54 protein-coding genes and 1 riboswitch are annotated in these 55,731 nt (G+C 72.7%); of the genes, 27 read left to right on the forward strand and 27 right to left on the reverse strand.

Annotation, left to right across the window (positions count from 1 at the left end; translation table 11 throughout):
• Positions 1-47: 47 nt before the first annotated feature.
• The 4 genes from ACTJKO_RS12575 to ACTJKO_RS12590 form a co-directional block, all read right to left on the reverse strand.
• On the reverse strand, positions 48-1,640 hold the full coding sequence (locus ACTJKO_RS12575; protein WP_440689178.1) for a chitinase: 1,593 nt from the start codon (positions 1,638-1,640) through the stop codon (positions 48-50).
• Positions 1,640-4,060, reverse strand: coding sequence for a glycosyltransferase family 2 protein (locus ACTJKO_RS12580; RefSeq protein ID WP_440689180.1), 2,421 nt, complete (start codon positions 4,058-4,060; stop codon positions 1,640-1,642). Before ACTJKO_RS12580 ends, ACTJKO_RS12575 begins: the two co-directional genes overlap by 1 nt.
• Positions 4,061-4,394: 334 nt before the next feature.
• The gene (locus tag ACTJKO_RS12585; RefSeq protein ID WP_440689182.1) at positions 4,395-5,405 is read right to left on the reverse strand and encodes a FecCD family ABC transporter permease; all 1,011 of its coding nucleotides are present in this window, start codon (positions 5,403-5,405) and stop codon (positions 4,395-4,397) included.
• The gene (locus tag ACTJKO_RS12590) at positions 5,402-6,436 is read right to left on the reverse strand and encodes a FecCD family ABC transporter permease (RefSeq protein ID WP_440689184.1); all 1,035 of its coding nucleotides are present in this window, start codon (positions 6,434-6,436) and stop codon (positions 5,402-5,404) included. Before ACTJKO_RS12590 ends, ACTJKO_RS12585 begins: the two co-directional genes overlap by 4 nt.
• 158 nt (positions 6,437-6,594) lie before the next feature.
• On the opposite strand from ACTJKO_RS12590, the gene ACTJKO_RS12595 reads away from it, so the two are divergent.
• Positions 6,595-8,067: a S1C family serine protease gene (locus ACTJKO_RS12595; protein WP_440689186.1), complete on the forward strand. Its 1,473-nt coding sequence runs from the start codon at positions 6,595-6,597 to the stop codon at positions 8,065-8,067.
• A 69-nt stretch (positions 8,068-8,136) separates the two neighbouring features.
• Here the strand turns inward: ACTJKO_RS12595 and ACTJKO_RS12600 are convergent, their stop codons facing one another.
• Entirely contained in the window at positions 8,137-9,294 is a 1,158-nt protein-coding gene (locus tag ACTJKO_RS12600; RefSeq protein WP_440689188.1) for a hypothetical protein, read from the reverse strand.
• 63 nt (positions 9,295-9,357) lie between these two features.
• Positions 9,358-9,621, reverse strand: coding sequence for a hypothetical protein (locus ACTJKO_RS12605; RefSeq protein ID WP_440689190.1), 264 nt, complete (start codon positions 9,619-9,621; stop codon positions 9,358-9,360).
• Positions 9,622-9,658: 37 nt separating this feature from the next.
• Here ACTJKO_RS12605 and ACTJKO_RS12610 point away from each other — a divergent pair, with 37 nt between their 5' ends.
• The gene (locus tag ACTJKO_RS12610; protein WP_440689192.1) at positions 9,659-10,021 is read left to right on the forward strand and encodes an RNA-binding S4 domain-containing protein; all 363 of its coding nucleotides are present in this window, start codon (positions 9,659-9,661) and stop codon (positions 10,019-10,021) included.
• Positions 10,022-10,064: 43 nt separating this feature from the next.
• Here ACTJKO_RS12610 and ACTJKO_RS12615 read toward each other — a convergent pair whose 3' ends face one another.
• The 3 genes from ACTJKO_RS12615 to ACTJKO_RS12625 all read right to left on the reverse strand — a co-directional run bounded on the left by ACTJKO_RS12615 (position 10,065) and on the right by ACTJKO_RS12625 (position 12,971).
• Positions 10,065-11,021 carry a J domain-containing protein gene (locus ACTJKO_RS12615; protein ID WP_440689194.1) on the reverse strand — a complete coding sequence of 319 codons (957 nt, stop codon included), beginning with the start codon at positions 11,019-11,021 and terminating at the stop codon, positions 10,065-10,067.
• Positions 11,022-11,136: 115 nt separating this feature from the next.
• Entirely contained in the window at positions 11,137-12,228 is a 1,092-nt protein-coding gene (locus ACTJKO_RS12620; RefSeq protein WP_440689196.1) for a winged helix DNA-binding domain-containing protein, read from the reverse strand.
• The gene (locus ACTJKO_RS12625) at positions 12,225-12,971 is read right to left on the reverse strand and encodes a phosphotransferase enzyme family protein (protein WP_440689198.1); all 747 of its coding nucleotides are present in this window, start codon (positions 12,969-12,971) and stop codon (positions 12,225-12,227) included. The genes ACTJKO_RS12620 and ACTJKO_RS12625 overlap by 4 nt, the downstream gene beginning before the upstream one ends.
• 126 nt (positions 12,972-13,097) lie before the next feature.
• Here ACTJKO_RS12625 and ACTJKO_RS12630 point away from each other — a divergent pair, with 126 nt between their 5' ends.
• Entirely contained in the window at positions 13,098-13,748 is a 651-nt protein-coding gene (locus ACTJKO_RS12630) for a GntR family transcriptional regulator (protein WP_440689200.1), read from the forward strand.
• A complete protein-coding gene (locus tag ACTJKO_RS12635; protein ID WP_440689202.1) occupies positions 13,745-15,004 on the forward strand; it encodes an MFS transporter in 1,260 nt (419 codons plus the stop codon). Before ACTJKO_RS12630 ends, ACTJKO_RS12635 begins: the two co-directional genes overlap by 4 nt.
• 43 nt (positions 15,005-15,047) lie before the next feature.
• Here the strand turns inward: ACTJKO_RS12635 and ACTJKO_RS12640 are convergent, their stop codons facing one another.
• Positions 15,048-15,965, reverse strand: coding sequence for an NUDIX domain-containing protein (locus ACTJKO_RS12640; RefSeq protein WP_440689204.1), 918 nt, complete (start codon positions 15,963-15,965; stop codon positions 15,048-15,050).
• Between the two features lie 69 nt (positions 15,966-16,034).
• Positions 16,035-16,130: riboswitch (TPP riboswitch) on the forward strand.
• On the opposite strand from ACTJKO_RS12640, the gene thiM reads away from it, so the two are divergent.
• From thiM to thiD, 3 genes are all read left to right on the forward strand, one after another.
• Positions 16,119-17,009, forward strand: a complete 891-nt coding sequence (thiM, locus tag ACTJKO_RS12645) for a hydroxyethylthiazole kinase (protein ID WP_440689206.1) — start codon at positions 16,119-16,121, stop codon at positions 17,007-17,009. (Overlaps the previous riboswitch by 12 nt.)
• Positions 17,006-17,779: a thiamine phosphate synthase gene (thiE, locus tag ACTJKO_RS12650; RefSeq protein ID WP_440689208.1), complete on the forward strand. Its 774-nt coding sequence runs from the start codon at positions 17,006-17,008 to the stop codon at positions 17,777-17,779. Before thiM ends, thiE begins: the two co-directional genes overlap by 4 nt.
• Complete coding sequence (thiD, locus tag ACTJKO_RS12655) at positions 17,776-19,257, forward strand: bifunctional hydroxymethylpyrimidine kinase/phosphomethylpyrimidine kinase (protein ID WP_440689210.1); 1,482 nt, start codon at positions 17,776-17,778, stop codon at positions 19,255-19,257. The genes thiE and thiD overlap by 4 nt, the downstream gene beginning before the upstream one ends.
• Here the strand turns inward: thiD and ACTJKO_RS12660 are convergent.
• The 5 genes from ACTJKO_RS12660 to ACTJKO_RS12680 form a co-directional block, all read right to left on the reverse strand.
• Positions 19,238-20,806: a glycosyltransferase family 39 protein gene (locus ACTJKO_RS12660; RefSeq protein ID WP_440689212.1), complete on the reverse strand. Its 1,569-nt coding sequence runs from the start codon at positions 20,804-20,806 to the stop codon at positions 19,238-19,240. The two genes, thiD and ACTJKO_RS12660, sit on opposite strands and share 20 nt — an antisense overlap.
• The gene (locus ACTJKO_RS12665; RefSeq protein WP_440689214.1) at positions 20,803-21,309 is read right to left on the reverse strand and encodes a metallophosphoesterase family protein; all 507 of its coding nucleotides are present in this window, start codon (positions 21,307-21,309) and stop codon (positions 20,803-20,805) included. The genes ACTJKO_RS12660 and ACTJKO_RS12665 overlap by 4 nt, the downstream gene beginning before the upstream one ends.
• Complete coding sequence (locus tag ACTJKO_RS12670; protein ID WP_440689216.1) at positions 21,306-21,776, reverse strand: MarR family winged helix-turn-helix transcriptional regulator; 471 nt, start codon at positions 21,774-21,776, stop codon at positions 21,306-21,308. The genes ACTJKO_RS12665 and ACTJKO_RS12670 overlap by 4 nt, the downstream gene beginning before the upstream one ends.
• Positions 21,777-21,859: 83 nt before the next feature.
• Positions 21,860-22,321 carry a VOC family protein gene (locus ACTJKO_RS12675; RefSeq protein WP_440689218.1) on the reverse strand — a complete coding sequence of 154 codons (462 nt, stop codon included), beginning with the start codon at positions 22,319-22,321 and terminating at the stop codon, positions 21,860-21,862.
• A 22-nt stretch (positions 22,322-22,343) separates the two neighbouring features.
• Positions 22,344-22,640, reverse strand: coding sequence for a GNAT family N-acetyltransferase (locus ACTJKO_RS12680; RefSeq protein ID WP_440689220.1), 297 nt, complete (start codon positions 22,638-22,640; stop codon positions 22,344-22,346).
• A gap of 79 nt (positions 22,641-22,719) precedes the next feature.
• Between ACTJKO_RS12680 and ACTJKO_RS12685 the strand changes: the two genes are divergently transcribed.
• Positions 22,720-23,379 (forward strand): NADPH-dependent F420 reductase, encoded by a 660-nt coding sequence (locus tag ACTJKO_RS12685; protein ID WP_440689222.1) that lies wholly within the window; start codon positions 22,720-22,722, stop codon positions 23,377-23,379.
• Positions 23,380-23,382: 3 nt separating this feature from the next.
• On the opposite strand, the gene ACTJKO_RS12690 is transcribed toward ACTJKO_RS12685, so the two are convergent.
• A complete protein-coding gene (locus ACTJKO_RS12690; RefSeq protein WP_440689224.1) occupies positions 23,383-24,369 on the reverse strand; it encodes an aldo/keto reductase in 987 nt (328 codons plus the stop codon).
• 98 nt (positions 24,370-24,467) lie between these two features.
• Here ACTJKO_RS12690 and ACTJKO_RS12695 point away from each other — a divergent pair, with 98 nt between their 5' ends.
• Positions 24,468-25,538, forward strand: a complete 1,071-nt coding sequence (locus ACTJKO_RS12695; RefSeq protein WP_440689226.1) for a hypothetical protein — start codon at positions 24,468-24,470, stop codon at positions 25,536-25,538.
• Between the two features lie 6 nt (positions 25,539-25,544).
• Here ACTJKO_RS12695 and ACTJKO_RS12700 read toward each other — a convergent pair whose 3' ends face one another.
• Complete coding sequence (locus ACTJKO_RS12700; protein WP_440689228.1) at positions 25,545-26,402, reverse strand: LysR substrate-binding domain-containing protein; 858 nt, start codon at positions 26,400-26,402, stop codon at positions 25,545-25,547.
• A 124-nt stretch (positions 26,403-26,526) separates the two neighbouring features.
• Here ACTJKO_RS12700 and ACTJKO_RS12705 point away from each other — a divergent pair, with 124 nt between their 5' ends.
• Positions 26,527-27,852, forward strand: coding sequence for an MFS transporter (locus ACTJKO_RS12705; RefSeq protein WP_440689230.1), 1,326 nt, complete (start codon positions 26,527-26,529; stop codon positions 27,850-27,852).
• Positions 27,853-28,062: 210 nt separating this feature from the next.
• On the opposite strand, the gene ACTJKO_RS12710 is transcribed toward ACTJKO_RS12705, so the two are convergent.
• Positions 28,063-28,710 carry an NAD(P)-dependent oxidoreductase gene (locus tag ACTJKO_RS12710; protein ID WP_440689232.1) on the reverse strand — a complete coding sequence of 216 codons (648 nt, stop codon included), beginning with the start codon at positions 28,708-28,710 and terminating at the stop codon, positions 28,063-28,065.
• A gap of 91 nt (positions 28,711-28,801) precedes the next feature.
• Between ACTJKO_RS12710 and ACTJKO_RS12715 the strand changes: the two genes are divergently transcribed.
• Positions 28,802-29,170 carry a winged helix-turn-helix transcriptional regulator gene (locus tag ACTJKO_RS12715; protein WP_440689234.1) on the forward strand — a complete coding sequence of 123 codons (369 nt, stop codon included), beginning with the start codon at positions 28,802-28,804 and terminating at the stop codon, positions 29,168-29,170.
• A gap of 45 nt (positions 29,171-29,215) precedes the next feature.
• Positions 29,216-30,244, forward strand: a complete 1,029-nt coding sequence (locus ACTJKO_RS12720; protein ID WP_440689236.1) for an NADPH:quinone reductase — start codon at positions 29,216-29,218, stop codon at positions 30,242-30,244.
• 189 nt (positions 30,245-30,433) lie between these two features.
• Here the strand turns inward: ACTJKO_RS12720 and ACTJKO_RS12725 are convergent, their stop codons facing one another.
• Together ACTJKO_RS12725 and ACTJKO_RS12730 are read right to left on the reverse strand one after the other, a co-directional pair.
• Complete coding sequence (locus ACTJKO_RS12725; RefSeq protein WP_440689238.1) at positions 30,434-30,619, reverse strand: hypothetical protein; 186 nt, start codon at positions 30,617-30,619, stop codon at positions 30,434-30,436.
• A gap of 41 nt (positions 30,620-30,660) precedes the next feature.
• Complete coding sequence (locus ACTJKO_RS12730) at positions 30,661-31,488, reverse strand: GAF domain-containing protein (RefSeq protein WP_440689240.1); 828 nt, start codon at positions 31,486-31,488, stop codon at positions 30,661-30,663.
• A gap of 136 nt (positions 31,489-31,624) precedes the next feature.
• On the opposite strand from ACTJKO_RS12730, the gene ACTJKO_RS12735 reads away from it, so the two are divergent.
• From ACTJKO_RS12735 to ACTJKO_RS12745, 3 genes are all read left to right on the forward strand, one after another.
• On the forward strand, positions 31,625-32,362 hold the full coding sequence (locus ACTJKO_RS12735; protein WP_440689242.1) for a S1 family peptidase: 738 nt from the start codon (positions 31,625-31,627) through the stop codon (positions 32,360-32,362).
• A gap of 79 nt (positions 32,363-32,441) precedes the next feature.
• Positions 32,442-33,314, forward strand: coding sequence for a patatin-like phospholipase family protein (locus tag ACTJKO_RS12740; RefSeq protein ID WP_440689244.1), 873 nt, complete (start codon positions 32,442-32,444; stop codon positions 33,312-33,314).
• Between the two features lie 72 nt (positions 33,315-33,386).
• Positions 33,387-35,483 (forward strand): alpha/beta fold hydrolase, encoded by a 2,097-nt coding sequence (locus ACTJKO_RS12745; protein ID WP_440689246.1) that lies wholly within the window; start codon positions 33,387-33,389, stop codon positions 35,481-35,483.
• Positions 35,484-35,576: 93 nt separating this feature from the next.
• Here the strand turns inward: ACTJKO_RS12745 and ACTJKO_RS12750 are convergent, their stop codons facing one another.
• Complete coding sequence (locus ACTJKO_RS12750; RefSeq protein ID WP_440689248.1) at positions 35,577-36,770, reverse strand: acyl-CoA dehydrogenase family protein; 1,194 nt, start codon at positions 36,768-36,770, stop codon at positions 35,577-35,579.
• A 47-nt stretch (positions 36,771-36,817) separates the two neighbouring features.
• On the opposite strand from ACTJKO_RS12750, the gene ACTJKO_RS12755 reads away from it, so the two are divergent.
• The gene (locus ACTJKO_RS12755) at positions 36,818-37,399 is read left to right on the forward strand and encodes a QsdR family transcriptional regulator (RefSeq protein WP_440689250.1); all 582 of its coding nucleotides are present in this window, start codon (positions 36,818-36,820) and stop codon (positions 37,397-37,399) included.
• Positions 37,396-37,851, forward strand: coding sequence for an acyl-CoA thioesterase (locus ACTJKO_RS12760; RefSeq protein WP_440689252.1), 456 nt, complete (start codon positions 37,396-37,398; stop codon positions 37,849-37,851). The genes ACTJKO_RS12755 and ACTJKO_RS12760 overlap by 4 nt, the downstream gene beginning before the upstream one ends.
• 46 nt (positions 37,852-37,897) lie before the next feature.
• On the opposite strand, the gene ACTJKO_RS12765 is transcribed toward ACTJKO_RS12760, so the two are convergent.
• Both ACTJKO_RS12765 and ACTJKO_RS12770 read right to left on the reverse strand, forming a co-directional pair.
• A complete protein-coding gene (locus ACTJKO_RS12765; protein ID WP_440689254.1) occupies positions 37,898-38,047 on the reverse strand; it encodes a hypothetical protein in 150 nt (49 codons plus the stop codon).
• A 347-nt stretch (positions 38,048-38,394) separates the two neighbouring features.
• Positions 38,395-41,871, reverse strand: coding sequence for a proline dehydrogenase family protein (locus tag ACTJKO_RS12770; protein ID WP_440689256.1), 3,477 nt, complete (start codon positions 41,869-41,871; stop codon positions 38,395-38,397).
• An 81-nt stretch (positions 41,872-41,952) separates the two neighbouring features.
• Here ACTJKO_RS12770 and ACTJKO_RS12775 point away from each other — a divergent pair, with 81 nt between their 5' ends.
• From ACTJKO_RS12775 to ACTJKO_RS12790, 4 genes are all read left to right on the forward strand, one after another.
• The gene (locus tag ACTJKO_RS12775) at positions 41,953-42,864 is read left to right on the forward strand and encodes a LysR family transcriptional regulator (RefSeq protein WP_440689258.1); all 912 of its coding nucleotides are present in this window, start codon (positions 41,953-41,955) and stop codon (positions 42,862-42,864) included.
• Between the two features lie 104 nt (positions 42,865-42,968).
• Positions 42,969-44,519: a hypothetical protein gene (locus ACTJKO_RS12780; protein WP_440689260.1), complete on the forward strand. Its 1,551-nt coding sequence runs from the start codon at positions 42,969-42,971 to the stop codon at positions 44,517-44,519.
• Between the two features lie 255 nt (positions 44,520-44,774).
• On the forward strand, positions 44,775-46,316 hold the full coding sequence (locus tag ACTJKO_RS12785) for a hypothetical protein (protein WP_440689262.1): 1,542 nt from the start codon (positions 44,775-44,777) through the stop codon (positions 46,314-46,316).
• Between the two features lie 137 nt (positions 46,317-46,453).
• The gene (locus ACTJKO_RS12790; protein WP_440689264.1) at positions 46,454-47,086 is read left to right on the forward strand and encodes an FMN-dependent NADH-azoreductase; all 633 of its coding nucleotides are present in this window, start codon (positions 46,454-46,456) and stop codon (positions 47,084-47,086) included.
• Positions 47,087-47,107: 21 nt separating this feature from the next.
• Here ACTJKO_RS12790 and ACTJKO_RS12795 read toward each other — a convergent pair whose 3' ends face one another.
• Positions 47,108-48,151, reverse strand: coding sequence for an MBL fold metallo-hydrolase (locus ACTJKO_RS12795; protein WP_440689266.1), 1,044 nt, complete (start codon positions 48,149-48,151; stop codon positions 47,108-47,110).
• 87 nt (positions 48,152-48,238) lie between these two features.
• Between ACTJKO_RS12795 and ACTJKO_RS12800 the strand changes: the two genes are divergently transcribed.
• Both ACTJKO_RS12800 and ACTJKO_RS12805 read left to right on the forward strand, forming a co-directional pair.
• Positions 48,239-49,282: an ATP-dependent DNA ligase gene (locus tag ACTJKO_RS12800; protein ID WP_440689268.1), complete on the forward strand. Its 1,044-nt coding sequence runs from the start codon at positions 48,239-48,241 to the stop codon at positions 49,280-49,282.
• A 101-nt stretch (positions 49,283-49,383) separates the two neighbouring features.
• Complete coding sequence (locus ACTJKO_RS12805) at positions 49,384-49,527, forward strand: hypothetical protein (RefSeq protein ID WP_440689270.1); 144 nt, start codon at positions 49,384-49,386, stop codon at positions 49,525-49,527.
• A gap of 11 nt (positions 49,528-49,538) precedes the next feature.
• On the opposite strand, the gene ligD is transcribed toward ACTJKO_RS12805, so the two are convergent.
• Positions 49,539-50,558 (reverse strand): non-homologous end-joining DNA ligase, encoded by a 1,020-nt coding sequence (ligD, locus tag ACTJKO_RS12810; protein WP_440689272.1) that lies wholly within the window; start codon positions 50,556-50,558, stop codon positions 49,539-49,541.
• A 106-nt stretch (positions 50,559-50,664) separates the two neighbouring features.
• Between ligD and ACTJKO_RS12815 the strand changes: the two genes are divergently transcribed.
• Both ACTJKO_RS12815 and ACTJKO_RS12820 read left to right on the forward strand, forming a co-directional pair.
• Positions 50,665-51,867, forward strand: a complete 1,203-nt coding sequence (locus ACTJKO_RS12815) for a glycosyltransferase (RefSeq protein ID WP_440689274.1) — start codon at positions 50,665-50,667, stop codon at positions 51,865-51,867.
• Positions 51,864-52,472, forward strand: coding sequence for a uracil-DNA glycosylase (locus ACTJKO_RS12820; RefSeq protein ID WP_440689276.1), 609 nt, complete (start codon positions 51,864-51,866; stop codon positions 52,470-52,472). The genes ACTJKO_RS12815 and ACTJKO_RS12820 overlap by 4 nt, the downstream gene beginning before the upstream one ends.
• A gap of 13 nt (positions 52,473-52,485) precedes the next feature.
• On the opposite strand, the gene ACTJKO_RS12825 is transcribed toward ACTJKO_RS12820, so the two are convergent.
• Positions 52,486-52,914 carry a DUF6892 domain-containing protein gene (locus tag ACTJKO_RS12825; RefSeq protein ID WP_440689278.1) on the reverse strand — a complete coding sequence of 143 codons (429 nt, stop codon included), beginning with the start codon at positions 52,912-52,914 and terminating at the stop codon, positions 52,486-52,488.
• 133 nt (positions 52,915-53,047) lie between these two features.
• Here ACTJKO_RS12825 and ACTJKO_RS12830 point away from each other — a divergent pair, with 133 nt between their 5' ends.
• Positions 53,048-54,505, forward strand: coding sequence for an APC family permease (locus tag ACTJKO_RS12830; protein WP_440689280.1), 1,458 nt, complete (start codon positions 53,048-53,050; stop codon positions 54,503-54,505).
• 114 nt (positions 54,506-54,619) lie between these two features.
• Positions 54,620-55,240, forward strand: a complete 621-nt coding sequence (locus ACTJKO_RS12835) for a hypothetical protein (RefSeq protein WP_440689282.1) — start codon at positions 54,620-54,622, stop codon at positions 55,238-55,240.
• Between the two features lie 8 nt (positions 55,241-55,248).
• Here the strand turns inward: ACTJKO_RS12835 and ACTJKO_RS12840 are convergent, their stop codons facing one another.
• On the reverse strand, positions 55,249-55,692 hold the full coding sequence (locus ACTJKO_RS12840; RefSeq protein WP_440689284.1) for a hypothetical protein: 444 nt from the start codon (positions 55,690-55,692) through the stop codon (positions 55,249-55,251).
• Positions 55,693-55,731 lie beyond the last annotated feature (39 nt).

A 55,731-nucleotide genomic window follows, 5' to 3' on the forward strand; every position in this document is an offset into this window, starting at 1 on the left:
GCGCGGTGCCAGCTGGCACCGCGCCTCCAGGACCGACCGGACGGCGGTCAGGACGACGGGATCGCGTCCGCCGTCGGTGCGGCCTTGCCCGCTTCCACGGCCTGAAGGATCCGCTTGATCTCGGCGTCCTTGAGCTTCACCCAGGGCGAGCCGTCGGGGTCGCTCGTGGAGGCCTCCGGGCTGTCCCCCGTGTTCCACCACTTCGCCTGGTAGGGGATGCCGTCGAAGAGGACCCGCGCGCCCGTGTCGTAGCGCTTCGTGCCGGACCAGCTGTCGTAGGTGCCGGCCGGCAGGGTCACCGGCTTCACCGGCTTCTCGCCCTTCAGGACGGGACCGACGAGCTGCCAGGGCGTCTCGTACGCGCTGAGCACCGGGTCGTCGGGCAGGTCGCCGGACGTCCACCACTTCGCCTCGTACACGTTGCGGTGCCAGACGACCTTCGTGCCCTCGAGGTACGAGGCGTCCGCGCTCCACACCGGGTACGGGCTGGTCTTCGGGTCGTCCGTCGGCTGGACGGTCGCCGAGGGCTCGGCCTTCGTGACGTCCGAGGCGGCGGCGACGATCCCGCCGGTGAAGCCCTTGCCGAGGACGTCCGCGTAGAGCACGCCGTGCTGGTCCACGCCGGAGCAGGAGTCCGACACGGTCGACAGGTTGACGTAGTTCGAGCCGCACGTGGTGTCGCGGTTGAGGGACCACATCGACATCCGGCCGAGACCGCGGTCCCGGGCCCACGTGTTCAGCTTCCGGGCGTCGGCGAGCGTGAACACCTCGTCCTGCACGTCGTTCTGCCCGATCATCGGCGTCGCCCCGACCTTGTGCCACAGCGTGGCGGCGCTGAGCGGGGTGCCGGCGCGTTCGTACAGGACGCCGAGCTGTCGCTGGACCTCCTGCAGCGTCTGGACCGAGGCCGAGTACATGCTCTGGCTCGCGCCCTTGCCCTGGCCGTAGTCCATGGTCATCGCGTTCACGCCGGCGAGGTCGACACCGGCCTTGAGGAACTGCGCTACCGCGGTGGTGCCGTCGCTCGTGAGACCGGACGGCGCGGCGGGCAGCGTCAGCCACACGGCGAGCGGGTGCCCGGCGGCACGGCGCGCCGCCTGCAGCTCCGCGACCGCCTTCGCACGCCGCTGACCGGCGTCGTGGTTGGTGAGGTCGTCACCCTCGATGTCGTAGTCGACCGTGCTGACGTCGTACCGCTTCACGACCGTCTCGTACGCGCTCACCAGATCCGAGGCGTTCGTGCAGGTCGTGGCGAGCTCGTCGTTCGCGAGACCGCCGAACGAGACCCCGACCTCGCCCTTCTGCTGCTGCAGGCGGGCGATGCGACGGTCGAGGTCGAGCGTGTCCGACGCGCCCTGCAACGAGTACGCGGAGCCCCACGTCGGTGTGCAGGCGTCGTCGTGGTCGGCGACGACGAACGACAGCATGACGTCGCGCCCCTTCGCGGACTTGACGTCCTCGAACGCGAACGTCGGCGTGGCGGTCACGTCGGTGTACGCGGCGAACCAGGACTTCTGGGTCTCCGCGGCCTGGGCGGACTGCCAGCGGTCGAAGCCGACGTACCCGGCGGCGGCGAGGGCCGCGGTGAGCACCACCGCGATGCCGACGCGGAACGGCGAGAGTCGTCTCGTGGCGGACATCAGGCGGCGCTCCGTTCGTCGGTGTTCGTCGTGTGCTGGTCGGCGTCGAGGGCGGCGGTGCCGGGAGCGTTCCGCGCCCCGACGACGTCGGCGCCGTGCCGGACCGGCATGGTCTTGCCGCGGTGCCCGAAGTACAGGACGGCACGCCAGTCCTCGGTGACGGGCTCGAGCTCGGGCACGATCCCCTTCCGTGCACGTGTGCGGGCGGTGCGGGCGTCGCGACGGGCGGCCCGCCGTCCGGCACGGGCGGTCGGGTCGTAGTACATCCACTTGGTGGCCCAGAGCCACACGTCGACGACCGAGTTCCAGATGCCGATGTAGGCGACGATCGCGTACATGGCGAGCAGGGCGTTGAAGGCCGCGAACACGGCGTTGCCCCAGTTCTGCGCCTGGAAGTCGCGGGCGAAGGTGAACACCGAGAAGACGACCATCGCGTAGGGCGCGAGGACGTACAGCGCCGGCGAGGCGGTGCGGTCCCGGACCTTCGGCGTGCGGGCGAAGGGGATCTTCTTCGCCGTGAGCGCCTGCTGGATGCTCTTCAGCACCCCGGCGACGTTGACGGGCATCAGGATGAGGTTGAAGCCGTAGATGCGGAACACGTCGGTGCGCTTGTAGCCGCAGTACTTCAGGTCGCTCGACAGCAGCCAGAAGTAGGGCAGGGCGGCGAGGAGCACCATCGGGCTGAGCAGCCGCGAGTCGTACGGGTACGCCAGCAGGAAGATGAGGCCGAACGAGGCCCACGCGATCGACGCCATGTAGTTGACGCGCAGCGACATCTCGACGATGCCGACGCGTTCCCCGCGGGCACGCCGCTCACGGACCTGGCGGATGTACTTCGGCAGGATCAGCAGGCCACCGTTCGCCCACCGTCGGCGCTGCACGATGAGCGAGCCGAAGTCCGGCGGGGTCGCGCTGTACGACAGCCGCTCCGGGTAGTTCACGAGGGTCCAGCCGTGCATGCCGAGGTCGACGCTGGACTCGGTGTCCTCGATCACCGTGCGGTCCTGCACGTAGCGCTTCACCTCGAAGCCGCCGACGGTCTCGACCTCCTCGATGTCCCGGAGCGCCCGCGTGCGGATGACCGCGTTCGCGCCCACCCAGAAGGTGGCGTTGTGCCGCGACATGCCCTGGTGGAGGATGTGCTGGATGTCGGTGGTCGCACCGGCGAGCCGCTCGATGCGGGTGGCGGCGCCGCGGAACGACGAGTACGGGGTCTGGGTCACGGCGACGCGGGCGTTCTCCGGCTGCTCGAGGAAGTAGACCAGGCGCAGGCAGTAGTCGCGGAGCAGGACCGAGTCGGCGTCGAGCGTCAGGATGTAGTCCGACGCGGGGACGACCAGGTCGGCCGAGGCGGCGTCAGACACGGTGCGCAGGATCGTGCCGGAGGCGGTCTCCTCGAACGCGTACGAGCCACCCAGCAGGCCGATGTACGCGTTGAGGTTCATCGCCTTGTTCGCCTCGTCCGAGAGGTTCGCGTAGCGCTTCCGTTCGAACGTCGTGATCTCGGCCGTGAAGGTCCACGCCAGACGGCGCTGGAGTTCGAGGGCCCGGCGGCTCGTCACCTCGGTGAAGGCCTCGCCGGCGTCGACGGCGTCCACGATCGCGGCCTCGAGGGCTTCGGACGTGAGCCGGAACTCGTCCGCCAGCCCGATGAGGACCTGGTCGTGGAAGAAGTGGTCCACGTGGTCGAGGACGTCGTGCTCGCGAGCGTGACGTCGGAGCCACGCATCGGCCCAGCGGTGGTGCTCGACGAGGTTGCGCAGCCCGTCGACGCTCGCGAACGGAGCAGCCTCGGCCTCGACCTCGGCGGAGAGCAGCGCCTCCTGGAAACGCTGCGACGGGGCGGCGAGCTGGTTCTGGATCGTGGTGGCGACCGCGCGGGTCCGCTCGAGCTTCTCGAGGGTCTCCGGGTCGGTCGGGAACGGGTTGTCGTCGACGAGCAGCACGACCCGCAGCGACGGGTACTCCTGTAGCGCGGCGGACCACAGCGTGGTGGCCACGACGTCGGGCTCCTCGGCGTAGCTCGGCACGAGGACGGTCATCGGCGACTCGTGCCCCTCGGCGAAGTGCCGGTCGAGCTCGGCGCGCGGGACGCGGACGTGGGTGGCGAAGCGCTCCATCGCACCCTGGCGTGCCACGAGGTGCATGAGCGCGGAGAACGTCAGGAACGTGACGACCACGAGGTACGAGATCGCCTCGGTGGTGAAGCGGAAGCTCTCGGCGCCGTAGTCCAGGAACTGGCGGATCACGGTGTAGACGACGTACGCCAGCCAGAACGCGATCGTGAGGATGATCGCGACGCGGCCGGACACGAGCTTCCGGTCGGAGGGGCGTTCGTGCAGGGTGTCGAGCGGACGGGTCCGACGCTCGGACCCCCACTGGCGACGGCGCGCGGGAGCGCCGTCATGCTGTTCGGGCATGACTGTCCTTCGTTCCGCCGGACCAGCGCTCCGTCGGGTCGGGGCACTGTCGGGTAGTCCTGCGGTCGTCAATGACCGTATGGGGACAGAACGAACGGTGCAGACACCCGGAAGGGGGGTTTTGGGTGTGGCGTGCGGAAAACCGCAAGAAGTTGCGCGGTGCGCCTCCCGGGCGTGTCGCTGCCGCTCCCGTCGGCTGATCCGTGCTGGTGGTCCGGTCGTCCTGCCCCGGCCAGCAGGTCGGGGTGCGGTTGGACTGGAGGCGCGGTGCAGCTCCGCCAGGCACCGTGCGGAGGGCGTGGCGCCGGCGCAGCGGCCGCTCAGCGGTGACCGGTCAGCGACCGCGGGCGAGCAGCCAGAGCAGGTACGGCGCGCCGATGACCCCCGTCACGACACCGACCGGCAGCGCGTTCCCCGGGATCGCGAACTGCGCGACGAGGTCGCTCGCCAGCGTGATCGCGGCCCCGACGGCGGCGGTCGGCCCGAGCGCGACGCGCCCTCCCCCGACGAGCCGCCGGGCGATCGGCGCCGCCATGAGCGCGACGAAGGACACCGGCCCCGCGGTCGCGACGGCCGCCGCGGTGAGGCACACGGCGGTGAGGAGCAGCAGCACCTTCGCCCGGTTCGGCCGGAGTCCGAGCGCCGAGGCCACCTCGTCGCCGAGCGTCAGCACCGTGAGCCGTGGGGACTGCACGAGCGCGAGCGCCATGAGCAGGACGAACGCGACGGCGAGCACCCCGACGAGGTTCCGGTCGACGGCGTTGAGGCTGCCGGACAGCCAGAGGAGCGCGGTGCCCGCCTGGGTCACGGTGCCGCTCGTGAGCATCCACCCGGTGATGCTGAGGCAGATCGCCGCGACCCCGATCCCGACGAGGACCACCCGGTTGCCGGTGATCCCCCGCCGCCAGGCCAGGCCTGCGATGACGAGTGACACCACGACCGCGCCGACGAGCACGACGGAGAAGAGCGTGCCGCCGCTCGCACCGAACAGCACGATGGCGGTCAGGCCCGAGGCGCTCGCCCCGGAGGTGATGCCGACGACGTCGGGGCTGGCGATCGGGTTGCGGACGACGCTCTGGACGATGCCGCCCGCGACGGCCAGGGACGCGCCCACGAGGACCGCACCCGCGACCCGCGGCCCGCGGAGCTGCCCGATGACGAAGTCGGAGATCGTGTCGCCGTGGCCGACCAGCGCCGCCGCCACCTGCACGGGCGAGAGCGGGATCTCGCCGACACCGAGTCCGACGAGCACGAGCGCGACGAGCAGGACGAGGACGCCCCCGAGGACCGCCCACTCGCGGCGAGCGGCGGTCGGACGCAGGGCGGCGGGACGGACGGCGCTCACAGGCCCTGCACCGCCCGCGACCGGACGAGCCAGATGAACACCGGAGCGCCGATGAGCGCCGTGACGATGCCGACCTGCAGCTCCCCCGGGTACGCGACCACCCGGCCGATGACGTCGGCCACGAGCAGCAGTGCCGGCGCGACGAGGGCCGAGAGGAGGATCGTCCACCGGTGGTCCGGGCCGCTGAGCCGCCGGACGGCGTGCGGGACCGCCAGACCGATGAAGGCGATCGGCCCGGCGGCCGCGACGGCGGACCCGGCGAGCAGCACGGTGACGATCCCCCCGACCGCGCGCACGAGCACCACGCGCTGCCCGAGGGAAGCGGCGAGTTCGTCCCCGAGCGCGAGGGTGTTGAGCGATCGGCCGAGACCGAACGCCACGACGAGTCCGACGAGCACCGGGACCGTGATCACCCCGGCCGTACCGAGGTCCTTCCCCGCCAGCGCGCCGACCTGCCAGAACCGCAGCTGGTCGAGGAGGCTCTGGCTGGTGACGAGCACCGCGGTCGTGACGGACGACAGTGCCGCGGCGACGACCGCCCCGGCGAGGGCGAGTCCGACGGGCGAGAGCCCGCGCCGGGCGACGGCCGCGATGCCGTACACGAGCAGCGCGGCGAGCCCGGCGCCGACGAACGCGAACGGGAGGTACGCGGCGGTGCCGCTGACGCCGAACAGGGCGATGCCCGCGACGACGGCGAGCGCGGCGCCGGAGTTGATGCCGAGCACGCTCGGGTCCGCGAGGGGGTTCCGGGTCACGCCCTGCATCACGGCGCCCGCGACGCCCAGTGCGGAACCGGCGAGGAGACCGACGACGGTGCGCGGCACGCGGTTCCCGAGGACGATGAGCCCGATCTCGTCGTGCCTGCCGGGGTGCAGGACGGTGTCGAGCACGGTGCCGAGCGGGATCGGACGCGAACCGAAGGCGACGGACAGTGCGACCGCGACGGCGAGGACGACCACGGCCAGCACGGTCGCGCCGACGAGGCGTGGCGCGGAGCTGGGCGCTGGAGGGGTGGGCGACGGGGAACGCATGGAAGTGAGGCAACCCTAACCCACGAGCCCGTTCGGCGACCCCCGAGCAAGCCGTGAGCAGCCGCAGGGTCCGTTCATAGGTCCGTCATGGGAAGCGGGCTTGTACTCGTACCCATCGACGCCCGACCGGGTCGTCGAGGGACGACCGGAGAGCACCGATGAACGAGACCCCGAACCCCGCCGCCGACGAGAACGGCGCCGCCCGCACCGATGCAGCGCAGCCGCAGGCCGGGGCGACGTGGGAGGCACCGCACGCCGACCCGTCCACCCTCCGCTCGGCGTACGCGTTCGACGGCAGTGGCCCGTACCTGTACGGTCCGGACGGCTCCGGCCCCTACGCCTACGCCCCGGACGGACGCGGACCGTTCCTCATCGGGAGCCCCGCGCTCCCCGGGTTCCAGCACGGCTGGGTGCACGGTGCCGCGGCCGCGAACCACGGCACGAAGCGGCCGCGTCGGCTCGGGCTCGTGATCGGCTCCGGGATCGCGGCGCTCGCGATCGTGGGGGCCGCGGGCGGGACCGCGCTCGGGCTGTCCTCGCACAGCACGACGACGACGTCCAGCCAGTCGCAGGGCACCACGCTGCCGGGCACGGGCACCGGCTCTGGCACGGACAGCGGCAGCGGCACGAACGGGTTCACGGTCCCCGGTGACGGCAGCGGGGACAGCGGGAGCTCCGGCAGCACCGGCGGTTCCGGCACGAGCACCGAGTCGGCGGCGACCGCGGCGACGAGCGCCCAGAAGAAGGGCGTCGTGACGATCAACACCGTGCTGAACTACGACGAGTCGTCGCAGGCGGCCGGAACCGGCATGGTCCTCAGCTCGAACGGCACGGTCCTCACGAACAACCACGTTGTGCAGGGAGCGACGAGCATCACCGTCACGGACGAGACCACCGGCAAGCAGTACAAGGCGGACGTCGTCGGGACGGACGCCACGCACGACGTCGCCGTGCTCAAGCTCGAGAACGCCTCCGGCCTCTCCACCGTGACGCTCGACGACGACGGCGAGCCGAACACCGGCGACACCGTGACCGACGTCGGCAACGCCGAGGGCACCGGCAACCTCGTGGCTGCCCAGGGCACCGTCACGGCCACCGACCAGGACATCCAGGTGCAGAGCGAGTCCGGGTCGGGCACCGAGTCCCTGCAGGGCCTCATCGAGGTCGCGGCGGACATCGTCTCGGGCGACTCCGGTGGCCCGGTGCTCGACAGCGAGGGCGAGGTCGTGGGCATGGCGACCGCCGCGTCCTCGGGTTCGGCGGACGTCACGGGCTACGCGATCCCGATCACGACGGCGAAGTCGATCGCGGACAAGATCCTCGCGGGCGAGTCCTCGTCGACGATCACGATCGGCCTGCCGGCGTTCCTCGGCGTCGAGGTGAGCGGCACGGCGTCGACCGGCGGCGTCGCCGTGGCCGGGACGGTGACGGGGTCCGGTGCGGCGTCGGCCGGGCTCGCGGCGGGCGACGTCATCACGAGCATCGACGGCACGTCCGTTGCGAGCTCGGATGCGCTGACCTCGGCGATCCAGTCACACGCGGTCGGGGACAAGGTGACGGTCGGCTACACCGACAGCACCGGCGCGGCGAAGACGGTGACGGTCACCCTCACCGCCGGCCCCGCAGCCTAGTCACCCGAGGAGGGCGCGCACGACCGAGCGGTAGACGTTGGCCCAGCGGGCACAGTGTCGGGAAAGCGGTCACCCGAGGAGGGCGCGCACGACCGAGCGGTAGACGTTCGCCGGGGAGTCCGTCGTGAAGACGGTCTCCCCGGCCTCCGTGCGTCCGACGCGCGCGAAGCCCTGCCCGTCGGCGTGCACGACGACGACGGGGTTCGGCTTCCCCGGGCGCCGCAGGGACGACACCGTCCACGGCGCCGCCCAGAAGCGCGCGAGCCGGGGGTCCGCCTCGGCGATCGCCGCCGGCAGGTCGGGCGCCACGTCGGCTCCGCTGGTCCTCCGCCCGAGCAGGTCCGCCCGGAGCGACCGCGTGCGGAACGGGAAGGTCCACGCCGGACCGATGCCGAGCCTCCCGGCCATCGTCCGCACCACCTGTTCGACCGGCAGTCCGGCGATCACGCCGCCGGTCTCGTCCGTCCCGTCGACGACGGTCTCCGACCAGGCCTGGAGGCGCGTGGTGCGTCCGTCCGGGAGCCGCTGTTCGAGCGTGACGGGTTGCTCGTCGCGCTCCCAGGGGCCGAGCAGTGCCTGGGTGGAGTCCGGCAGCGTGCCGAGGCGGCCGACGAGGCCGGACTCGATGAGTTCCCGGCCGGCCGGGCTGCGGAGGAGGGCGGGGTTCCAGCGGCGTCCAACCAGGCTGCGGAGCGTGGTGAGCGCCTCCGGGCCGAGGTGCACGCCCTCGACGGCGGGAGCGGGAGCGGCGGCCGGGAGCGGCTCGGGGTCGCGCTGCACCCGCGACGGACCCGGTTCGGCCGCCCGCACGGTGTCGAGCACGGCGAACACGAGGTCGTCAGTGGCGAGCATGCGCGCGAGGGGGCGCTCGACGGTGAGGTCGACGCGGTGCCGTCCGGTGACGAAGAGGAGGTGCGCTCCCACCACGTCGCCGCCGTCGTCGGGACGGACGTACTCGACGAGTCGGGCCGGCGCTCCGACGCTCGTCCACGGGTCGCACCCGATGAGCCGGAGTCCGTCGACGGCGCCCGGCAGCCGTTCGAGGAGGCTGGTGTGCTCCTCGGCGATCGTCCGGTCGCTCGGACGGGACCGGACGGTGAGCACGACGTCGTCGCCGGTGACGCGCAGGTCCGCCTGCGCCGTGTCCTCGCGGCGCCACGCGTCGGGGCGGCGGAGGGTGAGGCGGGCGGTGCGGTCCTCGGTGCCGAGCGGGACGGGGACTGCCATGGCACGAGGCTACGTCGGCGGCCCCGCTCGGCACGTGGCGGCTCGCCGGGGTCGCCCGGACGGTCAGGGACGCCGGGTGCGCGGCGCGGGTGGCGGCGGGACCGGCTTCGCGGCGAGCACGTCGACGAAGGCGACCTCGACCGGACCCCGCCGGGTGTCGATCGTGACGCGCAGCGCGGACCGGGCGGTGAGGGTCCCGAGGGCGTCCCGGGCGCCGTCGCCGTCGCGTGCCCGGACGACCAGGCGGTCCCCGATCGACGCCGACCGCAGCACGCCGAGCGCGTGGGTGCGGGCGAGCGCGTCCTGCTGCCCGGGCACCTGCTCCACACCGCCAGCGTACGGGCGTCCCGCCTAGAGTGTGGGGATGGCGAAGGCACGCGTGGACAGCTGGATCTGGGCGGTGCGCATCACGAAGACCCGCTCCGCCGCGACCGCCGCGTGCAAGGCCGGCCACGTCCGGGTGAACGGGGAGCGCGCGAAGCCCGCCCAGCCGATCGGCCCCGGGGACGAGGTGCGGGTGCGGCAGAACGGCTTCGACCGGATCGTCGTCGTCACCGGCATCATCCTCAAGCGGACGAGCGCGCCCGAGGCGGCGAAGCACTACGAGGACCGGACCCCGCCGCGCCTGCCCAGGGAAGAGGCCGGGTTCGTCCCGGTGCGGGACCGCGGGGCGGGTCGTCCGAGCAAGCGGGAGCGCCGCGACCTCGAGAAGCTGCGCGGCTACTGACCCGCGGGCTTCGGCTTCCCGGACGGATCGACTCGCTCCGGCATCAGACGAACCGGACGGTCTGCTGCAGGCGGTCGCGGATCTCGAACACGTCGACGCTGCCCTCGGGCGACCACACACCGTTCAGGACCTGACCGAGCGCACTGCGCCGGACGACGAACGCCGTGGGCTTGCGCGGGGAGCCGACGAGCTGCACGTCCTCGTCGACCGCGGAGTCCGGCACGACGAGCAGCCGGCCGGTGAACCGCACGCGGGTCTGCTTCTGCACGGCTCGCGCGGCCCGGACGAGTTCCTTGACCGGGCGCTCCCCGGGCGCGAGCGTCTCCCCGACGATCTCGCCGTGCTCGATGCGCACCGGGGCACCCCAGTCGATCGACTCGAGCGCCCACAGCCCGCTCGGGGCCAGTACGGCGTGGTCGAGCTTCCCCTCGGCGCCGGCGTCGAGGTCGTGCCAGACGGTCACGCCGATCCCCATGTCCGCGACGATGGACGCCGTCGCTTCCTCGGCGAGCGCCTCCGCCAGCAGCCGTCGGATGTGGCGTGGTGCGGAGCGGACGAGGGTGGGGTCGTAGGGGTCCTCGATCGGGTCGCCCAGGCCGACCCATTCGCGTTCGGCCTGGAGGAACACCTCGCGCGACCGTCCGCCGGGGTGTCCGTGGGAGCGTGCCCGGGGGCGGGAGTCGCGCCGTGCTGCCGGGGGCGCGTACGCGTCGCGACCGGCACCGTCCCTCCAGACCGACGATCCCGACGGACCCTGCGCGCCGGACGTGCCCGGTGCGGCGGCCCCGCGCGAGCCGGCGTCGTAGGCGCGGCGGGCGGCGGGGGTGCCGATCCGCTCCCACGCGATCTGGACCTGGCGGAAGCGGCGCGCGTCACCGCCGAGGTCCGGGTGGGACTCCCGGGCGGCGCGCCGGTACGCGCGGCGGAGTTCGTCGTCGTCGGCGGTGGCTGCGACGCCGAGGACCTCGTACGGGGTGGCGTCGGCCGGGCTGTCGGTCATGGCCCTGCGACACTACCCGAGCCAGCGTCGGAGTCAGCCGCGTGGCTCCTGAGCGCTGCCTGGAGCATCGCGGGGCGGTGCGTGAGCGCTGCGCGACCGGTCCGCCGCGGTGCGGTCAGGCGACGGAGAACGTCACCGGGGCGCCGAGGAACGCACCGAAGCGGCCGGCCGCGGCGTCGAGCGCCCGGGTCGCGGCTGCGTCGAGCGGTTCGAAGGGGGTGACCGTGACACGGACGTCCCGGGAGCGCTCCGTGCGGGTCCAGGTGCCGACGACCCGTCCGCGGACCACGGCCATCGGCAGGAACACGCCGTTGGCGCCGGGGACGACTCGGTCGGCGTGGGCGGTGTCGAGTTGGGCGGAGCGGTCGGCGTACCCCAGCAGGTACTCGTCGAACCCGGGCAGGAGGTGGCCGGTCGGTACACCGCCGACGCCCGGGCGGTCCGCGAGCGCGAGGAGTCCGTCGCTGAGGTCCTCGACGGTGTCGCCGGCAGCTGCGCGTGCTCGCCGGACGTCGCCGAGCGGCAGCTTCGTCCACGACGCGGCGTCGGCCTCGGTCGCCGGGCCGCGTCCGCGCAGGTACCCGGTGAGCACACGACGGAGCGCCTCGTCGCGGTCGGGGACGTCCTCGGTCGGCGGTGCCCACTCGTCGAGCAGCACGATGCCCTGTCCGACGCGTGCCGTGGGGCCCCAGGCGAGCAGCCCCTCGAGCGCGAGGCGGAGCAGCAGGTGGTAGCCGCGGCCGCCCGTGGGGTCGATGCCGGCGGCCCGGTGGACGGCGAACAGCTCGTCGCGGACGAGGGAGCGGCCGCCGGAGAGTGCGCCGACGGTGGCCGCTCGTGCCGTCGCCGTGACGGTGTCGTCGATGCCGAGCTGCGCAGCGCGTCGGGCGATGGACCGGATGGTCCGCTCGGCGGTCAGGGAGAGCACGAGCCGGAGGTCGTCGGGCCGCATGGCGTGCAGGGTGTCCCGCATCGGCCACGAGCGCACGAGTGCACCGCGGTCGAACGCCGCCCGGACGTCGTCGCGCGTGGCCCCGGGCGACCGCACACCGATCGCCCACAGCGCCTGGCCGAGGTCCTGCCCCTGCACGGCGAGCATGCGCTCCACCGCGGCGGCCGGCGGCAGGCCGGGGACGCCGATGCCCTGCGCCGCCATCCGTTCCGCGCGGAGCCCGGCGGGTGTCCAGCGAGCGGGCACCGTGCTCACGCGACGGCGGCGGTGATCTCGTCGGCGTGCTGCTCGAGGTAGGCGACGTCGGCCCGGTAGAGCTCGGCGTGTCCGTGTGCGAAGTCGCTGACGAACTTCGGGTTGCCCGCCGCCGCCTCGGTCTCGATCGTCGTGACGAGAGCGACGAGCGATGCGGTCATGGTGTCGGCGAGGACCGCACGCGACCGCTCGTCGAGGTCGTAGGCGCGGCAGAACTCCGCCGCGCGGTCGAGCCGTTCGTCGAGGGAGGGGGCGGTGGAGCCCTCGACGACGCCGGTCGTGAACGGGGCGAAGCGGTACACGGCGCTGGCGACGTCCCACACGCGGGGGCCGGGGTGGGCGGTGTCGAAGTCGATGAGCCCGATCGCCGCGACGCCGTCGTAGACGCAGTTGTAGGGGGCGAAGTCGCCGTGCACGATCGTCTCGACGGGCAGCCGTCCGGCCTGGGACCACACGTCGCGGTGGTCGTCGCGCGGGAACGTGGCGGCAGCGTCGTGGTAGTGCCGGAGCAGGCGTGCCGTCGTGACGAGGGCGGCTTCGCTCGCGACGTCGGCGGTCCAGGGGTACTCCCCCGCGGCGCCCGGCACGAACGACACGGTCTCGAGCGTGTCCCCGAGCTCGATCGGTTCGGGGGCGGCCACGAACCCCTGTTCGTGCAGGTGGGCGAGCAACCGGTGCACGGTCGGCGTCCACGGTCCGGCCGGGCGGTGCACGCGGTCGTCCGCCCTGGTGATCCGTTCCATCGGGTCCTCCTGTCGGCACGTCTCCGTTGACGTGGAGGCCCAGCGTATCCGGGGTCGCCGGGTGTCGCGTGAACACGGCGTGACATGACGGCATGCATCCTTGCATGCAAGGCGTACGATGGCTCCGTGAGCACGTCGAGCACGAACACCCCCGTCCCGGCCGCGGCCGATCGCGCGTACGAGCACGTCAAGCGGGCGATCATCCGCGGCGACCTCCCCGGCGGTACCGCGATCAGCGAGAACGCCCTGTGCCAGGAGATCGGCGTGTCCCGGACGCCCGTGCACGAGGCGTTCCTGCGCCTCGCCGCCGAGGACCTCATCACGCTGGAGTCCCGGAAGGGCGCCGTGGTCCGCCCGATGTCGCCGAACGAGGCCGCCGACGTGCTCGAGATGCGGGAGGCGATCGAGTCCACCGCCGCGGCCAGGGTCGTCGCGGACGGTCGCGTCGCCGACGTGGCACCGACCCTCCGGGCCGTGCTCGCGGAACAGGAGCAGGCGGTCGCGACCGGGGACGTCGACCGGTTCGTCGAGCTCGACGCGGAGTTCCACGGGGCCGTCATCGGCGCCTCCCGGAATTCGATCGCCGTCCTGTTCGCCCGCACCCTGCGCGACCGGCAGCAGCGGCTCCGGCACCAGCTCATGCGACTCCGACCGGACCAACTGCAGGCATCGCTCGACGACCACCGCGCCCTCGCCGACGCGCTCGACGCCGACGACGCCGGCCACTACGCCGAGGTGCTCCGTGCCCACGTCGCCTCGCACCGGGGTGCCCTGTGAGCGCGAGCGGTGCCACCGGGAGCATCCCGACGACCGGCTCGGTCGCCGTCCCGCGCGCCGGGGTCCTGCCGTGGGTCGCGGTCTGGGGTGCGGTGTTCGTCTGCTCGTGGGGCGGCAACCAGTTCTCCCCGCTCCTGCTCATGTACGAGGAGCGCGCGCACTACTCGTCGCTGCTCGTCAACGTCCTCCTCGGCGTGTACGTGCTCGGGCTCGCGCCGGCACTCCTCGTCGCCGGGTCGCTCTCGGACCGGCACGGGCGTCGTCCGCTCATGCTCGCCGGCATCGTGTCGGCCGTGGTCGGCAGCGGACTGCTCGCGTGCGGACCGCTCGGCCCCGGCTTCCTGATGGCCGGACGGCTCTTCTCCGGCATCACCGTGGGCATCGCCATGGCCGTCGGCAACAGCTGGGTGAAGGAGCTCTCGCAGGGCCGGTTCGACCCGACCGCGGACGCCGGCTCCGGTGCCCGGCGGGCCTCGCTCGCGTTCACGCTGGGCTCCGCCTCGGGCGCGCTCGTCGCCGGGCTCATCGCGCAGTGGGGTCCGATCCCCGAGGTGCTGCCGTTCCTCGTGCACATCGTGGTCGCCGTCCCGTTCGCCGTCGTCGTCTGGCGCACCCCGGAGACGAACCGCACGGGCGGCCTCCCCGGTCCGTGGTGGAAGCAGCTCGCCGTGCCGAGCGCCGGACACCGCCGCTTCACCCGCGTCGTGCTCGTCGCGGCACCGTGGATCTTCGGCTCCGCGGCCATCGGGTACGGGTACCTGCCGACGAAGCTCGCCGGCGCGACCGGCACGTGGGGGCTCGTGTTCGCGACGGCGGCCACCGTCGTCGCGCTCGGGGTGTCGAGCGCGGTGCAACCGTTCGCCAAGCGCGTGCACTCGGCCGTGTCGGCCCGTGGGCTGGTGACGGGCGTGGCGCTCATGACCGCCGGCATCGCCGTGGTCGTCGTCGCGATCCAGCTGCAGTCCGTGGTGGTCGGGCTCGTCGCGAACGTGGTGATCGGGCTCGGGATCGGCCTCGCGCTCGTGTCGTCGCTGCTCGAGGTGCAACGGATCGCGGGCGCGCGCGACCTCGCCGGACTGACCGGGGTGTTCTACGCGGCGGCGTACGCCGGGTTCCTGGCACCGGCGGTGATCGCGGCGGTGGGGAACGTCGTCGCCGTGCCGGTCGTCCTGTGGGTGGTCGTCGGGCTCGGCGTGCTGTCGTGGGCGGCGGTGCTCGTGTCGTCCCGGAAGCACATCCCGGGCGACGCCGACTGATCAACGGCGTGCCGCCGGGCCGCACGCACCAGGAGACGAGGCGTCAGCTCGGGAACCGGTCGCGCAACCACGCGGGCCCGTGGGGCACCGCTCCGAGCGCCTCCACACGCTCCCGCAACCCACGGTCCGCCGTCACGACGACGACCGGGCCGTCGCCGGCGCCCACAGCGGCACGCGCGGCGTCGACGATCGCGTCGTCGCCCGACCCCGGTGCACGCACGACCCCGACGACCTCGCCGGCGCCGGGCACCGCGGTCGCCGGGTCGGCAGCGGCCCGCGCCTCCCCCTCGAGCACCACCGTCCACCGCGGCCACCACCGGTCGAACGGCAGGTCCAGCGCCGCCGCCGGCAGTCCCGCCGCGGCGAGCGCCCCCACCGACGCGACCAGCCGCGCGGCCGCCCCGGCCCGGTCCTTCCACCAGCCGTCCGGGACGCTGCCGACGACGTTCGCCGCGTCCACCACGACGTGGGGCGTGGTCGCCATCCGGTCGCGCAGCGCCGGCCAGGCGGCGCCGAACCCGGGGTGCAGTGGCAGGTCGTCGACGTCACGCGCGGGCACCCACGCCAGCTCGAGGCTCTCGCGATCCGCGATCACCGGTTCGAAGGGCCTGGAGGCGCGCCCCACCACGGTCGTGTAGGTCCAGAACCCCAGGTCGAGGACGGACGTGTGGCGCAGGTCGACCCCGTCGAGGGGCACGCCGGCTTCCTCCGCCGACTCGCGCAGGGCTCCGGTGACGGCGTCCTCGCCCTGGTGACGCGCTCCGCCAGGGATGCCCCATGTGCCGCCGTGGTGGCTCCACTCGACGCGGTGCTGCAGCAGCACGCGACCGGCGCCGTCGTCGACGAGGAGACCGGCGGCGCCGAAGATCCCCCACGCCTTCGTCCCGTCCGGGCCGATCGCCCAGGCGTCGCCGGGGTCGCGGGGGCCGGGAGGGGGCCCGGGAGGCGTTGCATCTGGCACGTCCTCAACCCTCCCACACGGCACCGGTGCTGTGACGGCCGGTGGTCGCAGAGCGTCGTGTACGGTGTCGTCCGAGACACGGGGTGCCGCAACCGGCGGCTGAGATCACACCCGTCGAACCTGCTCGAGTTCGTACTCGCGAAGGGATCGTCCATGCACACTGCTGCGCCCGTACCCGCTGCACCCACCGGTGGCGCCGAGCCCGACTGGGCCGACCGGACCGCCACGCTCCTCGAGGCCGTCCGGGGCCGCGCTCCCCTGGTGCACTGCATCACGAACACGGTCGTGCAGAACGTCACCGCGAACGTGCTGCTGGCGCTCGGCGCCTCGGCCGCGATGGTCGACGTCGTCACCGAGGCCGGACCGTTCGCGCGCGTGGCCGACGCGCTGCTGGTGAACACCGGCACCCCACACGCCGAGCCCCGCGCCGCCGCCGAGGAAGCCGTCGCGGCCGCGGTGGACGTCGGCACGCCGTGGGTCCTCGACCCGGTCGCGGTCGGTTCGCTCCCGGTCCGCACGGCACTGGCGCGACGCCTCCTGGCCGCGGGTCCGACGGTGCTGCGCGGCAACGCCTCCGAGGTGCTCGCGGTCCTCGGCGCGTCGGCGGGCGGCCACGGTGTCGACAGCACGGTCGGCGCGGACGACGCGCGGGACGCCGCGGTCGCCGCGGTCACCGCTCCGGGCGGTCCCGGGAGGCGCGTGGCCGCGGTGGCCGTGTCGGGTCCGGTCGACCTGGTGGTCGCGCCCGGCACCGGCACGGTGCGGGTCGCGAACGGCACGGAGCTGCTCACCCGGATCACCGGCGGCGGGTGCGCCCTCGGAGCGGTCGTCGCCGCGTTCACGGCCGTGTCGCCCGGGGACGCCGGAGCCGCGGCCGTCGCAGCCACCGCGGTGCACACCATCGCGGCCGAACTCGCCGCGAGGACGTCCGGCGGTCCGGGCACGTTCCAGCCGCTGTTCCTCGACCGTCTGGCGTCGCTCACCCCCGAGGACGTCGTGCGCGAGGCCCGTATCACCGTCGAGCCGTCGGCGGTGGTCGCGTGAGCGCCGCGGCGGACCTCGGCGTGTACCTCGTCACCGACGGTCGGCTGTCGGACCGGCACGGGATCGGGGTCCTCGGCGTGGTCCGGGCCGCGGTGCACGGCGGGGTGCGCCTCGTGCAGGTGCGTGACAAGGACGCCTCGGCCCGGGACCTGCTCGCGCTGAGCGCCGCCGTCGCGGACGCGGTGGGCGACCGGGCGACGGTGGTCGTCGACGACCGCCTGGACGTCGCACTCGCCGCACGGTCCGCCGCGCACCTGGTCGCGGGCGTGCACCTCGGGCAGTCCGACGTCCCCGTCGGGGTCGCGCGCGCCCTGCTCGGTCCGGACGCGCACGTCGGGTTGACCGCGAACACGCCGGAGCACCTCGCGGCCGTCGCCCGGCTCCCGCACGGCACCGTCGACCTCCTCGGGGTCGGCGTGGTGCACCCCACGGCGACGAAGGCGGACCACCCGCCGGCGCTCGGCCACGAGGGGTTCGCGCGGCTCGCGGCTGCGACGGAGGTGCCGTGCGTGGCGATCGGCGGGGTGACGCTCGACGACGTCGCACCGTTGCGTGCCGCCGGTGCGGCCGGGGTCGCCGTGGTGTCCGGCATCTGCGCGGCCGCCGACCCCGGTTCCTCGGCGGCCGCGTTCGTCGCCGCGTGGACCGGCGCGGGCCCGGCGGGCGACCCGCTCGGTCACGGGTCGGATGGTCCGCCGGACCGCAGGCGGGTCGGTCCGGGTGATCCGTTCCTCCTGGACGTCGCCACGCGCGACGAGGCGGACGCGTGAGCGGCGGTGGACGCGTCCCGCGCGTCCTGTCGATCGCGGGCACCGACCCCACCGGCGGGGCGGGGATGCAGGCCGACCTCAAGGCCATCGCCGCCCACGACGGGTACGGGATGGGCGTCGTCACCGCCCTCGTCGCGCAGAACACGCGCGGTGTGCGGTCGGTGCACGTGCCGGACGTGGCGTTCCTCCGCGAACAGCTCGAGGCCGTCTCCGACGACGTGGCCGTCGACGCCGTGAAGGTCGGGATGCTCGGCACCGCGGACGTCGTCCGGACCGTGGCCGAGTGGCTCCGGGCGAACCGGCCGCCGGTCGTGGTGGTCGACCCGGTCATGGTCGCCACGAGCGGCGACCGGTTGCTCGACACGGACGCCTCCGCGGCCATCGGCGAGCTGCTCACGCTCGCCGACCTCGTGACGCCGAACCGGGCCGAGCTGAGCGCGCTCGCGGAACTCGCGGGCGCGGAGTCGGTGGCGGCGGCGGACGGGCCGATCGCCCAGGCGCTCCGGGTCGCGCGCGCCTGGGACGTGCTGGTCCTCGCCAAGGGCGGCCACGACGGCGGCGACACCTCCGACGACGTGCTCGTGTCGGCGTCCGGCGTCGTCCGGACGTTCACCGCCCCGCGCGTCCGGACGACGAACACGCACGGCACGGGGTGCTCGCTGTCGAGTGCGATCGCGACGCTGGTCGTCCGCGACGGCGACTGGGAGCTCGCGATCGGCACCGCGAAACGGTGGCTGACGCAGGCGCTGGAGGGCGCGGACGCGCTCGACGTCGGCACGGGCTCCGGGCCCGTCGACCACGGTGCCGTCGTCCGTGCTGCGCTTCCGGAGGTCTCCTGGACGGACCGCTGGTGGGACGACGTCGGCGGGGTGCTGCAGGACACGATCGCGTGCGCGTTCCTCGTCCGGATGCGCGACGGCACGCTCGATCCCGAGGTGTTCGCCGGGTACCTGGCGCAGGACGTGCACTACCTCCGCGCCTACGAACGCCACCTGTCGCTGCTGGCGACCTGGTCGACCGGCGAGGAGTCCGCGTTCTGGGCCGCCGCCGCGCAGGGCTGCGCCGACGAGGCGCGCGACCTCCACCACCGACGGCTCGCTGGCACACGGGGCGACGACGCCGTCCTCCCGACGTGTGCGGGGTACCTCGCCCACCTGGAGGAGGCCGCTGCGTCCGGCGATCCTGGGGTCCTCGCGGCCGCGGTGCTGCCGTGCTTCCGGGTCTACGCCTGGGTGGGGACACGGTTCGGCACCGTGCCGGACGAGCACCCGTTCGCGGACTGGGTCCGGGCGTACGACGACCCGGGGTTCGCCGAGGCGTCGGCTGCGGCGACCGCCTGGGTCGAGCGGCGTGCGGCTGCGGCGACGCCGGCGGAGCGGGGCGCGATGACCCGGGCGTTCCGCCGGTCGACCGAGTGGGAGCTGGCGTTCTTCCGGATGCCGCTGGAGGAGGGACGACTCAGCGCGTCCAGAGGGTGACCGTCGCACCGGCGACCCGCTGCGGTTGCCGCGCCGAGAAGCCCGCCGCCCGCACCTGCCGGACCAACGCGGGGTCGCCTGCCGCGGGCACCGCCACCCAGACGCGGTGCTCGTGCCGGAGGCGCCGCTCGAGGGCCTGCCCCCGGACGAGCACGTCGGAGTACGTGCCCGTGCCGGCGTAGGACCGGAGGAACGCGACGTCGTCCAGACCGTGGAACGCCTGTGGGTACGCGGCCAGGGCGTTCCGGGGACGGAGCGACACCGTGCCCCGGTCGGACAGCAGGTACCCGTCCCCGGGCCGGGCGCCGTCGTGCACGACCGCGGCGACGGACCGCAGGTCGATCCCGGCGGGCTTGCCCAGCGGCGTCCGCGCGTGCACGTCCGCCGGCACCGCGGCGACGACGATCGCGGACGTCAGCACCCAGACCACCGCGGGTCGCCACGAACACACCGCGAGCCCGACCAGTGCGGCGACCGCCGGCGTCACGATGCTGAGGTACCGGGGCGTGAAGAGGGGGCTGACGACCACGCTCGCCACGACGAGCACGACGGTCGGGACGACGATCCAGGCGAGGAGGACCACGACGAGGCCGCGCTCGCCGGACCACGGACGCCCTGCGCGTCCGGCCCGGTCGGCACGGTCGGCGCGTCCGGCACGGTCGGCGCGTCCGGCCCGCACGGCTGCGACGGCGAGGACGAGGGCCACGAGGGCGGCCGACCACCAGGACTGGTCGAACACCGGCTCGACGACGACCGTCCAGATCGTGATCGGCTGGGACCGCAACCAGTCGATCTGCCCGCGTTCCCCAGCGGCGACGACGAGGACCGGCGCCGCCAGGAGCAACGCACCCATCAGCGAGAGCCCGAGCGGCGCCACGCGCCGTCCCGCGCCGGAGCCCACGCGCTCCGGCAGGAGTGCGGCGAGCACGACGGCGGGGACGACCAGGAGCGCGTACGGGAACACCGCCGCCGCGAGGCCCGCCGTGACCGCCAGCGCGACCCACCGCCGGGCTCCCCCGTCCCGACCCGCGCGCAGTGCCCACACCACGGCCCACACGACGAGCGCCGTGCTCAGCGCGTACGACCGGGCCTCGACCCCGTTGAAGGAGACACGCGGCAGCACCGTGAACACGACCGCCGCGACGAGCGCCGCCACGGGCCGGTCCCGGTCGGGCGCCGGGTGACGGAGGAGCGCGAAGACCCCGGCGGCAGCGACCCCGACGGCGATCGCGGACGGAGCGCGGACGACCACCTCGGCCTCACCGAACCACCCGATCCAGACGTGCACGAGCAGCGCGTACACCGCGTGCACCGCGTCCTTGTGCTGCACGAAGTCGAGCAACTGGTCGACCGGCAGTCGTGCGAGCCGGAGCGTGGCGGCCTCGTCGTTCCAGTACGACGGGATCCCCGCGCCGACGGACGTGACCACCGCGGACAGCAGTCCGACGAGCCACGCCGACCCGCGGACGTCCCAGGGTCCGGCACGGTCGTGCGCACGCGGGACCCGGCGTCGCCTCGGGTCCTCCCGCAGCACGGTGTGGGACGTCACCGGCGCGGGGGCAGCCGGACGAGCTCGACCGTCAGCGTGCAAGCGTCGACAGTCCCGCGCATCCAGGTGTGGTCCGGCTGGCGGCGGCGGTCGGTGGGCGATCCGGGGTTGAGCAGTCGGAGCCCGTTCGGCGCGACGGTGTCCCACGGGATGTGCGAGTGCCCGAACACGAGGACGTCGACGTCCGGGTACTCCGCCGCCATCCGGCGCTCCCGGCCGGACGCGGCCCCGGTCTCGTGGACGAGCGCGAACCGCAGCTCCTCGACGGCGAACCGCGCCACGAGCGGCAGCCGGTCGTCGAACTCGGGCCCGTCGTTGTTCCCGCGGACGCCCTCGAACCGGCGCGCACGGCCCGCGACGGCGTCGAGCGTGGCGGTGTCCACCCAGTCGCCGGCGTGCACGACGAGGTCCGCGGCGTCGATGTCCGCCCAGAGCGGCGCCGGCAGGTCCTTCGCGCGCTTCGGCAGGTGCGTGTCCGAGAGCAGGACGAACGACGTCGTCACGGTGCCGCGCGCCCCGGGACCGGCAGTCCGGCCTCGTCCGCCGCGCCGAGGCGTTCGAGCAGCCCGGCGAGCAACGCGACGTCGTCGTCCGACCAGCTCGCGAGCCGTTCGTCGAGCGCGTCGCGGTGCAGCTGCACGGACCGCCGGAGCGCCGCACGCCCGGCGTCCGTGACCTCGAGCGGCTTCGCGTTCCCCGTGCCGCCGTCTGTCGTGCGGACCAGACCCGCCGCGAGCAGTCCGGAGAGCTGCCGCGAGATCGTCGACCGGTTCAGCCGCAGGTACCGGGCGATGTCGATCGCCATGCAGCCGGGGTGCTGCACGACGAAGTCGACGAGGGACTGGTCGACGACGCTCAGCACGCCCTCGGAGCCACGGGCCCGGATGCTCGCGCGTCGGGTGATCCGCGAGAGTTCCGTGTAGGCACGCTCGATGTCGCTGTCGCGGACACCGGGCTTCGCGTCGCTCATGGAAGCACTCCAGCCTGTCGTCGCCGGTGCCGACCGGCGGTGGTCGTCCGGCAACCATACCGGCGGGTACGGCGCGGTCCCGCTCAGCGACCCGCTGCCGCAGCCTGCAGCGCCGGGATGTCGAGCTTCACCATCTGCATCATGGCCTGGAACACGCGGGCGTTCGCCTCGGGGTCACCCGACCCGGTCATCAGCTCGCCCATCATCGACGGGGTGACCTGCCACGCCACACCCCACCGGTCGAAGAGCCACCCGCACGCGGAGGGCCGCCCGCCGTCGGCGAGGAGCGCGTCCCAGACGCGGTCCAGCTCCTCCTGCGTGTCGACGTCGACCTGGAACGAGATCGCGTCCGTGTGCTCGTGGCCCGGGCCGCCGTTCATCGCCCGGTACGGCTTGCCGAGGAGCGTGAACTCCACGACGAGGGTCTGCCCGTCCGGGGTCCTGCTGACACTGTCGATGCTGCTGTCCGGGAACAGGCTCACGTAGTACTCGGCCGCCTGCTGCGCCTGGTCGTCGTACCAGAGGAACGGGGTGATCGTGGTCATGGGCGGGGCCTTCCGGTCCGGCTCAGTCCGCAGCGCCGCGGATGAGCAGGTCTGCCTTCTCGGGGTACTCGTCGAACCACTTGCCGACGAACCAGCACATCGGGACGATGCGCTTCGTGGTGTGCTGCTCGACGTCGTCGACGGCGAACTCGACGAGTTCCGCGGCGTACCCGTGGCCGCGGTGCTTCGGCACCGTGTAGGTGTGCGGGAACGCGATCGCGTCGCCGTTCTCGCGGTAGTCGAGCACGCTCACGAGCTCGCCACCGACGTACATCGCGTAGCGGTCCCGATCTGCCTCGTCGCGGAACTCGTGGTCCATGCCGCCATCATGCACCCTGAGCGACTCCACCGGATGCGACGGGAATGCCCACGACGGGGACCGGCGTTGCCTGGACACCATGACGACAATCGGCATCATCGGCGCAGGCAACATCGGTTCCCAGCTCGCCCGGCTCGCGGTGCGGCACGGCCACCAGGTCGTGATCGCGAACTCGCGCGGCCCCGAGACCCTCACGCCGCTCATCGACGAACTGGACGGCATCGCGTCGGGCGCGGCACGCGCGGCCACCCGCGACGAGGCGGCAGCGGCGGGCGAGATCGTCGTGGTGACGACCCCGCTCGCGGCCATCGAGACGATCCCCGTGGAGCCGCTCGTCGGCAAGGTCGTCATCGACACCAACAACTACTACCCGCAGCGCGACGGGCAGATCCCGGCGCTCGACGACGAGACGACCACCACCGCGGAACTGCTGCAGGCGCACCTGCCTGGTGCCCGGGTCGTGAAGGCGTTCAACCACATCGGCGCGGCCGACCTGACCGGCGACGCCTCTCCCGCAGGAACCCCCGGCCGCCGCGCCCTCGTGGTCGCCGGGGACGACGACGATGCCAAGCGCACCGTCGCCGACCTCATCGAAGAGTTCGGCTTCGACGTCGTCGACGCCGGGCCGCTCGCCGAGGGCTGGCGCATCCAGCGCGACACCCCCGGCTACGTCGCCCGGTTCACCGCCGACGAGCTCCGCGGCAAGCTCGCCGAGGCGAAGCGCTACCGCGACATGTAGCCCTCAGCGGGTCGTGCCGCCCTGGCCCCCGTCGAAGATCACGGTCATTTCCGCGATGTCGTCCTCCGACGGGGTCCAGGCGGTGCCGGCCTCCGCGTTCTGCCGGACCTGCTCCGGCTTCGTCGCACCCGCGATGACGCTCGACAGCCCGGGCTGGGCGAGCAGCCACGCGAACGTCGCCTGCAGCATCGTGACCCCGCGTTCGTCGCAGAACCCCTGGAACTCCTCGAGGACCGACCACGGCGCGTCGGCGAGCACCTGCGGCTTCGCCTTCGTCAGACGCCCGTCCTCCGGACCCCCGGACTTCGTGTACTTGCCGGTCAGCAGGCCGTTGTACAGCGGGAAGTACGGCAGGAACCCGAGGGCGTAGGCACGGACCGCTGGCAGGACCTCGTCCTCGACCCCCCGGGCCAGCGGGCTGTACTCGTTCTGCGCGGACACGAAGGCCGTCGTCCCGGCGATCGCGGCGGTGAGCTCCGCCTCGGCGATCTGCCAGCCGGCGAAGTTCGAGTGGCCGATGTACCGGATCTTGCCCTCGCGGACGAGGTCGTCGAGCACCGACAGGGTCTCCTCGATCGACGTCACGTCGTCCGGGCGGTGCATCTGGTACAGGTCGATCCAGTCCGTGCCGAGACGTCGGAGCGAGGACTCGACGGCGAGCCGCACGTAGCGACGGGACCCGCGGACGCCCCAGTCCGGGCCGTTCGCGCCCTGCATGTCCATGCCGAACTTCGTGGCGAGCACGATCTCCTCGCGGCGCCCGGCGATCGACTTGCCGAGCATCTCCTCCGACTGCCCGGGCCGCCCGCCGTAGATGTCGGCGGTGTCGAAGAGGGTGACGCCGGCGTCGAGGGCAGCGTGGACGACGGCGTCCGTGCCCTCCTGCGTCTCGGTCCGGGTGCCGGGTCGGCCGAAGTTGTTGCAGCCGATGCCGACGGTGGAGACGACGAGTCCTGAGGGCCCGAGCGGGCGGTGTTCGATTCCGGTCATGCCCCGACCGTACCGGCGACCCCGGAACTGGGGCTGCGAGCGGCCGTCCGCTTCCGATTAGAACTGACGATGGATCAGCGTACGGAAGGAGCACCGCAGTGGCATCGCATCGCCTGCCCGACGAGGACCGACCGCGTCGCGCGGTCCCTGCCTGGGTCACGGCTCCGCCCGAGAGCGCTCCGGAGGTCCTGGAGGCGCGCCCCGCCCCCGTCGCCTCGGCACCGGTCCCGGAGACGGTCGCCACCGCGTCGCCCGCGGCGCAGTCCGCACCCGCACTCCCCGACGCCGACGTCGTGGTCCCCGACTTCCCGCCGCAGGAGGACCTCCTGCCGCCGGCGCCCACCTCCCCCGCGGTCGAGACGGTCCCGTTCGAGACGGCACCGGCGGACCGGACGCCGCACGGGCCGCCCCCGGTGTCGCCGATCGACGCCGCACCTCCGGCCCCGCCGACACCCGCCGTCCCCACGGTCGGCCAGCCGCGCTTCTCCGTCCCCGGTCTCGAGCACGTCGTCGTCGAGGGCGCCGAGCCCGAGCCGTCCGGTCCGATCGGCTACCGGACCCCGGCCCGGTTCGCCCGCCAGCAGCGGTCCGCCGCTCCCGTCCCCGCGCCGCAGCCCGACGCGGCGACCCGTCCCTTCGACGCCGTCCTCGCCGCGGGCGCCCCGGCGGCCCCCGCCCACCCGGTACCCGACCCCGCTCGTCGGCACCCGCGTGCCGCCGCGACACCGACAAGCGACGCCGAGACCGTCGGCAGCGTGGCGACACCCGCACCGCCGGCGGACGGCACCGAGACGCCGGAGGCCGAGCCGCGCCTCCAGGACGGCACGGAGGTCGCGCGCCGACCGCTCGTCGGCGCCACCCCGGGTGCCGCCCTCGGCGCGGTCACCGGCCTCGCCGCGCTCGGGCTGGGCGCCTGGTGGTTCACGGCACCCACGACGGTGCACGCGGTCGGGGTCCTGCTCGGCGTGCTCGCGCTCCTGCTGTCGTCCGCGACGCTCCGGAACCCGGCGGCGACGTGGCAGCGACCGGTCGCCCTGCTCGGCGCCGTGCTCGGCGGTGTCGGCACGCTCGTGCTGTTGTGGGCCGTGGCCTCCGCGGTGCTGCCGCTGGTCGGCGTGACCCTGCCGGACATCACGGGCAGCGGGACGGCGCCGACGCTCGCGCCGTAGCCACGGTCAGACCGCGCGGATGACCCCGCGGGACAGGATCGCGTTCGTCAGGGCGTTGATCGGTTCCCGCTGCACCGTGGGGTTGGCGATGAGGACGTAGTCGACGGCCGGCAGGTCCGGCAACGACAACCGTTGCGACACCTTCACGAGGTCTGCGGGGATCAGCGAGTGCGGGAACACGGCGACCCCGATGCCCGCCCGCACCGCCGCCAGCACACCGTTCACGTCGCGGGTGTTGCAGGTGATGCGCCAGGTGCGACCGGCGGCCTCGAGGGCGTCGATCGCCATCTGTCGGCTGATGCTCGGCGCCTGGTACGCGATGAGCGGCACCGGCTCCCCGGGCTCGAGCGCGATGCCGTCCTGCGCCATCCACACCATCTGGTCGCTCGCGACGCGCGTGCCCTCGGCGGACTCCCCGGCGGTCTGCTTGATGAACACGAGGTCGAGCTGCCCGGCGTGGACCCGGCGCAGCAGCGGCGCGGACTGGTTCACCGTCAGTTCGAGGTTCACCTGCGGGTGCAGTCGACGGAAGTCCCGGAGGATCCGCGGCAACTGCGTGATCGCGAGGTCGTCCGCAGCGCCGAACCGGAGCCGGCCCCGCGTCGCGGCTCCTGAGAAGTACGCGTCGGCGGTGGCGTGCGCCGCGAGGATCGTCCGCGCGAACCCCGCCATCGCGTCCCCGTTGTCGGTGAGCGCCACGCCCCGGGTGTCCCGTGCGACCAGGGTCCGGGAGACGGCGTTCTCGAGGCGCCGCACGTGCTGCGAGACCGTCGGCTGACTGATGCCGAGGCGGGCGCCGGCCTGGGTGAAGCTGCGCGTCTCGGCGACCGCGAGGAACGTCTGCAGCAGGACCGGATCGAGCACGGTGCACCCCGTTCATTCGACATCGCAATGGACTGATAGCCACCATAGGGGTATCGAATGGCCCGCGGGCACGTAGTTTCGTGGAGGTACGAAATCCGCAGCCGACGTCCGGAGATCCCCCACCGTGAGCGCGTCATCGACGACCCTCCCCCCACCGACCGAACCACTCCCGATCCAGGCCACCCGACCGCCGTGGCGCCACACCCTCATCGCCCTGTCCGTCCCGAACTTCCGGCTCTTCACCGCCACGAACCTCGTCGCGATGACCGCCGGGTGGATGCAGCGCATCGCGCAGGACTGGCTCGTCCTGCAGCTCACCGGCTCGGTCGCGCAGGTCGGCATCACGGTCGCGTGCCAGTTCGCACCGATGCTGTTCTTCGGGCTCTGGGGCGGGGTCCTCGTCGACCGGTTCTCGAAGCGTGCGCTGATGATGATCACGCAGGGCGCGTTCGCACTCCTCTCCGCGGTGCTCGCGGCACTGACGCTCGCGGGCGTCGTGCAGGCGTGGCACATCTGGGCGATCGCGTTCCTGGTCGGCATGGTCACCGTGATCGACAACCCGGCGCGCCAGGTGTTCGTCACCGAGATCGTGGGGCACGAACACCTGCGCAACGCCATCAGCGTCAACTCGTCGGTGTTCCAGCTCGGCGGCATGATCGGGCCCGCGCTGTCCGGCGCCCTGCTCGTCGCGGTCGGTGCGGGCTGGTCGTTCGGCATCAACGCGATCGCCTGCGTCGCCGTCGTCGTGACGCTCGGGTTCCTGCGCGTCTCGGAACTGCACCGGACGCCCGCGGCCCCACGCGGCAAGGGACAGCTCGTCGAGGGGCTCCGCTACGCCGTCCGGAAGCCGACGATCATCGTGCCGGTGGTGCTCGTGGCCTTCTTCTCCGTGTTCGCGCTGACGATGCCCGTGCTGCTGTCCGCCTTCGCGTCGCAGGTCTACCACGTGGGCGCGGGCGGCTACGGGGTGTTCAACTCCGCCGTGGCGATCGGGGCGCTGACCGGTGCGCTGCTGTCCACCCGGCGCGCCACCGTCCGGCTGCGCACCATCGTCGGCGGTGTGTTCTGGACCGGGGTGCTGCTCGTGGTCACCGGGTCGATCCCGGTCATCGCGCCGTTCACCGTCGCACTCGTCGCCGTCGGGATGTCGCAGCTGCTGTTCCAGACGGCGTCGAACTCACTCGTGCAGCTGTCCTCGAACGTGGCGATCCGGGGCCGCGTGATGTCGCTCTACGTCCTCGTGCTGCTCGGTGGGCAGGCGATCGGTGGCCCGCTCATGGGACAGGTCGTCGACCACTTCGGGCCCCACGTCGGGATGGTCGTCGCCGGTGGGGTGCCGGCCGCGGCGGCGGCCGTCGTCGGCGTGGTGCTCGCCCGGCGCGGCGGGCTGCACCTCGCGGTGCGGATGCGGCACCACATGCCGGTGCCCGCGATCGTCGGGCACCGCTGACGCGGCGGGGCGCTGCGCGGCGCGGGCTCGGAACCAGCCGGAGCGGCGCGCGGCCGACAGCGACCAGCCGTCGGACTGGAGGCGCGGGGCNCGCCCCGCGCCTCCAGTCCGACAGGCGGCCGCGATCGCGCTCCCGTGGGGACGTTGCGCCCTCGCACGCCCGAGCGTGTTGTCCGGCCGTCGGCGTGACGCCGCGGGGCGCGACGCGCGTCAGTACGCGACGCCGAAGCGCGCGCGGTGGTGCGCCGGCGAGGCGATCTCGTCGACGAAGGCGATCGCGAAGTCCTCGCCGGAGATGTCCGAGTTGCCGTCGGCGTCAGTGAGGAGGACGTCGTCCGTTGTCCGGTAGGTGCCACGACGCTCACCGGGGTTGTACCCGCCGAAGGACGCCGCCGGGCTCACGTAGAACCAGTCGACGTCGGTGCTGCCGGCACGGAGGGCCTCGAGGATCTGCGCGTGGCTCTTCGCCTCGGCCTTGAACGCGTCCGGGAACTCCGGCGTGTCGACCAGCTGCGGGCCGCCCTCGGCCACGAGCAGCGATCCGGCGCCGCCGACGATCCCGAGTCGTGCGCCCGCTGCTGCCGCGGCGTCGACGAACGGCTGGAACTTGTCCTTGAGCTCGCTGCCGTCCGCCTGCACCGCGTGCAGCGCCACGACGATGACGTCCGCGCCCTTCGTCACATCGGCGACGAGGTCGGCGTCGAACGCGTCGCCCTGCCGGAGCGTGAGCCCCTCGGCGGCCTCGACACCCGAGGTGTCACGCGCGACGGCGGTGACGGCGATGCCGCGGGACAGGGCCTCACGGACGATGGCGGAGCCGGCGTACCCGGTGCCGCCGAACACGACGATGCTGGTCATGGAGCTTCCTTTCGTGGAGATTGACACTCACCGTACAAGCGTTACTCTCTTTCGGTAAGTAGGCACCTCACGGTGCGTGACGGAGGACCCGATGTCAGCACTCGAGTACAGCCCCTACGCAGCGGACTGCCCGTCCCGCCAACTGCTCGACCGCATCGGTGACCGGTGGAGCGTCCTGACGATCGGCACCCTCGCCGACGGCCCGGCACGCTACTCCGCCATCGCGGCCCGCGTGCAGGGCGTGTCGCAGAAGATGCTCACGCAGACCCTCCGCGCGCTCGAACGGGACGGCTTCGTCACCCGAACGGTGTTCCCGGAGATCCCGCCCCACGTCGAGTACGAGCTCACCGATCGCGGTCGCTCCCTGCGCGCCGTGCTCGAGCCGCTCGAGGCGTGGGCGACCTCGCACATGGACGAGGTCGCCGTCTCCCGCGACGAGTACGACGCGCGAGCACGCTGACCGTCAGCCGGAATCCCGGACAGAGCCGAGTGGTTGCCTGGGGACATGCGATCAGTCGTCTACACGAAGCCCGGTGACAGCTCCGTCCTCGAACTCGTCGAGCGGGACGTCCCCACCCCAGGCCCCGGCGAGGTCCGTGTCCGCGTCGTCGTCTCCGGCGTCAACCCGACCGACTGGAAGGCCCGGCAGGGCGGCACCTACGGCGACGGGCTGCCGTTCCCCGAGATCACCCCGGACCAGGACGGCGCCGGCGTGGTCGACGCGGTCGGCGAGGGCGTCGACGGCCTGCGCGTCGGCGACCGCGTCTGGCTCTACATGTCCGCGTCCGGCCGACCGACGGGCACGGCGCAGGAGTACACCGTCGTCCCGGCCTCCCGCGCGGTGCCGCTTCCCGATGGCACGTCATTCGACGTCGGCGCCTCCCTCGGGGTCCCCGCGATGACCGCACACCGAGCGCTCACCACCCACGAGCACGGTCCGGACCGGCTCGCACCCGGTGCACTCGAGGGCAAGACCGTCCTGGTCGCCGGGGGCGCCGGTGCCGTGGGACACGCAGCCATCCAGCTCGCCCGTTGGGCCGGCGCGACCGTCATCAGCACGATCAGCTCCGAGGCGAAGGCAGCACTCGCCACCGCCGCCGGGGCGCACCACACGATCGACTACCACGACGACGACGCGGCCGAGCAGATCCGGCGGATCGCCCCGGACGGCGTCGACATCGTCGTCGAGGTCTCCATCCCCCAGAACGCAGCACTGGTCGCGCAGGTCCTGGCGAACCACGGTGTCGTGTCGATCTACGCGAACAACGGTGGGGACGAAGCCACGCTGCCGGTCCGCCCGAACATGAGCATCAACGCCCGGTACCAGTTCCTGCTGCTCTACACGATCGGTGACGAGTCCTTGGCCGCTGCGGCCGAGGACGTCACCGCGGCGCTCCGCGACGGGGTCCTGCCCGTGGGCGAGGAGTCCGGACTGCCGATCACCCGCTTCCGGTTGGAGGAGACGGCCGCCGCACACGACGCCGTCGAGGGCAACGTCGTCGGCAAGGTCCTCATCGACGTGAGCGACCAGTAGCGAGCCGTTCCACGGCGCGAACGACGCACTCGACGCACTCGACGCACTCGACGCACGAAGCGAATGGACCGCGCGATCACCGACGCCCGCCCGATGCACGACGATCCCGGCACCGAACCAGGCAGTCCTGCTGGTTCCGTGTCGGGATCGTGGTGCGTCGTGTCGACGGGGCGCTGACGCCCGCTCGGGTCAGCGAGCCAGGGCAGCGGCGAGGCGTTCCTCGAACCGGCGGCGGGCAGCTGCCCGTTCGCGCTCGATGTTCGCGGCGATGACCTCGAGGTCTTCGTAGTCGGCGTCGGTGGTGTCGTCGGTCCAGTTCGGGGTGTACACCCGGGACCGACCGAAGGGCTTCGGTTCGGGGTTCACGATGGTCATGGGGGGATCGTACGTCGAGCGTCCGACAAATCGTGTGAGCATCACGGGCCTTTCCTGGGGTTCCGGTCCCGCTCCGGGAACACGGACGCGAGCGAGAACGCGATGGCCATGAACGAGGCCATCATCGCGACGTACTTGGCGTCGAGGTCGGTGAACGCGTCCGGTACAGGCGAGTCCACGGTGAGCATGCCGAACGAGTACTCCTCGGAGCGGATCACGACCGACACGTACGAGCGGTACCGCGGCTCGAAGTCGGGCTGGTCCTGGTCGACGTCGACGTCCGCCGCGCGGTCACCGACCACCCGCGGTCCGCCGCCGACGAGCACCCACTCGAGGTTGCGGTCCCCGTAGGGGGTGCCGGCGCGGAAGACCCCGGCGGTGTCGTCCGCGCCGCCGTGCCCGATGGGTTCGAGCGCGCGCAGGTCGGCGGAGAGCTGGTACACGTTGGCGCGCACGTCGGGGACGCCGGGCAGGAGGTAGAACGCCAGCGCGACCGCGATCCGGTCGGCGAAGGCCGGGAGTTCCCGGTGCCGCTCGTGCCGTCGGAGTTCCGAGAACCGGACCAACCGGGTCGCCAACTGCCCGAAGGCGTACCGGACGGCCGTCCCGTGCTCGATCTCGGCCGCGCGGGCATCCGCTGCCGCACTCGCGAGCGACACCGCGCTGCGCCGAGCGCGGACGATCTGCACGACCACCGCGGCGAGCAGGACCACGAGCCCGAACGCCACGAGGGCCACGCGCACGCCGGGCGTCACGAAGAGGTTCGGCAGCTGGAACGCGGCGGTCGGAGCCGTCGCGATGACGATCGGCCAGACCACCGCTCCGGCCCGCCGACGACGGCGGTCGCTGGTGGTGTGTTCCCCGGTCATGCCCCCGACGGTAGGGCACACCACCGACGCGGACGGAGTTCTCCACAGGCCCGTTCCGGAGCCGATCGAGGTACGACTGTTGTCCCCTGCAACGCCGACTTGCCCCCCGAACAGGGGTCGACGCACCATCAACTGCATGAAGCAGCGACAGAACCTCAAGGGACTCGCCCTCGCAGCGACGGCAGCCCTCGCCCTCCTCGGCGGCACGCTCGGCACCACCGCAGCGAACGCCGCGACCGTCTCGCCGCAGGTCATCGGCGGCGAGCAGGCCCCGAGCACGCCGTGGGAGGTGCAGCTCATCTTCCAGCAGGGCGGCAGCGCCACCTACGGGTGCACCGGTGAACAGCTCAACGCCTCGTGGGTGCTCACCGCAGAGCACTGCGTCGACGGCACCACCGCGATGAACGTCTACCACTCCAACAGCACGACGAACCGTGGGCCCGCGACCGCCGCGGACCGGCTCTACTCGGCACCCGCCGGGGACATCGCGCTCGTGCACCTCAGCACGCCGAAGACCCTCTCGTCGTACGCACAGCTCGACCTCGCCTACACGACGAAGTCCTCCGGGACGGGCACGATCCTCGGCTACGGCAACCGCGCGAACAGCGTCCCGACGACCGGGCTCTACCAGGCGACCGTCAACCTGACCGGCGCCTCGACCGACGCCTACGGCGGCCGCGCACAGCACGTCACGGGCGTCACCGGCGCCTCGAACCACGGCGACTCCGGCGGAGCGCTCGTCGTCAACGGCAAGGTCGTCGGCGTCTGCTCCACCGGTGACGTGGCCGACCCGGGCGCGAACACGCACGCGGGTTCGAACTACGCCGTCCTCACGCAGAGCGCGAGCTGGATCCGCTCCACCGCTGGGGTCTGACCCAGCCCGACCAGGGAAGGACGGGAGGCGCGGTGNNNNACCGCGCCTCCCGTCTGCCTGCGCCTGGTAAGCAGGACCCATGACCGACGTCTCGACGCCCGCGCCCGGAACCAGAGCACTCGTCCTCGGGGGTGGTGGGGTCGCCGGCATCGCCTGGGAGCTCGGCGTCCTCGCCGCGCTGCAGGACGCCGGGGTCGACCTCGACGCCGCCGACCTGGTGGTCGGCACGAGCGCCGGCAGCGTCGTCGGGACGTTCGTCCGGTACGGCGGCGTGCAGCAGGCGTACGACCAGCAGCACGCACCGGTCCCGACCACCTACGAGGAACCCGTCGCCATCGACGGCGAGGACTTCCAGCAGCGCATCGGCGCCGTCCTCGAGGGCGCCACCTCCGACCAGGACGCCCGCGCACGGCTGGGGCTCCTCGCCCAGCAGACCACGACCGGGCAGACCGACGACGAGCGCACCGCGACGTTCACCGAGACCCTGCCGTCGACCGAGTGGCCCGCGAAGCCCCTCGCGCTCACCACGATCGACGCCACCGACGGGACCTTCCGCGTGCTCACGGCGGCGGACGGCGTCCCGCTCCCCCGCGCCGTCGCCGCGAGCTGCTCCGTTCCGCTCGTCTGGTCGCCCGTCGGCATCGAGGGACGGCCGTACATCGACGGCGGCCTCCGCTCCGGCACGAACGCGGACGTGGCCGCCGGGTACGAGCGGGTCCTCGTCATCGCCTGCGGCCCCGAGGGCCCGTCGCCGCTCGGGCCGTGGCTCGACGTGGCGGTCGAGGGGCTCCGGGCTGCGGGGAGCTCCGTCGAGGTCGTCGTCGCGGACAGCACCGCGCAGCAGGCGTTCGGCACGAACTCCCTGTCCCTCGCCACGCAGGCCCCGTCCGCGGACGCCGGCCGGACGCAGGGCCGGGCGGTCGCCGAGGGCATCGCGGCGTTCTGGGCCTGATCGCGCCGGCGGGTTCTCCACAGGAGGGCGCCTGACGGCCCGCAGCTCCGGACGCCGCGTTAGCGTGGGGGCATGACGACGCCGTTCTCCGACCTCGACCAGTACACCGCACTCCCCCGAGTCGACGGGATCGCGGTGAGTCCGGACGGCTCGCGCGTCGCCCTCACCGTCAGCGTGCTCGACGAGGACGGCACCGGCTACCGACGGGCGGTCTGGGCGGTCCCCGGCGACGCCGCGACCGAATCGGTGCCGGTCCGCCTGACCCGCTCGGCGAAGGGCGAGGGCGGCGTCGCCTTCACCCGCACGGGCGACCTGCTCTTCGTCTCCGCACGTCCCGACGGTGACGGCGACAAGGACACCGACGCGCCACAGCTGTGGGTCCTGCCGGCCACCGGCGGCGAAGCGCGCCCGGTCACCCGCCTCGCCGGAGGGGTCGGCGGGGTGCTCGGCGCCGCTTCCGGTGCCGACACCGTCGCCGTCACGGCCGGGCTGCTCCCGGGCGCCGGCGACGACCGCACCGGCGTTGTGGTCGCCGACGCCGAGCTCCGTGGGCGCCGCAAGGACCGGAAGGTCCAGGCGATCCTGCACGAGACCTACCCGGTCCGCTTCTGGGACCACGACCTCGGGCCGGACGAGACCCACGTGCTCACGCTCGACCTCGGCTCGCTGTCGGAGCGTGACACGGCGGCCGCGTCCACCCACGACACGGCGGCCGAGTCGAAGCACGCCTACCCCGCGCACCTGCCGACGCTGACCGACCTGACGCCGACACCAGCACGCTCCCTCGAACACGTCAGCGGAACGGTCACCCCCGACGGTTCGACGGTCGTCGCCACCGTCGCCGTCCAGGAGGCGCGTGGTTCCCGCTTCACGCTCGTCGCGTTCGACGTCGCCACGGGTGCGCGCACCGTGCTCGCGGACGAGGACGACGTCGACCACGAGATGCCGGCCGTCAGCCACGACGGCCGGACGGTGGCGTGGGTCCGGACGCGGCGGTTCACCCCGGCGGGTGCGACCGAGCAGGAGATCTGGGTCGCAGGCCTCGACGGCTCCGGGCTGACCGGTGCTCGTCGGATTGCGGCCGAGTGGGACCGCTGGCCGAACGAGCTCGTCTTCGAGCACGGCGACGGTGCGCTCCTGACGACGGCGGACCAGGACGGCCGCGCGCCGGTGTTCCGGATCCCGCTCGACGACGGTCCGGTCGAGCAGCTGACGCACGACGACTGGGCGTACTCGAGCCTGCGCGTGGCGGAGGAGAGCGGCGCGGTCGTGGCGCTCCGTGCCTCCTGGGCGGCTCCGATGCACCCCGTTCGGATCGCGTCCGACGGGGCGGTGACCCCGCTCGCGACGCCCGCGCCCCTGCCGGACGTGCCCGGGCGACTGGAAGAGGTGTCGACGACGGCGGCCGACGGCTCCCGCGTGCGCGGGTGGCTCGTCCTGCCCGAGGGTGACGGCCCGCACCCGCTGCTGCTGTGGATCCACGGTGGTCCGCTCAACTCCTGGAACCAGTGGTCGTGGCGGTGGAACCCGCAGCTCGCAGCAGCGCGCGGGTACGCCGTGCTGCTGCCCGACCCCGCACTGTCGACGGGCTACGGGCTCGACTTCATCAACCGCGGGTGGAACGCCTGGGGGCAGGCGCCGTTCACCGACCTCATGGCGATCACCGACGCGGTGACCACCCGCGACAACATCGACGAGCGCCGGACGGCCGCGATGGGCGGCTCCTTCGGCGGGTACATGGCGAACTGGGTCGCGGGGCACACCGACCGGTTCCGCGCGATCGTCACGCACGCCAGCCTGTGGGCGCTCGAGCAGTTCAACGGCACGACCGACATGTCCCAGTACTGGCAGTCGATCTTCGACGAGTCCGGCATCCACGAGAACGACCCGCACCGGTTCGTCGGTGACATCGTCACGCCGATGCTCGTCATCCACGGCGACAAGGACTACCGGGTGCCGATCGGCGAGGGGCTGCGGCTCTGGTCCGAGCTCGCCGAGCACCACGCCGCGGCCGACGGTTCGATGCCGCACCGCTTCCTGTACTTCCCGGACGAGAACCACTGGGTGCTGAAGCCGCAGCACGCGGTGGTCTGGTACGAGACGGTGTTCGCGTTCCTCGAGCAGCACGTCCTCGGCGGGGAGTGGAAGCGGCCCGAGCTGCTCGGCTGAGGCGGGTCCGCCGACGCGGAACGACATCGTCGACGTCGTACGACAGCGATGATGTCGTTCCGGGTCGGTAGGCGCCGACCGCCGACCGCGGCACTACACGAACGCGGCCTGCCCGGTGATGGCTCGCCCGACGATGAGCGTGTTCACCTCGCGGGTGCCCTCGTACGAGTAGATCGCCTCGGCATCGGCGAAGAACCGCGCGACGCCCTTGTCGAGGACGATCCCGTTCCCGCCCTGCACCTCGCGGCACCACGCCACGGTCTCCCGCATCTTCGCCGTCGCGAACGCCTTCGCCATCGCGGAGTGCTCGTCGCCCCCGGTCCCGGCGTCCTGCATCGCCGAGGCCTGCGTGCACAGGGCGATGGACGCCGTGATGTTCCCGAGCGACTGCACGAGCCGGTCCTGCACGAGCTGGTGCGCAGCGATCGGCTTGCCGAACTGGATCCGGGTGCGGGCGTAGTCGAGCGCCGCCTCGTAGGCGCCGACGGCGATGCCGATTGCCTGCCACGCCACCTCGGTCCGGGTCAGGCGGAGCACCTCGGCGGTCGCGCGGAACGAATCGGCGCGCTGCAGTCGCCGCGCTTCCGGGACGCGCACACCCGTCATGACGATGTCGGCGTTCTGCACACCGCGCAGGGCGATCTTGTCCTCGATCTTCGTCGCGCTGAACCCGGGGGTGTCCGTGGTCACGAGGAAGCCCTTCACCTGACCGTCGGAGACGTCCTTGGCCCAGATCACCACGACGTCCGCGAAGGTCGCGTTCCCGATCCAGCGCTTCTCACCGTCCAGGACCCACGTGTCGCCCTCACGCCGTGCGGTCGTGCGGAGGCCCCGTGCCGAGTCGCTGCCGGACAGCGGCTCCGTCAGCCCGAACGCGCCGACCAGCTCGCCCGATGCCATCCGCGGCAGCCACTCGCGCTGCTGCTCCTCGCTGCCGGCGACGGCGATCGAGTTCATCGCGAGGCCGGACTGCACGCCGATGAAGGTCGCGACGCTGGCGTCCACGCGTCCGAGTTCGAGGGCCGCCCACCCGCGGTACACGGCCGAGTTCTCGAAGTGCCGCACGAGCGGGACACCCGGGCCGTACATGCCGAGGTCGGACAGCGGCTTGATGACCTGCATCGGGAACTCGGCCCGCGCCCAGTAGTCGTCCGCGATCGGGCGCACCTCGGACTCCAGGTACGCGCGCAGCCGCCCGAGGGATGCACGCTCCTGGTCGGTCAGCCCCTCCTGGAAGCGGTAGAAGTCGGACTCGAGCAGCGCGGTGGTGGACGTCGACGTTGACATGGGAACCACGATGCATCATTCTCGAAAACGTTGCAAGGGAGGGACGCGTGTACACATCGGATTCGGCGCTGCGCGCGTTCCGGGAGGCGCGACACACCTTCATCGACGGCGCGCGCATCGACATGGGCCAGTTGGCGACGTCGCTCGGCGTGGACCGCACCTCGCTGTTCCGCTGGGTGGGCAACCGAGACCGGCTGCTGTCCGAGATCCTCTGGTCCCTCGCCGTCCCCACCCTCGATGCGGCAGCCGCGGCGGCAGCTCCGTCCGGAGCCGCCCGGATCGTCGACGTGCTCGACCGGTTCACGGCGGACCTGATCCAGGCGCCGTACTTCCGGATCTTCCTCACCCGGGAGCCGGCACGCGCGCTCCGGCTCCTCACCACGACCGAGAGTGACGTGCAGAGCCGCTTCGTGGGCCGCGTGACCGCCCTCATCGAGCACGAACGCCGCAACGGTTCGTTCGACCCCGAACCGCTGTCCGCCGAGGAACTCGCCCGGCTGCTCGTCCGCATCTCGGAGTCCTTCACCTACGCGGACCTCATCTCCGGTGAGACGCCCGACCCCGTCCGCGCCCGCGCGACCTTCGAGTACGTGCTCCGCCCCGTGGCCCTTCCGACAGGAGACCGATGACCATCGACGACTACCCGTTCCGACGCAGCTACCCCACGCGGTGGAACGACAACGACATGTTCGGGCACGTCAACAACACGATCTACTACAGCGCGATGGACAACGCGGCGACGTACTGGTTCCGCGAAGAGGCCGGCCTCGACCCGTTCTCGTCAGAGTGGATCGCCGTGCTGGTGTCGTCGAGCTGCCGGTTCGTCGAGTCAGCCGTGTGGCCGGACGTTATCGAGGTCGGGATGCGCTCGAAGCACCTCGGGAACACGAGTCTGTCGTGGGAGTTCGGCCTGTTCCGCCAGTCGGATGGTGCGTTGCTCGCGACCGGCGAGTTCGCGCACGTCATCATCGACCGCGAAGGAGCCCGTCGCCCGATGCCCCTCCCGGACGCACTCCGCGAACTCGTGACGCGCACGATGGTGGTCACGGGACCGTCGTCGGCGTCGCCCACCGCCGACTGACCGGCCACGACCGGAACTCCGCCGACGTGCCGAGCCCGGCGACGGCTCAGGGCCGGTAGTCCTCACGGCGCGGGTTGTTCAGCCGCACCGCCGCGTCGTCGCCCGCAGGCTTCGCACCACCCCAGGTGCCGATCACCTTCGCGGCAGTCGTGAGCACGAAGCCGATCCCCCGCCCGATGGCGAACACGATGTGCATCCGATCCCCCTTCTTCGGCGTCCGCTCAGCGGAACCCGTTCTCCTCGAGAAGGTACCGCGGGAGCCCGTGTCCCTGACACCGGTCACGCCGCCGAACCCCGCGGAGGACCTCGCGCACGTGCTCGCCGCACCCCGTCCACGTCGATTTGCCGCACACGGGGCACTGGGCCGACTCACACATGCGCCCGTTCTACCGACCGTGGGCGACCGACGTCCGGCTGAGCGCGACACTCGTCGCAGATCGGCCAATCCGCCTGCCGCGACCGCATCACACCGCGTTCCGGACACAGCGCCGTGGAAGAGCGCGGTGCTGTGTCCGAAACCTGGTTCCGGGGCGGGAGCGGCCGTCAGATGAGCGCGTCGGTGAGGTGGTTCGGCGTCCCGAAGCGGTGCGCCGTGATCGACACCGCCTGCTCCCGCACGAACGGCAGGATCTCGATGCGCCCCGACTCGGTCACGGGCCCGCCGTAGATCGCCACGTCCGGACGCCCGCCGACCGCCGCGGCCAGCGCCGACACGTCGCCGCCGATGAGCCGCACGCGCGTCGACGGTCCGCTCTTCACGGCGGTCGCGAACGCGGCGTCGGTGTGGGACGAGGTCAGCGACCGAACGGTGGGCAGCGACCGGACAGCCGCCGACACGGCGTCGGGCAGCGCCACCGCAGACGACACGTCGATCGTGGTGCCGGCGCGGACCGACGCGGCGACGACCCGCACGAGGCCGGCGATGGCTTCTTCCGCCGGGGACGCACCCGTCGCATCGGCAGCCAGGCGCACGTGGACCGCCGGGAACGGCAGGTACCGCGCGATGTTCCGCTCCGCGCTGAGCGCCGAGACGTCGGTGGCCGTGCCGAACAGCGTCGACCAGGCGTGCTCGTCGGACCGGAGTGCCCGGTCGAGCGCGGGCGACACGACGCCCGAAGCACGGACGAACTCCGCGACCGCAGCGGACGGTGTGTCCCCAGCGGAGGCTTCCGCGGGCGCCCACGAGCCCAGGCCGAGCAGGTAGTTGAGCCCGCCAGCCTTCGTTCCGGCGCCGACAGCGGACTTCTTCCAGCCGCCGAACGGCTGGCGACGGACGATGGCACCCGTGATCCCGCGGTTGACGTAGAGGTTGCCGGCTTCGATCCGGTCGAGCCAGGTGCCGATCTCCGCAGCGTCGAGCGAGTGCAGCCCGGAGGTGAGGCCGTAGTCGACCTCGTTCACGATGTCGATCGCTTCGTCGAGGGAGCGGGCGGTCATGATGCCGAGGATCGGACCGAAGTACTCGGTTCGGTGGAAGGCCGACCCGCGCCGGACACCGTCGCGGACGCCGGGGCTCCAGAGCTTGCCCGTGTCGTCGAGCTGCTTCGGTTCGACGGCCCACGACTCCCCCGCGCCGAGCGTCGTGAGTCCTTCGAGCAGCTTGCCCGCCGCCGGCTCGATGACCGGACCCATCTGCGTCGTCGCGTCGGTCGGGTAGCCGACGGTGAGCGAGGACACCGCGTCGATGAGCTGCGACCGGAAGCGGCGCGAGGTCGCGACGGAACCGACGAGCACGACGAGCGACGCCGCCGAGCACTTCTGCCCCGCGTGCCCGAACGCCGAGGCGACGACGTCCTTCACGGCGAGGTCGAGGTCCGCCGAGGGCGTCACGATGATCGCGTTCTTGCCGGAGGTCTCCGCGAGGAGGGGCAGGTCGGGTCGGAACGAGCGGAAGAGCTCGGCCGTCTCGTACGCGCCGGTGAGGATGACCCGGTCGACGAGCGGTGACGCGACGAGCTGCTTGCCGAGGTCGTTCTCGGACACCTGCAGGAACGCCAGCACGTCGGCCGGAGCGCCCTCCGCGTCGAGCACGGTCTCGATGATCGATGCGAGGACAGCCCCGCACCGCTCGGCGGGCGGCGCCGGCTTGAGGACCACGGCGGACCCGGCGGCGAGTGCCGCGAGGGTCGAGCCGGCCGGGATCGCGACGGGGAAGTTCCACGGCGGCGTGACGAGGGTGAGTGCCGCCGGTGTGAAGGCCGCCCCGTCGACGTCGTCGAGCTGCGCGGCGAGTTCACCGTAGAAGTGCGCGAAGTCGATCGCCTCGGAGACCTCGGGGTCGGCCTGGTCGATGGTCTTGCCGGTCTCGGAGGCCATGACCTCGACGAGGGCGGCCCGGTTCGCCTCGAGGGCGTCACCGATGGCATGCAGGACGGCACCACGGGCTGCTCCGGACCAGGCGCCCCACTCGGTGCCCGCGGCGCGGACCCGGCTGAGCGCCGAGTCGAGCGCCGCGGCGGAGTCGACCCGCGCCTCCTGGACGGCCTTCGCACCGAGCGTCGACGACGCGATCCGTGCGGTGATGGCTGCGCCCCACGCGCGGGACGCCGCGACCGAGGGGTCGGTGTCGGGCGTGTTCTCGAAGTGCCCGGCGCGCGGACGTTCGACGGCCGCGTACCGGTCGGGGACACGGTGCGCCGCCGGCGCGTCGAGTCCGCCGGGCTGGGAGAGCGGCGACAGTGAGGCGCGGAACCGCTCTTCCTCACGGGCGAAGAGGGTCGGCGACGACGCCAGGGAGAACACCGCGGACATGAAGTTCTCCTGCGACGCCCCCTCTTCGAGTCGGCGGATCAGGTACGCGATCGCGACGTCGAACTCGCCCGGGTGGACGACGGGCGTGTAGAGCAGCAGCGACCCCACGGTGCGACGGACGGCTTCCGCCTGCCCCTGCGCCATGCCGAGCAGCATCTCGAACTCGATTCCGTCGCGGACCCCGCGCTGCCCGGCGAGCAGCCACGCGTGTGCGACGTCGAAGAGGTTGTGCCCGGCGACGCCGACGCGCACGTTGCGGACCCGCTCCGGTGTGAGCGCCCAGTCGAGCACGCGCTTGTAGTTCGTGTCGGAGTCCTGCTTGGTGTGCCAGGTGGCGAGCGGCCAGCCGTGAACGGAGGCCTCGACCTGCTCCATCGGCAGGTTGGCTCCCTTGACGAGACGGACCTTGATGGCCGCTCCGCCACGGGCTCGACGCGCGGCCGACCACTCCTGGAGGTGCTGCATCGCGGCGAGCGCGTCGGGCAGGTAGGCCTGCAGGACGATGCCCGCTTCGAGCGACGTGAACTCGGGCTCGTCGAGGAGCTGGGTGAAGACCGCGATGGTGAGGTCGAGGTCCTTGTACTCCTCCATGTCGAGGTTGATGAACTTCTTCGGCGACGACTCGGCAGCGCGGCGGAACAGCGGCCGGAGCTTCTCGATGATGTCCTGGACGGCGTGGTCGAACGCCCACGGGGAGTGCGGGTGGACTGTCGAGGAGACCTTGATCGACACGTAGTCGACGTCGTCGCGGGCGAGGAGCCGGTGCGTGCCCTCGAGCCGTCGGGCGGCTTCCTTCTCGCCGAGGACGGCCTCGCCGAGCAGGTTCACGTTGAGCCGGACGCCGTCCCGCTTGATCTTGGCGATCGCCGGTCCGAGCTTCGCGTCGGTCGCGTCGACGATGAGGTGGCCGACCATGTTCCGCAGCACCCGTCGGGCGATGGGCACGACGACGGACGGGAGGCGCGGCGCCAGTCCGCCGCCGAGGCGCACCAGTCCGCGGAGTGCGGCCGGCAGGAAGCCGGGGGCGTCCGGCGCGATCTGCTGGAGGCGACGGGCGGCCACGCCGAGGTCTTCCGGGCGGACGACGCCGTCGACGAACCCGACCGCGAACGCGAGGCCCTTCGGGTCGGCGAGGACCCCGGCGAGCTGCTTCGCCGAGCCGTCCGTGGGGTACGTCTCGGCCTCCGCCAACCACTGCCGGACGAGGGCGACGGACTCGTCGGCGAGTGCGTCGTGGTCGGTGGTGGGGTGCGCCTGCAGGTCGGTCATGCGATCAGTGTGGCCGTCCGCGATCGGTAGCGGAAGCGAATCTTCCTGACGCATACCGTGAAGGAGAACTACGCTTTCGGCATGCTCGACGTGCGACGACTGGTCCTCCTCCGCGAACTGTCCATCCGCGGGACGGTGGCGGCCGTGGCGGAGGCGCTGAACCTGACGCCCTCGGCGGTGTCGCAGCAGCTCGGCGTGCTCGAACGGGAAGCGGGCGTGCAGCTCCTCCGTCGAGCCGGACGGCGCCTCCAGCTGACGCCGCAGGCCGAGGTGCTCGTGCAGGCCGCGGGGCACGTGCTCGACGTGCTCGACACCGCCCAGGCGCAGGTCGAGTCGTCCCTGCCGACCGTGCAGGGCCGGGTCCGGGTCGCGGTGTTCCAGTCGGCGGCGCTCGCCCTCATGCCGAACGCACTGCACGAGATGGCCGTGGAGCACCCGGACGTCCGGGTCGAGATGGTGCAACGCGAACCCGAGACGGCGCTCCACGAGACCTGGGCCAGGGAGTTCGACATGGTCATCGCCGAGCAGTACCCGGCGCACGCGGCACCGCACCTGTCCGGTCTCGTCCGCTCGGACCTCACCACCGACGAGGTCCGGCTCGCACTGCCCCCGCTCGACACGGCCCTCGCGCCGGTCACGAGCATCGAGGACGCCGAACTGCTGCCGTGGGTGATGGAGCCACGCGGGACCGCGTCGCGCCACTTCGCCGAGCAGACCTGCCGCCGGTGGGGCTTCGAGCCGGACGTGCGGTACGAGACCGCGGACCTGCAGACGCAGATCCGGCTGGTCGAGTCCGGGAACGCCGTGAGCCTCATGCCCGACCTGATGTGGACCGGACGTACGACCACGTGCCGGCTGGTCGACCTGCCCGAGCGTCCGCGGCGGACCATCTTCACCACGGTGCGCTCCGCGGGCGCGTCCGCACCGGCGGTGCGCGCCCTCCGCGACGCACTCGAACGGGCGGCCGCCGCGGTCGACCGCGACGTTACGTGATCGTGACCGGCTTGCGCCTCGATGCCGTCAGGATCGCCCTGCGAGCGACATTCCCCGGGTAGGAGCCGAACGGGCTCCGGGGAACGAACTCTCGAGGGGGAACCATGGACCAGTCCTGCACGTCACGGATCCGGCGCGCGGCGACGATCGGCACGGCGATCGCGCTCGTCGCCACGTCGTCGGCGTTCGGCATCGGTGCGACCGTCGCGGTCGCGGACGAGTCACCGACGACCGCGGGCACCACGGCCGGCGGCGTCGCGGCCGACACCACCGCCGCACCGCCGACGACCAGGGATGCGGTGGCGGGCGGAACCGGCACGACGGCGGACACCTCCACGCCCGAACGGCCGGGAACCGACACGGCGGACACGCCCGCCAACGACGCCCCCGCGCAGCCGAGCGACCCAGCCGGGGCACCGCCCGCCACACCGGACCCGGCCCCCGCCCCGGCCGCACCGTCCGCCCCGGCCGCGGACGGCCACGGAGGGACGCCCCAGGCGTCGCCGACCACAGCCAGCCCGGCTGCCGCAGATCCGACCGACGGCGGCCCGGCTGCCGCAGACCCGGCCGCCGCCGTTCCGACGGGCACCGTCTCGATCGCCGGGGACCGCACGACGTGGCACACCCTGACCGCCACGACCGACGGATGGCCCGCCGACACGACGTTCACCTACGCCTGGACGATCGACGGCGCCGGTCGGAACCAGGTGGTCGACGGTGCGACCACCTCCCACTTCGTGACGGACTACGGCGTCGACCGCGTCCGGGTGGCCGTGACGGGCACCACTCCGGATGCCGGGTCGGCCACCGTCACCAGCGACTGGGCGACGATCACTGCCGACGCCGCCTCGCCGTTCAACGGGGGTGCACGCACCGTCGATGTCACGGCCGGGGAACGCGTGTCGATCCCGCTGCAGGCCTTCCTGGGGGACCAGGGAGAGCTCCGGTACGAGCCCGCAGCGACGTTCGACGGCACCGCGGACCCGAGCGTCCTGCCCGCCGGGTTCTCGCTCAGTGCGGACGGGGTCCTGACCGGCTCGTCCACGTCGGTCGAGTACGCGGACTTCTGGGTCCTGGGAGTCACGTCGGCGAGCCCCGAGGGCAGTCCGGGCCTCCACGTCACGTTCCGGATGCACCAGGCCGCACCGGTGTCGCTGCGGGCATCCGTGTGGTCCACGAGCGCGACCACCTACGACGTGTGGAACGTCGCACCGGACGGGTCGACAGTCCACTCGACGAGCCCGGAAGTACAGGCGGGTGACCCGGCAGCGCCCCTGCGCCTCCCGCAGACGGCCGAACCGTACGTGGACGTCGTGCAGTTCGACCGGTACGGCAACGGCGAGCCCGCTGCCGTGCAGGTCTCGTCCTCCGTCGAGTCCGACACCGTCACCTCGGAGGCGCTGTCCCACCGCCTGCGCTTCGCTCACGCGAGCACGCACGTCATCACCGCCACGACCGGTGCGCTGTCGATCTCGATCCCGATCGAGGTCGACCCGGTCGCAGGCGCGTCCACGGCGACGCACGGCACCGGGAGCGGTGGCGGCCGCCTCGCCTTCACGGGCGCCGACACCTCGGGCCCGCTGGCGTGGGCCCTCGGCCTGGTCGCGTCCGGGGCCGGGCTCCTGCTGCTCCGGCTCCGCCGGCGCCGGGCCTGAGACGTCCGACCGCCCGGCTCGGCACACGTCGGACGGGAGGCGCGGTGCGGGTCGGCACCGCGCCTCCCGTCCGTCGCGTGGTTGCGCGACTCCGCACGACCGGGCACCGGATCCGGCCCCACCCCCAACCCAGGTCACATTTCGGACACCGACCTCCTGGGCGCGTTCCTGTACCAGTACGATCCGAGAGCGCCGACATTCTCGGCGGATTCTTATGATCCGGCACCCGACCGGACCTGACCCCTGGGGGGACCCGTGCACCGCAGCACCTCCACGACCCGTCGCGCCTGCGCGCTGGGAACGACCTTCGCGCTCATCGGTCTGACGACCGGTCTCGGCGTCTTCACCTCGACGGCCGCCTACGCCGCCGACGAGACGCCGACCGCCGCCGTGGCGCAGGCGGACCCGACGCCGACCGACCAGCCCACCGACACGCCGACCGACCAGCCGACCGACGCGTCGTCCACGCCGGCCGCCACCGAGCCCCCGGCGACCGACCCGACGACGCCGACCGACGCCGACTCCTCCGCCCCGGCACCGACGGGCGATCCCACCGCCCCGGCCGACAGCGCTCCGAACGCCACCCAGAGCCGCGCGACGGCGTCGCCCACCGCGGCCGACGTCCCGGCGCCCAGCTACAAGGTCACGATCGTCGGCAAGCCGACCGTCGGCACCACGCTCCGCGCTGACGTGACCGGCATCACTGGCCAGTACGGCTACGACTGGACCGTCGACGGTGCGACGCTCTCCACTGAGCCGTCGTTCACCCTGACCAAGGACCAGATCGGCAAGAAGGTCACCCTCACGGTCACCGGCAGCACGCCGGAGCAGACCGCAGAGGCCACGACGGACGTCGTCACCGAGGACGTCGTCTCCGCCGACGAGACCACGGCCGACACCCCGCTCGCGCTCACGGTCACGGCCGGACAGGCGCTCTCGCGCTCCTTCGCGGTGAAGGCCGGGAGCGGCGACGTGACGTACTCGGTGGGCTTCGCCGACCCGGACTACGTGGCGGACCCGACCGACCCGACGGACACGCCCGACCTGCCGGACGACGTCACGCTCGACCCGACCACGGGTCTGCTCAGCGGGAAGCCGACCTTGGCCGGCACGTACGACTTCACGGTCATCGCCACGAACGGCACGTCGACCACGACCGAGTACGTCGAGGTCGTCGTGGACCCGGCCGCCGCCGTCGGTGTCATGGCCTACGCGACGGACACGGCGTCGTCGGAGTTCTTCGACTCGCTGGACGACGAGGGCAACCCGCACCTCGACCACCCCATCTCGTCCTGGATCATCGAGCCGGACGGCACGATCATCACCCTGAAGCAGCCGGCGGACTTCAACCAGGACCCGACGTTCACCGAGGGCGGGAACCCGACGGTGAAGCAGGGCGGCTCGCTCTGGATCAGCGGGTCCGCGGTCGACGAGTTCGGCAACGACACCGTGCAGCAGGACGACGACGGCAACCTCCCCCAGCCGACCGTCACGAGCGACATCGCCAGCGACCAGATCTCGTTCGACGAGGACGAGTTCGCCACGCGCGTCACCTTCCCGCACGCGTCGACGCACCACCTGACCGTCGCGCAGGACGGCCTCGCGGTCGCCTTCCCCGTCACGGTCATCCCGACCGCGACGACGGTCGTCGCCACGACGCCGGTCGGCACGAAGGGTGAGCTCGCGTACACCGGTACGGACGCCACGGACGCACTGCCGTGGGCGCTCGGCTTCGTCGCCGCCGGCGCCGGTCTGCTCGGTGCGGCCGCCGTGCGCCGCCGCCGCGCGCAGCGCTGACAGCCGCGCCCGACGTCCGGCACAGTCCTTCGTGCCGGACGTCAGGCCGTCAAGGGCCCCGCCACACCGCTCACGGTGTGGCGGGGCCCTTCCGCGTGTCCCGTCGCGTGCCCCAGCGGATCGGTAGCGTTGGTTCCATGCCCACGCTCCTGCACATCGACTCCTCGGCCGACCTCGCGCACTCCCGCTCCCGTGCGCTCACCGCGGCGTTCGCCGACGCGTGGCGAGCCCGCGGTCCCGAGTACACCGTGGTGCGGCGGGACCTGCACGTCGACCAGCTCCCCCACCTCGAGACCTCCGCGCTGCACTGGGCTGCGTCCGACCGCACCGCCGAGGAAGCGGTCGACCCGGCGGCCGACGCGCTCCGGCAGGAGGTCATCGACGAACTCCTGGGAGCGGATGCGGTGGTCGTGGGGGCGCCCCTGTACAACTACACGGTGCCGTCGACGCTCAAGGCCTGGATCGACCGCGTGCACGTGCCCGGGGTCCTCGCCGGCGACGTGCAGCCGCTGGCCGGCCGACCGGTCGTCACCGTCGTGAGCCGCGGCGCCACGTACGACGCGGGGACCCCGACGGAGGGGTGGGACCACGCATCCCCCGTGCTGCACCTGATCCTCGGCACCGCACTCGGCATGAAGCTGTACCCGATCACCGTCAGCGCCACCCTGGCCGACCGCATCCCCGACCTCGCGCCGCTCGCCGAGCACGCGTCGGCCGAGTTCGCCGACGCCCGGACCACGCTCGAGCGTCTCGCCGCGACGGTCGTCTGAGGAGCGGCCCGGCAGCGGTCCTCAGGCGGGACGGATCTCGTCCGCACGCCCGATCAGGTCGGCGTGGAAAGCCGTCTGCGTCAGCGCGCTGGCGAGCAGGAACCCGGTCATCGAGGCGATCCCCCCGCTGAACGGCACGCGTGACGCGACCTCGAACAGGGTCGGCGCGGACAGTGCGTCGAGCGCGTCGGCCACGTGCCGGCAGCGTTCCTCACGGTGTCGCGCCAAGGTCCTCGCCCGCGCGACGACGTTCCGGAAGCGGTACTCGTGGCCCGGGCAGACCTCCAGGTCGGCGTACCGGTCGAGCCGACCGAGCGACGCCAGGTAGTCGCCGAGCGGGTTCGTGGCAGTCCGGCCGCCGAGCCCGATGCCGGAGTTGATCCGGGGCAGCACGTGGTCTCCGGTGAACAGGAGCCCGTCCGCGGCGTCGACGAAGCACAGGTGCCCCGCGGTGTGTCCCGGCGTCCAGAGCGCCCGGACCTCGCGGCCGACGATCGGCAGCAGGTCGCCGTCCTCGACGAGCAGGTCCGCGAAGGGCTCGGACGTCCGGCCGAGCCCGATCCGCCGTCCGCTCCCCCAGGCGGCGACCACGCCGGGGCGGAGGTCGGCCGGCACACCCCACGACGCGATGTCGGCGTCGTTCGCCACGGCGTCGTCCCGTTCCCTGCGGAGCGCCTCGACCTCGAGCGGGTGCATCGCGATCCGCGCTCCCGTCGCCCGTCGCACGGCTGCGGCAGCACCGAGGTGGTCGGCGTGCAGGTGGGTGACCACCACGAGGCCCACGTCGTCGAGGGACCGCCCGATCGCGGCCAGCCCCGCACGCAGCGCGCCGAGGTCATCGTCCGCCGCCCAGCCGGGATCGAGCACCGTGAGCACGCCGTCGGCACCCTCGACGACGTAGACCAACGTCGCGTCCGGAACACCGAACCGGAACGGCACGGCGAGGGTCCAGACGCCCGGCCGGACCTCCTCGGCGGGCGGCAGTGCGCCGTCACGGAGGGCGGCGGCCTGCACCGGGCTGATCGGTCGCGGTGCCGGCGCTGCCGGCGGGGGCACGGTCGTCACGCGACCACCCTAGTGACGCGGGCGGCAGGTGCGAGCCGCACCGCGCCTCCAGGGCTGCCCGTGGCACGACCCGAGTAGACAAGGACCATGGAGATCGCACCGATGCTCGCCAAGGCCGTCGCCACCGTGCCCGAACCGGACAGCGTCCGCGGTGGACTCCGCTACGAGCCGAAGTGGGACGGGTTCCGCGGCATCGTCACCGTCGACGGTGACCACGTCGAGATCGGCAGCCGCGGTGCGAAGCCCCTCACCCGCTACTTCCCCGAACTCGTCGAGGCCTTCCGCACCCAGTTCGGCGGCCGGGACCACCCGGTGGTGCTCGACGGCGAGGTCGTCCTCCGCGCCGGCGCGCCCGGAGCGGAGCGACTCGACTGGGAGGCACTGTCCCAGCGCATCCACCCGGCAGCGACCCGCATCACGAAGCTCAGCGTCGAGACGCCCGCGCAGTTCGTCGCGTTCGACCTGCTCGCCGTCGACGGTCGGGAGCTCCTCGACCTGCCGTTCGACGAGCGGCGTGCGCAGCTCGAGACGCTCGCCGAGGGGATGTCCGACCCGCTCTTCGTGACCCGCACCACACTCGACGTCGACCTCGCCCGCGAGTGGCTGACGACGTTCGAGGGCGCCGGGCTCGACGGTGTCGTCGCGAAGCCCCGTGCCCGCCCGTACGAGCCGAACAAGCGCTCGATGCTCAAGGTGAAGCACCACCGCACGGCGGACGTCGTCGCCATCGGCTACCGCGTGCACAAGAGCGGCACCGGCGTCGGCTCGCTGCTCGTCGGGCTGTACGGCGACGACGGCGGACTCCGCCAGGTCGGGGGCGTGTCCGCCTTCTCGGACAAGCGCCGGGCTGAGCTCGTCGACGAACTCGAGCCCGTGGTCCTCCGAGACGAGGACGGGAGGCCCGTCACCGGCGAGGGGGAACGATCGCGGTTCTCGTCGGGGCGCGACACGTCGTTCGTGCGGCTCGAACCGTCGCGGGTACTCGAGGTCCGCTACGACCAGATGGAGGGTGACCGGTTCCGCCACACCGTGCAGTTCGAGCGGTGGCGTCCGGACCGCGAGGCCACGTCGTGCCGCTTCGACCAGCTCGAGGTCCCCGCCGCGTACGACCTGCAGGACGTCCTCGCCTGATCCCGACTGTCCGATTGACGCTCACGGATGTGATTAGTTAGGCTGACTAGTAACTTGGGGATGCGGCACCGGCCGCGACGAGCAAAGACGGGGAGTGGGCCATGATCATCGACGGCATCAGCGACGCACACCGCGGGACGTGGTCCCGACTCACGCGCCTCCACACGGCGAGCGTCACGCTGCCCACCCACACCACGCGGGTGAGCGAGCCGAAGCGCCGCGTCGAGGACGCCAGCGCGGTCTGACCCGGACGGCGTCAGGCCTTCCTGGCGCGAGACGGCTGCACGCGCGGCGGCTCCCCGGGCATCTTCGGGAAGTCCGGCGGGAAGGGCAGTTCGCCCTCGCCGTTCTCGAGGTCGCGCGCCCACCACTCCAGCAGCGGAGCGATCGACCCCGGCTGCTCCCCCATCGACTCCCACGGGTCTCCGGTGGTGCGCAGCCGATCGGGGACCGTGCGGACCGTGAAGGCCGTGGGGTCCGCCGAATCGAGTTCGTCCCACGTGATCGGCGTCGACACCGCCGCGTGTGCCAAAGCACGAGGGCTGTACGCGCCCGCCATGGTGCGGTCGCGGTTCGCCTGGTTGAAGTCGACGAACACCCGCTGCCCGCGCTCCTCCTTCCACCACGCGGTCGTCACCCGGTCCGGCATGCGCCGCTCGAGCTCCCGGGCGGCGGCGATCACCGCGTGCCGGACGTCGAGGAACTCGTGCTCCGGCCGGATCGGCGCGAACACGTGCAGGCCCCGGTTGCCGCTCGTCTTGATCCACGCGGTGAGCCCGACCTCGTCGAGCACCCGGCGGAGTTCGTGGGCGATCGGGACGGTGTCGCGGAAGTCGGTCCCCGGCTGCGGGTCGAGGTCGATCCGCAGCTGGTCGGGGTGGTCGGAGTCCTCTGCGCGTGATGCCCACGGGTGGAACACGACGGTGTTCATCTGCGCCGCCCACACCGCCACGGCAGGCTCGTCGATGACGAGCTGCGGGTGCGACCGGGCGCTCGGGTAGGTCACGACGACCGAGCGCACGTAGTCCGGGGCACCCTTCGGCGGGTTCTTCGAGAAGAACTGCTCGCCGTCGACACCCCCGGGGAACCGCTGCAGGGAGATCGGACGGCCACCGTTCGCCCGGACGAAGGCCGAGCCCACGGCGACGAGGTACTCCGCGAGGTCGAGCTTCGTGATCCCGGGCTCCGGCCAGAGCACGCGCGACGGGCTGCTGATCCGGACCTGCCGGTCGCCGTGCGGACCGGGGACCGTCAGCGTCGTCGCGTCGCTCGCCATGCTGCGGAACCTACACGAACGCCCCTGCGGGCGGCCGCCGCCGGTCCTGGCGGTGCGCCGCACCGGAGCGCCGTCGCGGCCACGACGCCGCGGATAGGCTGGTCCGGTGAGCACCACCACCGAACCTCTGCGCATCGGTCTGGTGTCGCTCCACACCTCCCCCGGCGACGAGCCCGGCTCCGGCGAGGTCGGCGGCATGAACGTCGTCGTCCGTCACCAGGCCGAAGCCCTGGCGGACCGGGGCCACCACGTCGACATCGTCACGCGACGGTCGTCCCCCACCCAGCCGGACTCGGTGTCGCTCGTGCCCGGCGTGTGCCTGCGCTTCCTGTCCGCGGGCCCGGCCGAACCCGTGCCGAAGGGCGAGCACGACGCGTTCATCGAGCCGTTCCGGCACGAGCTGGAACGGCTCGGCCCGTTCGACGTCCTGCACTCGCACCACTGGTTCTCCGGTGCCGCCGCCCTGCCCGTGGCCCACGACCGGGGCATCCCGCACGTGCAGTCGTTCCACTCGATCGCCGCCGACAGCGACACGCCCCTCTCCGAGGGCGAGCGCCCCGAGTCCGCGGGGCGGATGGCCGGTGAGCGACTCCTCGCCCGCGACTCCGACGCCGTCGTGGTCGTCTCCGAGGCCGAGGCATCGACCGTCCGGTCCCGGCTCGGCGGCGATCCGGGCCGGATCTGGATCGTCCCACCCGGCGTCGACGGGTCCGTTTTCCGTCCCGCGGCGAGCGCGTCGCGCCGCGCGGCCGTCCCGTACGTCGTCGCCGCTGCCCGGGTCCAGCCGCTCAAGGGCCTGGACCTCGCGATCGAGGCCATCGCGGGCATCGGCCAGGAGGCGCGACCCACCCTCGTCATCGCCGGTGACGCATCGAGCGAGGCGGGCGACTACGTGGACGAACTGCGTCGGCTCGCCGCCGCGCGCGGGATCGCCGACCGCGTGACCTTCATCGGACCGCAGTCACGGGCCGACCTGGCGTTCCTGTTCCGCGGCGCGGCAGCCGTGCTCGTACCGTCGCACTCGGAGACGTACGGCCTCGTCGCGCTGGAGGGGTCCGCGTCCGGGGTGCCCGTCGTCGCGGCCGCTGCCGGTGGTCTGCGCGAAGCGGTCGTCGACGGGGAGACCGGTGTCGTGCTCGAGTCCCGGGACCCTGCGGTGTGGGCGGCCGAGATCGAGCGGATCCTGACGGACGAGTCGTACGCGGCATCGCTCGCCGCCGCCGGACGCGAGCACGCCGAGCGGCTGAGCTGGGAGCGCTCGGCCGCCGGGCTCGAGGACGTGTACCGCCGCGTGCTCCGCCGCTCGTGACCGGGGTCCCGCGCTTCGACGGCTTCTGGAGTGCGCTCGACGCCGTGCCGGTCGCCGACGACGCCGAGGCGCTGTTCGACGTCGGGTCCGACGAGGGCCGGTTGCGCCGGACGAACCTCGAGCGGTACCTGTCACGCACCGGTCCCGGCGCGGACACGCTGCTCGTCGCCGAAGCCCCCGGGTGGCGCGGCATGACGAACACCGGCATCCCGTTCACGAGCATGCGCGAGCTCGGGCCGGAGTACCTCGTGCCGCCGGAGCCGACCGCTCCGTGGGAGGCGTCGTCGCGGGTCGTGCGGGCAGCGCTCGACGAGTGGCGTGGGGTGCCGCCGGTGGCGTGGGCGATCTTCCCCCACCACCCGTTCGTCGCTCCGGACCGGCTGACGAACCGGACGCCGCGTCCGGCCGAGGTCCGGGACGGCGCCCCGGTCGCGCTCGCACTGCTCGACGCCCTCGGCGGCGCGTCGCGTGTCCGCGTGGTGGCCGTCGGTCGCAAGGCCCAGGGGGCGCTCGCCCTCGCGGGGATCGACGCGATCGCGGTGCGACACCCGGCGCAGGGCGGCGCGAAGCAGTTCACCGAGCAGCTGCTCGCCCTGGACCGGTAGCGTCCGGCGGTGTTCAGGCCGAGCGGACCTCGACGCCCTTGGCGGTGAGTCGCTCGACGACGTGCGCGGGGAGCGGCGCGGCGGCGTACACGGTGGCGAGTGCCGGCAGGTCGAGCACGTCGTCCCAGTTCTGCGGGTCGTACCGGTCGTCGGAGCCGTCCCAGCCGGGGTGCACGTCCTGCAGGACCTCGAGGTCGGAGTCGACGGTCAGCTCGGTCACGAGCGACAGCTGCGACGGTAGGAGCTCGAGGTCGTCGTAGTACTCACGCGCGCGGTCGTCCTGCCCCTCGACGTCGAGGTCCTCGTCGCCGTCGTCCTCGCTCTCGGCGTCGTACGGTTCGAGGACGTCGAGGTCGTAGCAGAGCACGTCGAGCACGAGCAGCTTCGCGTTGAAGTCGGCGAACTCGACGGGTTCCTCGGTGGTGTTCGACTCGTCGTACATGGCTCGGAGCGTAGCGGTCGGTCGCCGTGGACGTCCGGGGACGGCGTGTCCGCGAGGACACGAGCAGGTTGCGATCGGCGTCGATCTTCCTGTGAGGGTGGACAGGAAGCCCGTCCACGGACGATGCTGACGCATGGCCAACACGAAGACGGACCGCCCGCAGGAGGAGCAGACAGAGCTCCGGCGGGTCATCGGTCCCAAACTCCTGCTGCTGTTCATCGTCGGGGACATCCTCGGCACGGGCGTCTACGCGCTCACGGGTCAGGTCGCGGCGGAGGTCGGCGGGGCAGCGTGGCTCCCGTTCCTCATCGCGTTCGCGGTGGCGTTGCTGACGGCGTTCTCGTACCTCGAGCTCGTGACGAAGTACCCGCAGACGGCCGGGGCGGCCCTGTACGTCCACAAGGCGTTCGGCATCCACTTCGTCACCTTCATCGTGACGTTCATCGTGATGTGCTCGGGCATCACCTCGGCCTCGACGGCGTCACGGGCGTTCGCCGCGAACCTCGGGGCCGGGTTCGGTCTCGAGCTGCCGAACGCGGTCGTGATGCTCATCGCGATGGGGTTCATGCTCGCCGTGATGGTGATCAACTTCCGCGGGGTCAGCGAGAGCGTCAAGACGAACGTCGTCCTCACGCTCGTGGAGCTGTCCGGTCTGGTGATGGTGATCCTCATCGGCTTCTGGGCGATCGCGGGCGGCGACGCGGACTTCTCGCGCGTGGTGCTGTTCGAGACGCCGGAGGACAAGTCGCTGCTGCTGTCGGTGTCGACCGCGACGTCGTTGGCGTTCTTCGCGATGGTCGGGTTCGAGGACTCGGTGAACATGGCCGAGGAGACGAAGGACCCGTCCCGCATCTTCCCGAAGGTCATGCTGACGGGCCTCGGCATCACCGCGGTCATCTACGTGCTGGTGTCGGTGTGCGCCGTCGCGGTCGTGCCGATCGGGGAGCTCGCGGGCAACGAGACGCCGCTCGTCACGGTCGTGCAGACGGCGGCGCCGGACTTCCCGATCGCCGACCTGCTGCCGTTCATCTCGATGTTCGCCGTCGCCAACACCGCGCTGATCAACATGATGATGGCGTCTCGGCTGCTGTACGGCATGAGCAAGCAGGGGGTCCTGCCCGGGTTCCTCGCCCGCGTCTCGCCGACCCGTCGCACCCCGTCGACCGCGATCGTGTTCACCACGCTCATCTCGCTCGCCCTCATCGGTTGGGTGTCGCTCGACCCCGACTCTCCGATCGTCGTCGTCCTCGGTGGCACGACCTCGCTCCTGCTGCTGTCGGTGTTCGCCGTGGTGAACGCGTCGGTGCTCGTCCTGCGCCGCGACCGGGTGGGGCACCGGCACTTCCGGGCCGGTGTGGTCGTGCCGATCATCGGTGTGGTCACGTGTCTCTGGCTGGTGTTGCCGTTCTCGTCCGGACGTGATCCGCAGCAGTACCAGATCGCCGGCGCGCTCCTGGCGCTCGGCATCCTGCTCTGGATCGTCACGTGGTTCACCCACGGCAGGAAGCAGCTCGACCGGGCACCGACCGGACTCGTCACCGAGCCGACCGCCGTCCAGCGCGACCACGAGCACGAGCGCCGGGACGTCTGACCGGCTCGGGATCGCCAACCGCGCGACACCCCCGCTCGGGCGGGTGCGGTTCCCAGGCGGCGCACGTACCCTCGTCGTGCTCCGCCTGACCCGCCCCGCCCGAGAGGACCCGCCATGCGCCGCGTCGGCATCACGCTCGCGTCGGTGTTCGGCGCGGGCATCGTCGCCGTCGGCATCGGCGTGGTCGTGGTGATCGTGATCGCGGTGAACTCGCTGACCGGCGCGGCTCGGTCGGCCACTGCGATCACCACACCGACGTGCCCGGACGTCGCGACGAAGACGGTCGGCGGGATCGTCGTCCCCGCGGGACCGATCGGCGGGTTCTGCCAGGACCGGCTCGTCAACGCCGCGCACGTCATCGAGGCAGCCCAGGCGCTCGGCATCGGACCCCACACGCAGGCCGTCGGTGTGATGACCGCGATCGGCGAGTCCAGTCTCGTGAACCTCGACCACGGCGACGCCGCGGGCCCCGACAGCCGCGGGCTCTTCCAGCAGCGGGACAACGGCGCCTGGGGCACGTACGAGCAACGGATGGACCCGTACACCGCCGCGTCGATGTTCTACGCGAAGCTCGTGAAGGTGCCCGGTTGGAAGACCATGGCGCCCTCGCAGCTCGCGCACGCCGTGCAGATCAACTCGGACCCCGACCACTACGCGAAGTTCTGGCCGGAGGCGAAGGCCGTCGTCACCGGGCTCACCGGGCAAGCCGTGCCGGACACCGCGCCGCAGGGCTGACCGGCACGTCACGAGGCCAGGGCGAGGGGCTCGTCGTCGACCTCGTCGAGGGACACGATCGCGGTGCCGCCCCGGTGGACCGCGACCTGGGCCCGGAGCCGGACGCGGTGTTCCTCGAACGCGCACGCGCAGGCGTCCACCCACTCCCAGTCGACCGGGAACAGCCGGGACTCCCCCGGGCGCTCCCACACGAGCACGACCTCGGCTGCGCCGATCTGCACCACGGTGTCCGCCACGAGTGCCGCCAGGTCCTCCACGCGTTCGTCGGGCTGCCACGGCAGGTCCGAGATCGGCATGACGAACGACACCGGCACCGCCCGTTCGTCGAGGAACAGCGCCCAGCACTGGCGGGTGATCGGCCGTTCGACGAGGGCGGTGACGAGGTCCAGCACGTCGTCGTCGGTGCGGACGGGGGTGTTGATGAGGCGGTCGAGCTTGTCGGTGTCTGGCATGGACCCAGCGTCGCCGAGCTCGCCCCCGCCGAGGAGGCG

Source organism: Curtobacterium sp. 22159 (assembly GCF_052045775.1).
Taxonomy (GTDB): Bacteria; Actinomycetota; Actinomycetes; order Actinomycetales; family Microbacteriaceae; genus Curtobacterium.

Bases quoted from the DNA above. Each gene is read 5' to 3' on its own strand.
- ACTJKO_RS12575 (WP_440689178.1), bottom strand. From the start codon at position 1,640: ATGTCCGCCACGAGACGACTCTCGCCGTTCCGCGTCGGCATCGCGGTG.
- ACTJKO_RS12580 (WP_440689180.1), bottom strand. From the start codon at position 4,060: ATGCCCGAACAGCATGACGGCGCTCCCGCGCGCCGTCGCCAGTGGGGG.
- ACTJKO_RS12590 (WP_440689184.1), bottom strand. From the start codon at position 6,436: ATGCGTTCCCCGTCGCCCACCCCTCCAGCGCCCAGCTCCGCGCCACGC.
- ACTJKO_RS12595 (WP_440689186.1), top strand. From the start codon at position 6,595: ATGAACGAGACCCCGAACCCCGCCGCCGACGAGAACGGCGCCGCCCGC.
- ACTJKO_RS12600 (WP_440689188.1), bottom strand. From the start codon at position 9,294: ATGGCAGTCCCCGTCCCGCTCGGCACCGAGGACCGCACCGCCCGCCTC.
- ACTJKO_RS12610 (WP_440689192.1), top strand. From the start codon at position 9,659: ATGGCGAAGGCACGCGTGGACAGCTGGATCTGGGCGGTGCGCATCACG.
- ACTJKO_RS12615 (WP_440689194.1), bottom strand. From the start codon at position 11,021: ATGACCGACAGCCCGGCCGACGCCACCCCGTACGAGGTCCTCGGCGTC.
- ACTJKO_RS12625 (WP_440689198.1), bottom strand. From the start codon at position 12,971: ATGGAACGGATCACCAGGGCGGACGACCGCGTGCACCGCCCGGCCGGA.
- thiM (WP_440689206.1), top strand. From the start codon at position 16,119: ATGCACACTGCTGCGCCCGTACCCGCTGCACCCACCGGTGGCGCCGAG.
- ACTJKO_RS12670 (WP_440689216.1), bottom strand. From the start codon at position 21,776: ATGAGCGACGCGAAGCCCGGTGTCCGCGACAGCGACATCGAGCGTGCC.
- ACTJKO_RS12675 (WP_440689218.1), bottom strand. From the start codon at position 22,321: ATGACCACGATCACCCCGTTCCTCTGGTACGACGACCAGGCGCAGCAG.
- ACTJKO_RS12680 (WP_440689220.1), bottom strand. From the start codon at position 22,640: ATGGACCACGAGTTCCGCGACGAGGCAGATCGGGACCGCTACGCGATG.
- ACTJKO_RS12685 (WP_440689222.1), top strand. From the start codon at position 22,720: ATGACGACAATCGGCATCATCGGCGCAGGCAACATCGGTTCCCAGCTC.
- ACTJKO_RS12690 (WP_440689224.1), bottom strand. From the start codon at position 24,369: ATGACCGGAATCGAACACCGCCCGCTCGGGCCCTCAGGACTCGTCGTC.
- ACTJKO_RS12710 (WP_440689232.1), bottom strand. From the start codon at position 28,710: ATGACCAGCATCGTCGTGTTCGGCGGCACCGGGTACGCCGGCTCCGCC.
- ACTJKO_RS12715 (WP_440689234.1), top strand. From the start codon at position 28,802: ATGTCAGCACTCGAGTACAGCCCCTACGCAGCGGACTGCCCGTCCCGC.
- ACTJKO_RS12720 (WP_440689236.1), top strand. From the start codon at position 29,216: ATGCGATCAGTCGTCTACACGAAGCCCGGTGACAGCTCCGTCCTCGAA.
- ACTJKO_RS12725 (WP_440689238.1), bottom strand. From the start codon at position 30,619: ATGACCATCGTGAACCCCGAACCGAAGCCCTTCGGTCGGTCCCGGGTG.
- ACTJKO_RS12730 (WP_440689240.1), bottom strand. From the start codon at position 31,488: ATGACCGGGGAACACACCACCAGCGACCGCCGTCGTCGGCGGGCCGGA.
- ACTJKO_RS12735 (WP_440689242.1), top strand. From the start codon at position 31,625: ATGAAGCAGCGACAGAACCTCAAGGGACTCGCCCTCGCAGCGACGGCA.
- ACTJKO_RS12740 (WP_440689244.1), top strand. From the start codon at position 32,442: ATGACCGACGTCTCGACGCCCGCGCCCGGAACCAGAGCACTCGTCCTC.
- ACTJKO_RS12745 (WP_440689246.1), top strand. From the start codon at position 33,387: ATGACGACGCCGTTCTCCGACCTCGACCAGTACACCGCACTCCCCCGA.
- ACTJKO_RS12750 (WP_440689248.1), bottom strand. From the start codon at position 36,770: ATGTCAACGTCGACGTCCACCACCGCGCTGCTCGAGTCCGACTTCTAC.
- ACTJKO_RS12760 (WP_440689252.1), top strand. From the start codon at position 37,396: ATGACCATCGACGACTACCCGTTCCGACGCAGCTACCCCACGCGGTGG.
- ACTJKO_RS12765 (WP_440689254.1), bottom strand. From the start codon at position 38,047: ATGCACATCGTGTTCGCCATCGGGCGGGGGATCGGCTTCGTGCTCACG.
- ACTJKO_RS12770 (WP_440689256.1), bottom strand. From the start codon at position 41,871: ATGACCGACCTGCAGGCGCACCCCACCACCGACCACGACGCACTCGCC.
- ACTJKO_RS12775 (WP_440689258.1), top strand. From the start codon at position 41,953: ATGCTCGACGTGCGACGACTGGTCCTCCTCCGCGAACTGTCCATCCGC.
- ACTJKO_RS12780 (WP_440689260.1), top strand. From the start codon at position 42,969: ATGGACCAGTCCTGCACGTCACGGATCCGGCGCGCGGCGACGATCGGC.
- ACTJKO_RS12790 (WP_440689264.1), top strand. From the start codon at position 46,454: ATGCCCACGCTCCTGCACATCGACTCCTCGGCCGACCTCGCGCACTCC.
- ACTJKO_RS12800 (WP_440689268.1), top strand. From the start codon at position 48,239: ATGGAGATCGCACCGATGCTCGCCAAGGCCGTCGCCACCGTGCCCGAA.
- ACTJKO_RS12805 (WP_440689270.1), top strand. From the start codon at position 49,384: ATGATCATCGACGGCATCAGCGACGCACACCGCGGGACGTGGTCCCGA.
- ligD (WP_440689272.1), bottom strand. From the start codon at position 50,558: ATGGCGAGCGACGCGACGACGCTGACGGTCCCCGGTCCGCACGGCGAC.
- ACTJKO_RS12825 (WP_440689278.1), bottom strand. From the start codon at position 52,914: ATGTACGACGAGTCGAACACCACCGAGGAACCCGTCGAGTTCGCCGAC.
- ACTJKO_RS12830 (WP_440689280.1), top strand. From the start codon at position 53,048: ATGGCCAACACGAAGACGGACCGCCCGCAGGAGGAGCAGACAGAGCTC.
- ACTJKO_RS12835 (WP_440689282.1), top strand. From the start codon at position 54,620: ATGCGCCGCGTCGGCATCACGCTCGCGTCGGTGTTCGGCGCGGGCATC.
- ACTJKO_RS12840 (WP_440689284.1), bottom strand. From the start codon at position 55,692: ATGCCAGACACCGACAAGCTCGACCGCCTCATCAACACCCCCGTCCGC.